Genomic DNA, 54,865 nt, shown 5'->3' on the forward strand with positions numbered 1-54,865 from the left:
ACTTAACTCAACAGCATTCAATTTAAACTCTCTACTAAATTTTCGTCTTTCTTTTTCCATAATCTAAGATATAAATTATTAATATTCTATATCTTAACTCACTGTCCGTATAAATGTAGCAACTTCACCGTCTTGCTTCGCAAGCCACCCCTCCTCAAAATAAGGAGGGGAAACTATTCAAAGCTTTATAAAAGACAAGTTGACTATTTCTCCTCCCAAAAAAGGAGGAGAATATTTAGGCTTTGCTTCATAAAGCCAGGATACAAAAAAAGCTGTGGCTCTCTAACCACAGCTTAGTCAAGCTCTTTCTAATTATAGTTCAACCACTGAACTGTCGAATTAGAAAGCAACTTGTTGTTTTTTAAATGGAGTTGGGTTCCAACAGAGGCACAGCCTGCATACTAATGTACAGCTTACATGGCCTTGATTCGAAGCGTCGGATTGGCACATATAGGGTCTTGTAGCCAATCGATTCAATTCGAAGTCTGTGATCGCCCTTAGGGAATGATTTAAATCTGAAGCTTCCTGTTGGGCTAATGGCTGTGCTTAAGCCTAACTCCTCAGCAAAGACTTTCCCCTCTCCAATAATTTGTCCATTGGCCTCATCGGTCAGATATCCCATCAGTTCGTAAGGGTGTTGAATTCCCTTGGCTGTTTGTCGGGCCGCAAAATAATGGTTCACAAAGTCGGGATGCGACTGACGGTATCTTTCAATACTTCGATCGAGCACTGTTTTTAAAAACTGATTGGTTTTTTTCTTAAGATCGTTAAAAGCCTTATTAGATGTCTTTTTATCTTCCATCAGAATTAAACGATCGGTTCGGTTCTTAAGAAAGTCTCCTAAATCGGTTTGCAAGCTGATAATACTTTCCTGAGTAATGGCATAATCATTCAATTGAGCCAGGTTATCCTGAGCAATCTTGATGCACGACTCGGTGTATTGAATTAAGTTTACCTCGCTCAAACCAGCCAATACCGATTTCGAAATATCAACTTGTTCGAGGATTGAGGTATCCCCATTACTATTGGCAAAACAAACCAGGTTATTGGAGAAAGGAAATAAACTGGCAATCAATTTGTTTTTAATCTCCTTTTTATTCACAATGAGCCAGTCAGCCGGAGCATTCATTTTTTCGGCAAGCTTAAAAAGGCCGATTTTGTATCCTGTAAACCTCGTCACCTCTTCTTTGGTGGGTGCATCCGATTCGTAAACACTACTGTTTAAATTAAGAACTTGTTCAACCTCCTGATAAGAATCTAATTTTAATTGATCATTTGTATTCATCATTTTGAATTTATGCAGTACGACTAAATCAAAGGATGTATCACGATTTGGTTCACACTGCTTGATTAATAATAAACTCATCTGACACAGCCAGATTTAATCATCTTAAGCTAAGCTGTCTGAGATCAGCTTAGGCTTGTGTAAACAACTGTCTTGCTTTAAATTTTACTTTTGCTTTCTTATTCAAAGCTTTTTTGCACTTCTATTCAAAATTGAATTAGCCCCTCTAAAATTTAGATTTGTTGCTTTAAAATTTGAATCACTTGCTTTCAGAAACACAAAACCTGCTTTAAAATTTGAATTACTTGCTTCCAGAAATACAAAACCTGCTTTAAAATTTAAATTACTTGCTTCCAGAAACACAAAACCTGCTTTAAAAATTGAATTACTTGCTTTCAGAAACACAAAACCTGCTTTAAAATTTAAATTACTTGCTTTCAAAATTGCGTCAGCTCCTCTCAGAGCCTAATCATTTGATTTAAAATCTTAATCAGCTGGCTTCAAAAAATGAATAGAAAGCATCCTGAATAAATCGTTTTAATTCATATGAATGGAATTTTAAAGAAAATTGCTGGCAACGAACAAAATCGTGCAGAGAGATTCAGCAAATATGAAATACTTCGACTTAGGCGTCTCAAAAGTATTCAGAGGGTAAATACAGACTCACTTTCAGTCTTGTGATCTGTAATCCAAGATGTTCTTGTGGTTGAACTGTAAAGCTAAGTTAAAGAATAATTTCGTTATTCTCCAAATAAAAAATTCATTCATCCCAAAATAAATGCGATTCATCAAACAAAGCAAGTCGTTCACAAGTAAGCAAAACGCCAGATAATCCAAGCCATTCAGAATATGAGCTGCAAAGGCTATTTTTTATCAGTTGTTTTGTTGTATTTCGACTGGCCTAAATAATGGAGATAAAAAGCACTAATAAACAGGTCTTTGAAGATTTATTCAAAAACGAACAATCGGGATTGAATTCAAAATGGTATGAGAGATAAAAGATAAATCCATGATGCCTGGTGCTTCCCAAGCAGGAATACTTGAGGAAAGAAAGAGAGGTGGTTTGAATAAAGCATCTCCCCGTCAAGCAGAGCTTGCCAGACTTTCTCCTTATTTGGCTACATCTCGGCTCCACTCGATATTCAGCATTTAAACTCCACTCGATGCGGCGGTTCAGAAACAGGAAGGGGGAAACTTTAGTAGAACAACAAGCTTGGATTTGCACCATTTAGTCAGAGCATGACATTTACAGCTTACTTATAGTCAGAGCATGACGGTACATTTTGGACTTGCAACAAAAATTTGGCAGTAGAACTAAATCATTTTCAACACCCACAACTCCACCTGCTCTTCAGCACGCCAGTTCTGGTTTCGTTGGGTTTTATTCGAGGCGGCTTTCACACCCTTGTGCAAGAGCAGTTCTTTCTGAAATCGTCCGCCTTCGGCTAGTTCTTTTTTGATTGGGTGTTCGGCATCCTTATGCGTGATTTCGATCATATTGGAAAACAACAATGTCACTCTGCCTCCGGGCTTTAAGTGCTTAATGGCTTCAGCAAAAAAACGGGGAAACAATTGCTCATCGTAATAAATCGCCATATCAATCCCTTCCAAATTATGGGAAGCAGGCAGCCAGGGCGGATTAAAAACAATCAGTTCGGTTTTTTCGGAGCAATCAGCAAACAGATCCCCGTGCATCAGCTCCACTTTGGCATCCAATCCGTAGCGTTTCAACTCTTCGTTGACACCTGCAATGGCATTGGGGTTGGTATCGGTGCCATAAAGTTTTCCGAAACCCTGTTTTAACATTTGCAGAGAAAGAACACCACTACCAATTCCAACATCAATAGCTGATTTCTTTTCACCCACATACTGTTTCAACCACTTGTCGAAAAGGATGAGATGCTCGAATCGCGTAGGAAAATAAGTTCCGAAGAAAGGACGAATCTTGCGACCTAAAACCGGAATAAAAATGCCTTTCTCATGCCATTGCCAGGAACTGTTTAAACCTTGCACCTGTGGAAAGGGCAATAAAAACTCATCCATATCGGGATACAGACTTTTTAACCAGCCAATTTCCGGTGCTTTTCTGACCGTGAGCTTGTTGTTACTAACCAAGAGCAACAGGCGGTGAGAGAGTTCACGAAACCTGGCCCGGTAATCGCGTTGTCCCTGAAAAGACTGATCGGGATATGCCTTTTTCAGATAAGCCTTAAGCGCATTCAGTACGATCAGTCCACTGCTAAAGTAATCAACAATCAGAACATAATCCCCTTCTATCAAAGCATCTACAGCATCCAAGGGATCCATTCGACGTTTGTATGCCAACACATCAACATCCACTATGGGATTGGGACGATCTATCTGAATGCTTTTTCCTGAAACGATCATTTCGATCGCTGATGCTTGCTTTGACATGATTGTGATTATTAGAAACAGATAAGATCCAACAAGAACACTTACAAAATGAAATGCTCTGCTTTTTGTTTAATTCTAACACAAAGCTAGTCTAAATCTTATTACTCATGATAATAATCGTCAAAACAATAAAAAAAAGCTGCCACCCTAAGGATGACAGCTCAAATACATCATTCATTAAGCCATAGCTTCAGCAAGCTTTTTCTTTTTAAGCTTTAAACTTACCGGAGTTATATTTCTCAGGTTATCCGAAACAGGACATCTGTCTTCGATAGCCTCCAGCCATTTAGCCAAAACCTCAGGCGAAGCGTCACAATCGGGTTCGATTGACACTTCAATTCCCTTATAACCTGCTCTGTCGTCAAAGGATGTTCCAAACAGACGATTGGGATTAAGCTCTCCGGCCATTTTAATCTTAAGGGAACGCAATTCAATGTTCATCTCCTTGGCAATAACGTGAGCCATCACATTGATACATCCGCAAAATGCTGCCAAAATGTATTCAACAGGATTTGCCCCCTGATCTGTTCCTCCCAAATCAGCAGGTTCATCAATAATGATCTCAAAACCTCTTGCTTTTACGACTGTTTTGGTTGCATTCTCGCTATGTGCTTTTACTCTGAATTTTAAATCTGACATCTTATATAGGTTTAGTTGTTTAAATATTTAATAACACAAAAATGCAGGATCTTCATTAACTATAAAACAATCGAAAGAAGCATAGATTCACTATATTTGATGCAATTTCACATCAAATTTTAATGTGATTTTAATTGAGATAAATACACGTCATGAATTTTGAATATCAAACTAGCGGATATTGTGCCGACCATCAATCGATTAGTGCTAAAGATTGTTTTGAATCCTTAACAATGAATCAAAAAAGTTTGGTGGAAAAATCCACCAGCATACTCCGGTTTGCCAAAGGAGAAACCATCATTAAACAAGGTTTCGTGGCATCGCACATCCTCTATATTGAAAAAGGTTTGGCTAAACTCGATGTCACCAATGATTCAAAACTCTCCACTTTAAAACTATTAAGCAGTGATTCCTTTGTAGGCATCATGTGCAGTTTTGCATGCCGTAATCTCGATTTTTCAGCAGTCGCTTTGGAAGACACCACCATACGAATGATTGATATGGATCTCTTTTTAAACCTGATTAAAGAAAACGGGGAATTTGCTCTAAGACTCATGCGCCATATGTCGTCGCTCACCAATGACATTATGCACCGAACAAGTCGTATAGCCAGCAAAAATGTTGAAGGCTCACTGGCTATGATTCTAAAGGAATTTAAAGAGATTTATAAGAGCAACACCTATACCTTACCTGTTACGCGTGTAGGATTAGCCTCATTGGCTGGTTGTTCGAAGGAAAGTGCCATAAACACACTGGCTAAATTTCATAACGATGGCATTATTCATCTTAAGGATAAATCCGTTAGCCTTCTCAAACCCGAAAGTCTTGAGTTGATCATTAAGAATGGCTAATTCATAATTCAAAATTAAGAGTTATGAATTATGAGTTTTCACACGGTGGCTTAAAACCTGCAATCACAAATGACTTAATTTACTTCAATTGCCCCGCCAAAAAGCCAGTTGACCAGGCAGCTTGTAAATTATAACCTCCTGTAATGGCATCGATATCCAGGACTTCGCCAGCAAAATAAAGGTTCTTACATTTTTTGGATTGCATGCTTGCCATATCCACACTTTTAAGACTCACCCCACCGCAGGTGACAAATTCGTCTCTAAAAGTCGTTTTACCTTTTACGGCATACTCGTCATTTGTCAACAGGTTTAGTAATTTATTGATGCCTTTCTTACCCAGTTCTCCCCACCTTTTGTCGGATGGTAAATTTCCTTTTTCCAGTAAAAATTGCCAAAGTCTGTCGGGTAGAGCATAGGGTCTGTAATTGGCTAGAATCTTATTGGTATTTTCTTTAATAATCGTATTTAAATCAGCGATAACGGCATCATTCGAGGCTTGGTTTACCCAATTCACAAGAATATTAAAATCGTAGTTCTTTTCACTTAAAATTCTAGCTCCAAAAGCCGATAGCTTTAAAATCGCCGGTCCGCTCATCCCCCAGTGGGTAATCAGCAAAGGTCCTTCTGATTTCAATTTGGTTCCCGGAAGCGATACCAAAGCCTTCTCCACCACTATCCCCATAAGTTTGGTCACCGATTCATTCGGCATATTAAACGTAAAAAGTGATGGAACCGGATCTTCAATCTTATGCCCCAAAACTTCCAACCACTCCAAGCCATTTCGTTTTGGCGAGCCCCCGGTTGTTACAATAAGTTTATCAAAGATTCCCGAAAGCACATTGTCTGTATCAAAAACCAATTCGAATTTCTCACCAAGGGGCTTAATCGATTTTACAGCCAAACCCTTTTGAATCTCAACGCCCAAGCGTTTACATTCCTTCAGGAAGCAATCGATAATACTCTGGGAATCCTGAGAAACGGGAAAAATACAATTGTCGTCCTGAGTAACCAAAGGCACTCCTCGTGATTCGAACCATTCAACACAATCCTCGTTATTAAACAGATGAAAGGCTTTTTTCAGACTTCGCCCGCCTCGGGGATAAGCCTGATACAAGTCTTGCGGATCGCAGGCATTAGTCAGATTGCATCTGCCACCTCCCGATATTTTAACTTTGGATAAAAGCTGTCTTGATTTTTCGATAATCACCACCTTTGCCTCCGGATAATTTTCCTTGGCGGCTATGGCTGAAAAGAAACCTGCTGCTCCCCCTCCTATTATTCCGATTCGCATATCTTTCTATTTTTATTGAGGCTTACTAAATTCCTTTTTTATACTGAACACAAGTTGTCGTTTCAATTGACTGATGAAGCATCTGCTCTGAAATGGCATCCCCATTAATCATCCTTTCAAAGAGTTGAATCAATTTTGATTTATCAATTGTTATGTGGCTTTCTGTTTCAACATCTCTTAAATCAATCAAATAACTTGAAAACCGATGAGGTAAATCTTTCACAATATCTGTATTCAAAAAATTTGAAGCATTATAAATCTTGTGATAATTCCCCTTACTCTTCTCTATAAAAAAGGAATCCTTTTTCATGTTAGTAATCGTAGATGTCTTTTCACAATTCTGAATACAGCTTGCATCTACCCGGTTTTTCTCACAACCCGTCACCTGATGAAAAAGACATTGCCTGCTGGTCATTAAGACAATGGGATGGTAGATGCTATAATGCAATTCGAAATTTTCGGGACAGTTGATTTGCTTAATCTGATTTCTATTGAGTTCATTGGATATAAAAGCGCCGGAACCATTCAAATTCTCTTTCAAACTCAAAAGACTGTACGAATTCGTCAAATTCATTTGAGGGCCAGCTAGCCAGGCAATTCCTCTCTTAAAAGCCTCATAAGCAATACCCGTATTATCAGTAACAAGCCTCTGAGGTTTTAGCCGATCGAGAAACTGCAAGGCCATCTCATAATCATCACCAATTATCACCGAAGGAAACCAGGGAATCAAGCTGCTATTCTTTCTGAAAAGGTCCAGATAATCATCAAAACGATGCTTAAATCGATTGGGCAATTGAAAATAGAAATCTGCAGAACTCGTTTCAAGCAAGTGCAAATCATCGGCTGATGAGATTAAAATTGATAGTTTGGCTTTCTCTATATTTCGACTTACTGTTTTTAGTTTGGTTAGCTTAACAGGTTCGATAATCGCTTTCGATCCATTCAACAAAAATAAAGCCCGGTTTTTCAAAGAGGTCAATTCCTTAAACGGAATAAACAAGCCTTCGTCCAAAGCTTCCAAATCCAGCTTCTCAATAAAATATTCCGTTTCATTTAGTGCTTTAAAGCGTTTCAGAGCCATAGCCTCATTCAGCCTCTCGCCTTCTTTTCTCTCAAGAGGCAGTCCCGACAATAGTTCAAAAGAGCTGTCGGGCGTTTGAATTTCAACTTTCAAAGGCTCATTATAATTGCCGAAAAAATAAATACGAAGCGCTGCCTTCTCTGCACATACAGCTTTAATTTTATTCTCCACTGATCGCTTCATCGCTTCCTTTTCCTCGTACAAAGCCAGGTGTGCCTCTTCCAGCTTATCTGGGCTGGCAAACATATTCGCTACCGATAAATGCTGAATGGAATGATCGCGAGGGTTATCAATAAACATATCCTTACTGATGTCTCCCTTGAGGTAAGTATTTGAAAAATCGCGATTAAAAACCTTATACAAAGCGCTATTATCAGCAGCTTTGTTTTCATGCCTATACAAAGCTTGAATATTTTTATTCCAGGCATCCACAACCGTATAAACGTAGTCGGCTTTCTTAATTCGTCCCTCAATTTTTAAAGAATAAACGCCAGCCTCATAAAGTTCTTTCAAATCGAAATAGGCTGAATTATCTTTCAGGTTAAGCGGGTAATCTTTTCCTGCTGCTGTTCTCATATAAGAATCGCGACAAGGCTGACTGCAACGCCCCCTGTTTCCCGAATTCCCACCATGAACCGAACTGATATAACAGATTCCTGAAAAGGCAATACAATTGGAACCATGAACAAAAACCTCAGTCAAAACCTGATTATCCTGAGCATAGCGGGTCAAATCTTTGATTTCAGCAAGACTTAATTCTCTTGACAGATTTACTCTCGATACATGCTGTTCACTTAAAAATTTAATCTGCCCCCTATTGTGTGTCGTCATCTGCGTGGATGCATGCACATCAATAGTTGTGAAATACTTATTCAAAAGATAAAGCATACCCAAATCCTGAACAATCACCCCATCGATGCGGGTATTCGCTAACTTATTTAAAAGCTTAATCAATGCTGGGATCTCATTCTCAACAATCAGAATATTAAGGGTAATAAATATCTCACAATCGTGCTGATGGGCCAGCCGCAGAATCCCTTGCAAATCGTCCAAACTAATATTGGCAGCACGGTTTCGGGCATTAAACTTATCCAAACCACAGTATATTGCATTTGCCCCGGCAAGTATGGCTGCTTTTATGGCATCAACATCGCCACCCGGCGCAAGTAATTCTATTTTCCTCTCCACTATCAAAATATATAAACTCAAACAGAGCTATACAAATGAAAGATTGCCCTATCCTGACTATTAGCTGTCAAAAGTAAGGCAATTAATCTGTTTTAAGAAAAATGAAAATCTTAAAATGCAGGAGATAAAACGGACACCGAATTCAATTCAGATTAAAGCGATAGCGTCTTGAGCGTAAAAATAAAACTGGAACCAACATCTTTTAAACTTTCTACCCAGATTTGTCCACCATGCTTCTCAACAAAGTCTTTGCAAAGAATTAAACCCAAACCTGTCCCCTGCTCATCTTGAGTGCCCGAGGTCGAATGTTTTTCATCAATTCTAAAAAGTTTTGGGATAACGTCTTCAGACATACCAACACCCGTATCTTTAACAATAACTTTAAGATGATGGGCAAGTTGCTCGGCCTTTACACTCACAGAACCACCACTACGAGTAAATTTAATGGCATTTGAAATCAGATTTCTTAAAACCGTTGAAATCATGGAATAATCGGCACAAACCGGCAGTTTTGAATCAAAATCCATATTTATTCTGATATTCTTTCCCTTGGCTATACATGCAAAAACCGAAACCGTTTCTTTAGTCAAATCCAGAAAATCAAACGCTACTGGTTTATAAACCATTCGCCCGGTTTGAGATCGAGCCCAATCCATCAAATTGGTTAATAAATCAAAAGCTAAATTGGACGAATCCAAAACAATCTCAGCATATTTTTCAATGCCCTCGATATTTTTAAGCTTTATCTCTTCAATTAAGATCTTAGTAAAACCCACAATCGCATTAAAGGGACTTTTTAAATCATGAGCTATTATTGAAAAAAATTTGTCCTTTTGAGCATTTAAAATATGTAATTGTTTATTTTTCTCTTGAATGTCTTGCTGTTTCTTTTTGCGTTTGGTAATATCAAAAAGGACTCCTGTCCAGACCACGTCACCATTGGCTAACAACCTGGGAGTTGATTCAAAATGTACCCAAATAATCTCGTTACTTACAAGTAAGCGGCCTTCCCAAATAAATGGATTAAGATTTCGGTTTGCCTCAATGTTCTTCTGAATAAACCTTTCCCTATCTGACTCAAATACAAGATTGTTTATAATACCCGGATCTCTCTGAAATTGTTCAAAACAAACATTCAAAATTTCGCAGAATCGCGTATTGGCAAACTCAATAATATAGGGCGCATCAGTTGTACTATGAAATCTAGTTTCATCAATTTTTTTATAATTCGAGATACGTAATCGATAAACTCCTGTGGGTTGAGAGTTAGCTAAATCAAGATATAATTGGCGCTCATGCTCCAGAACTTCTTCAATTCGCCGATGTTTCTCTTCAATCAAATTTATCACAGATGGATCTATATTGGCCTTAGCCAATAAATCAACTGCACCTTTATTTGATTTTGCTTGGGGTTTCATATATAGTGCTGAGAAAATATATAGATTGAGATTAACGCTTTTTCACAAGTATCAATAGTTATTTTTGTTTCAAGATTATTAAATATACGACATAAAAAAAGACCAAGCAAAGACTATCGGCTCTATTGGTATTGCTTAAGCAATCCCCAATAAACTAAAAACAACCTATTTAAAATATTATTATTCACAATACTATTTTTTTATTAGTACGCGAAATTTAAAACAATATTATTATCAATAAAATAGTACCCAATGACCTATTCATAGGAATAATCATGAATAAAACTATAGTTTATGAAACAGTTAAAGCTTCTTCTACTAATCAAAAAAAAAGTTAGCAACTTTAACTTAAGCTTCAAAGTCAACAAATTTTCCGAAACAATACCAATACTATTATTTAGATTAATTTAAATGAAAGCTGGCATTAACTACAGATAAGCAGCCCCCTTATATAGAATAAATTAAAATAACATCACAAATTCTAATTAAAAAACTAAGACTTCCTTTTTACCCCTCTTATTGCCTCAGCTTCATAAGGATTTTCAGGCCAATAGTGCTTTGCATAGCGTATACGCAATTCCTTACGCACTTCGAAATAGGTATTTTCCCAAAAGTTTGGTAAATCTGAAGTAATCTGAATGGGACGTGATGCTGGCGATAACAAATGCATCAATACCGACACTTGTCCCTGATTCACCTTCGGGTTTTCGGACAGACCAAACACCTCCTGAATACGAACAGCCAATATGGGAGCCTCCCCATTGGCTTGATACTGCAATCGGATTTTTGAACCACTGGGAACACCTATATGTTTGGGAGCAAGTTGATCCAATTCAGTCTGTTTTTCCCAAGGCAAATGGTTTTGCAAGACTTCTTCCAAATCGATCTTAGCCAAATCTTCGGACCTTCGAATATTAGATAAATAAGGGCTTAACCAATCCATATTGTTTTTCAACAAATTAGCAGTACTCACATCGGGCCATTCAGCATCGGGCTGCCATGTTCGCAAACTCAACACCCGATTTTGCCATTGGGTAAACTCAGGACTAAAGTTCAATAATGTACTTCCCTCCTTTTCAATCGCTTTTGATATAACTGACACAAGCTGCTCCTCATCCGGATTCCGAAGCGGCTTCGATTGCAAAACAATACGCCCGATTCTCAGCTCCTTGTTGGCAATGAGTCCGCCTTTGCGCGTATCCCAAACAATATTTTCCCGATCCTTAACCAATGGAGCCAAGTCTTGCGGATTAAGAGCCGATGCCATAAAAATCTTTCCCCCATGCTCGCGATCATCCACATGGGCAATGGCCAACCAAGGCTCATAAGCCAAATCGTCTTTATGACTGGCCATGGCTTGCTTGCCATTTGCCATCATAAAACGGGCATTGGTTCCCGGACTGGCATGAGCAATTCGCTCGGGATAAGCCTGCACCAAAATCACACCCGTTTCATAAGGATCAACAGGTCCGTTTCCAGCTTTTATATCAAAAAGCTGTCGATAAGAGGCCGCAACTTTTTCAATCTTATTCAATGACTTTAAGGTTCTGTCTCCCTTGCGATGACGACGCAGAGCCTCTATTCTCAAATTGATATCGATACCTGTTTCACGAGGCAAAGGATCCCGCTCTTCCAAAAGGGCCGCTAAATCTGTAGCAAGTGGCAACAAATCTTCTTCCTTAGCCTTAAGGAGCATATGCGCAATTCGTGGATGACAGGGCAATTTCTGAATCTGACGTCCGTGTTCAGTAATTTTATTATTATCCAGAGCCTCAAGTTCGTGCAAACTATCGCTTGCCAATGCTAACGCTCCTAAAGGTGGTTGACTCAACCATGTAAGTTCTTGTATGTCCTCAACACCCCAGGCTGCCATCTCCAAAACCAGGCTACTCAGATCGGCTTCCAAAATCTCTGGCACACGATGTTTTTTCAATCGATTATGCGTGGCTAATGGCCACATGCGATAACACACACCAGGGCCTAATCGTCCGGCTCGTCCGGCTCGCTGATCGGCAGAATCTTTTGATATCTCAATTGTCTCCAAACGAGATAATCCTGTCTTGGGATCGAATCGGGACACCCGGCTAAACCCGCAATCAACCACGGTTTTAATTCCCTCAATAGTCAAACTGGTTTCGGCAATAGCTGTTGCCAACACAATTTTTCTTCGTCCCTGTCTATCGGGCATAATAGCGGCCTGCTGTTGATTCCCCGATAACATCCCATATAAGGGATAGATCATGAAATCGGGAAACTGCGCCTTAAGCAAGGCTTCACATTTTCGAATTTCACCCTCACCAGGTAAAAAAACAAGCGTATCCCCCGATTGTTCCTTTACTGCCCTTACAAGCGTATGCGCTGTGATTTCCGGTAATAATCTCAGATCGCAAGCTTCGGTGTAAATCAATTCAACGGGATACTGTCGCCCTTTACTTTCGATCACTTCAGCTTGCAGGCGATCACTAAGTTCACTACTGTTAATCGTAGCGGACATCAGCATGATGCGCAAATCGGGTCGCAAAACGTCCTGCGCTTCCCGACACAAAGCCAAAGCCAAATCAGCATGCAGACTTCGTTCGTGAATCTCATCGAAAATGACCAATCCCACCCCCTCTAGGGCATTATCGGACTGCAACATTCTTGTGAGTATTCCTTCGGTGAGCACCTCGATGCGAGTCGCCTTTGAAATCCTCTTTTCAAAACGAATACGATAACCAATGCTTTGACCTACTTCCTCACCTAAAAGAGAAGCCATACGCATGGCAATACTTTTAGCAGCCAACCTTCTGGGCTCCAACATCAGGATCTTCTGTCCTTTCAACCAGACTTCTTCCATCAAAGCCAATGGCAATAAGGTACTTTTCCCGGCACCAGGAGGTGCTGAAATGATAAGGGTATTCTTTTGTTTCAGATGTTCTCTGGTTTCTGAAATAATTTCTTTAACAGGTAAATCTATATTGAAGGGATCGAAAGTCAAGTTGAAAGGCTTTTATTAAATCATAAGTGCTTTTTGCGCTGCAAATTTAATAAAAATGCGTCATTCGTGAAGTTTGAAGTCAAATAGCTCAGTTTTACAATGGACTTCCAAATATGCAATCGATATTATAAAATATAATAAACCACCTCCAGTTTGTACTGAACCCCAGGAAGTTAGACACCATTTGGGGGCAGTGCAGTTTAGAAGTGGTTTATCTACACAGTATAAGTCCGTTTGTTATAATTTCACCATACCCCTATAAGGACTGAGAGTTGATCAATAAATCATTTATATCAATCCCCCTCAGCCCTAATTCAACTAACTAAAAAAATGTCCTATGTATTTATTATTTTAATATCAATACTTCTTTCACCAGCGTGAGAAATTCCTCTTTATTCTGATAGCCACTATAATCTTTAAGGACCTTTCCTTCGGAATTTAAAAATATAAATGTTGGAAATCCAGTAACACCATATTCTTCCCTAGCTCTCTTTTCTTCCGCCTTATTTTTTATTGGATCTATCTTTACCGAAACAAAATTTTCGTTTACTACTTCAGCTACTTCGGGTAAAACAAAAATCTCTATCTCCATTTGTTTACAAGGTTTACAGCCTACTGTAGAATAATCGACAAACACCAGTTTATTTTCCTTTTTCGCTGCATCAAAAGCCTTGTCTATACTAATATTCTGAAATTGTATCCCTTCATTATCTTGTGCAAATCCAATGGTCGCTGCACACATAATGAAAATCAGGCTTATAATATATTTCATAGTTCTATATTTAAATGTTTGGTTAAAGTAATGAGTCAATCATTTCTTTCAGAATACTGTCAGAAGGACGTGGGGCTTCAACAGACACAACTTTCCCTTCCTTATCGAACACCATAAATCTTGGTATGGCATTTATTTTATATTCCTTTGCTATATCGGAAGAAAAGGCCTTTGGGGCGTGAAGCTGAATACCTTCAGGCTTCTTTCTTTTAATATATTCTTCCCATGCTTCTTTATTCTCATCGAGAGATATTGATATAAATGCCACATCTTTCCCATGATATTTTTTTTCCAACTCATGAAAATACGGTGCTTCCTTTTTACAAGGGGCACACCAGGTAGCCCAAATATCAACAACGACAACTTTCCCTTTTAAGTCGCTTAATGATGTTTTTACACCATCAATATTCGGATAAGAAAAGTTGAGCCCCGGATTTCCAACCAGATGCATTCCTTCAACTCTTAACATTTTCTCAAGGATTTCTTTGTGTTCTTTCATAACAAGGTGTTTCCCATATTTGTCTGCTGCAAGTTTTAAACTCATGCCTTTTAATCGACCCAAATATCCCATTGTCAGGAAACTACAAAGCGTATCATCTGCAACATATCTCATTTGTTGTACAAGAACATCCTCCTTTTTGTTATACTTCCCTTTTAAGAACAAATAAGTTAAATAAGCGTGTAAATAATCATCACCCTTGTCATACAAGTATACAGATGCATCAATAAATTTATCCTCTTTAATTATTTCATCGTAATAAGAAGGCAGTTTTTTCATATCAGGATGAACAGAGCGCCCTGTTAGTAAAAATCGCATCAAAGTATGCTCAAAATCATTTTTTTGCATTTTTTGGAAAATACTCACAAAGTCGGCATCCAATCCATAGTTATCAATACTTTTGTACTCTTTTGAGTTTAGCCATGATTCAACAAAAGGAAAAAACTCTTTATAAGTCGTTCTTGCATGACTAGCTGTATCTTTAAGCTGCTTAAGTGTTTCATACCATACACTTAAGAGCTGATTCTCTTTATAATTATCTTCTTTAACCTGAAAATGATTATCTCTCAGCTCTACTTTCAAATGGTCGCCAGGCTTTACAAAGACACGGGCATATCCCTCTTTTCCCAGGTTGATTATGGCTGGTTTATCACAAGCCAGCTTAAAGAAAAACACGCCATCATTTCTTTTTTGCATCCCAATCGTTTCTAACTTACCATTCGCAACATTAAAAATTTCAGTGGTATTGCCTGAGAGATTTATTCCCTCAATAATCACTTCTCTTTTGTTTGGCTTCGTGCCACATGAGCTAGCCCAAAGACTAGCGAGGATTAAAAAAATGCTAATTTTATTCATTGGTTAATATTTTTTGTGGTCACAATAATCCATGGCAACTTCACTACTGATTTACAAATCAATAACAACTACACAATACCATGAAAATTGACATAAGAGATTAGAGTCTGGCTCCGACATAATCGGAACCGGACTATTAATCTTTTTATAAAATGTGCTTGAAATAAACCCTTAGAAAAAGGATTTTATAATATTGATAAGCTATCGTGGTGTATTCTGTTGCAATGCATCGTTCTTTTCTAAAGCAGAAAACGCAAACGGGAAAACCCATAGGTGGGAATCCGGTGCCAAAGAAAGAGATTTATCATGTACATGATCAGTTAAAATACGGGCATATTCAGGCTCTGTATTCAGTCGCTTTAAATCAGCATATCGAATACCCGTAGCAAAGAATTCTTTTTCTTTTTCACTTAAAATAATATCCATAGCTTCCTGAGTTGTTGCAGCCGTCAAAGGAACAAAGTCAGCAGTAAGAATGCGCTTTGCTCTTAAAGCATTCACATCTTCCATGGCCTTGGCCAGATTTCCTTTCCTGGCATTCAGTTCAGCTCTGATCATACGAACCTCTGTCGATTTCATCCCCCCTACGTTGGTATTATCCGACCGTGAAAAGTAGTACATGGGTTCTCCGAAATAAGGAAAAGGTTCAAAGTTAACAAGAGCACGAGTATCTGCAGCTTCATATTTTTCCATATGAGTCTCATAAAGCCATGTGTACCTTAAGCCAAACTCAGAAAGCCCTTCTGCCCAAAATAAATTTTCCTGACTCTCAAACTCAACTTCAGGCCATTTATATCTGGGGATATTCTTATTAGTCTCATAAAAGTTGACCCAATCGTAAATGTAATCGTTAAGAGCTAATGATTTCTCGGCGGCTTCCAATGCCAGATCATATTTGTGCATATGCAAATAAACACGAGCCAAAAAACCATAGCCAAAGGCCTTATTGGGATGTATATAGTTAAGCGTTTCCTCTTTTAAATCATCAACTGCAAGAAGACAGTCCTCAAGAATCTGATCGTAAGTTTCCTTTACGGTAAACTGCCTTGGTTTGACTTCCATGTCGGCTGTTAATTTCACTAAAATACCGCCATCGGTACCTGCAGTTTCAGGATGGTAAGCTTTGGCATACTTATTTATCAAATCGAAATAATTATAAGCTCTTAAAATCCTTGCCTTAGCCAATAATGCCTTCTTCTGCTCCTCTTCGGCAAGTGTTTCTGTTATAATATCTGCTTCCAGTATGGTATTGCAATAGAAAATACGTCTATAATAATAGCCATAACCTGTATCTTCCAAAAAGGTTTCTGAACGATCACCTGTTTCGTCCCAGTAATAATTTATGGTTCTATAATTCCCTTCTACCAACAAATCCTTACGACTGTAATTTTCATGTACAAAACTCACCTGCTGAGACTTATCATATAGAGTCATATATATTTCATCTTCCAACAAGGGCTCAAAGTCGGCAACTGTTTTAGGAATTAATACGCCCGTGGGTTGAATCGTAACATAGTCTTCACAAGATGTTACTGAAAAAAGCAGCACTATAGAAAACAATGACAATAATATTTTATTTTTCATTTCAATTTCTTTAAAATTTAACATTAAGACCAAACATATACGAAGCTGTTGTTAAGCCTTCAGGGTCTTTGCCCTGGTTGTTAGCAGCCCAATACCACGCGTTATCCACCTGGAAACTGAATGCCACTGATTTGGCTCCAATTTTTGACAAGTATTTCTCAGGAAGATTGTACGACAAGCTCAGGTTTCTGAGCTTAATAAAAGAGGCATCAACAAAGTTTCTATCGGCATAATTCCATAATCTACCCCGGAATCCATCTCCCCTGTCTGCTTCGAAAGTACTTCTTGGCACATCGGTAATGAGTTCATCGCCTGGCTTTCTCCAACGTTTAGTAATTTCTTTATAATACTGCCCCGATGCACCTTCACCAAAATTGCCATAAGCTCTTGATGGCGATTTCCATGCTGACATCAAATGACCTCCATGAAAAATCATCAGTGCCGAAAGGCTGAATCCTTTGTAGCTAAATGAATTTCTTAATGATCCACTATAGACAGGTTGTTTAACCCCCAGCTCTTTAATGGCGTCCAAATCCTGTAAGTCTTCATAAACAGCTTCACCCTCGGCATTATAGACCATCGGTTGTCCTTCTGCATTTAGGCCAGCATATTTATAACCGTAAATAGAATAGTAAGAATTACCAACCTCAAACATCGGATTGGAAGTTAAATAATCCTTATATGAATTGGGTGTGATATCAACATCGACCACTTCATTTTTATTATGAGAGAAACTTAAAGCTGCTTGCCATGAAAAATATTTTTGTTTAATAATCAGGCCGCTTAAAGCGATCTCGACCCCCCTATTTTCCATTTCACCATTATTCAAATACATATATTCGAAACCATAGGTAGGATCGAGTTTAGTATTTGAAATCAAATCGTCGCTAAAGCGCTTGTAATAATCAAATGATCCTGATAAACGATTGTTCAAAACTGAAAAGTCGACACCAATATTTTTAGTGGAGGTACGCTCCCAGCGTAAGTTAGGGTTTGCAGGGTTGTATATTCGTCCTGTAGTCTGGTTAGTCAGTCTGGAATTGCCATAGAAAGCAACCAAATGTGCCGTTTCGGTGGTTGGTATATTACCATTGATACCATAAGTGGCACGTAATTTCAACCTGTTCAACCATTCCAAGTTAATAAAAGACTCTTCTGTTAAATTCCAACTGGCTCCCACCGACCACAATGGACGATACAAATATTCTGCAGATTGTCCAAAAAGATTAGAAAGGTCATAACGAATACTGGCTGTAAAATTGTATTTATTTTGGAAAGAGTAACCCAGATTGCTATAAAAAGAAGCAAATCTTCTTTTAGCATGTTTCAAATAAGTGACCTGATCTGAGTAATTCCCAAATTGAGAACTCGAATAACCATTAACCAAAGCTTTGGCATCAACAGGAATATGAGAATCTAACTCAGCATCATAACCAAAAAGTTTATACTTGTCTGCCTTAGACTTAATTTGCTGAATCTCATTTCCTGCCAAAAAGGTCACATGATGATCTTCGGCAAAAACATTGTTAAAATTAATCTGGTTACGGAACAGGTATTCATTGGAATGGCTCTTATTATTCTCGTATGTGTCTCCAACAGGAATGGCAAAGGACACTGATCCATCATCTTCAATTTGAGCGGTTTTATTAAAGGTTCTTCGCATACTTTCTGACTCCTGGTAGTCGAAATACTCAGTCTCATCATATGTTTTTTCATATGAGAATTTCATATCATAGTTCAACCACTTTGCCAGCTTAACATTAAGACCTAAGTTGGTACGAAGATTAAGAGAAGTACTCTCGTTCTTATTCAATTTTAACTCATCGAGCAGATTAAAATCAAGGGAAAACAGACCTTCATGATCATCAATAAATTGTTGATCGTCGGCACCAACATCTGCTCTTAAAAAAGTAGATGCATTACCAAAATCATCGACAAAGGATTCGTAAGGAAGTTTATTGGAATACCCCCACGCATTAACCGACGTGTTTTTACTTTCCTTGTATATGGCATTAATACCATAAGTCAACTTCACTTTATTGTCAAGAAAATTCAATTGATTGTTAATGTTCATTCTCAACTGATCACTTGAATTATTATCCACATCGCCTTTCCATTTCACGTAATTAAAAGATAAAAACATATTGGAATAATCGGTTCCCTGCGAAACATTGAAATTGACCTGAGTCTGCTTCTTAGGTTGCAGAATGAATTTCTTAAAATCGTTGTGATAGTTATTCTTTCTCAGCTTATCAATACCTGCATTGGCCTCTGCCTGTGTTATTTCACCCATCTCGGCAGCATACATCAATGCTAGTGCAGGAGAAGGTGTAAACCCACCATTACGCAATTCGGTAATTCGACCAATCTTATCATTTTGATACTCTTCATAGTTGGCTAAATATTCCATCTCCATATCAATCACTTCACTGGAACTAGCATAATCGTAGTAACCAAAATCGGGTTTCCCTTCGTATCTGTAATCAACCGAGGCACTAAACTGAGCCTTTCCTTTTTTCCCCTTTTTGGTGGTAACAATAATAACACCATTTGCCGAACGAGATCCGTAAATCGAAGCTGCCGCTGCATCCTTCAATACATTAATACTCTCCACATCAGCAGGATTGATATCATCAAGAGATAGTGAAGAAGTTGCAAAACCATCTATCACAATTAGTGGACGATAATCTGACTCAACACCCGAATCATTTCCAGTGCTTGGACGGGATAATTTATTCACCCCTCTCACTCTCAACTCATTGCCATAGGTAACCAGTCCGGGGGCTAAGCCCTCAATACTTTTACTTAGGTTCTCACTAATTCTGAGCTGAAGCTCTTCAGCATCAATAGTTACAAAAGACCCGGAAGCCCGCTCACGAGATATGGTTTGGTAACCCGTTACCACAACCTCACTCAATTGACTTTTATCGGCTACTAAACTCACATTTTGTAAGACCTGATCTGTAATCTCAATTTCCTGAGCAATCATACCCACAAATGAGAAAATCAGAACACAGCCACCTTCAGGGATCTTAATGCTGTAATGACCATCGATATTAGTGGCTACACCTAAAGTGGTTCCTTTTACAACAACTGATACGCCCGGTAAGGTATGCCCACCTGCATCAGTTACAAGACCTTTAAGCTCTCTCTTCTTTTCTTGCTGTTTCTGAATGACTTCCGGGGCTTTTTCACGAATTACCACCACCTGGTTATCGATGTAGTAATCTAATCCTGTATCCTTCAGACAGGCCTCCAATATTTGTTCAAGGGAAGCATCTTCAACTTGTATTTGATCCACTTCAATCTCCTTAATTGCATTTTCGCTATACACAAAAGTATAAGTTGAATTAGCTTTCAGTTCCTGAAAGACTTCTTTCAAACTGGAATTTTCCATTCTGATAGATATGGAATTCCCTTGACAAAATCCTTCTGCCGCTACGCTAAATACTCCCCAAAAGAGTATAATGGTCGTTAATTTCATAACCCTTAAGGTTTTTTTCCAGACATAACTTCTGTAATGCCCGAAGACTTGATTTTTTTTCATAAATTTGGATTATCGGTTATTATTTGGCGCAACTAGTCCTTGCGCTTTATTTAACTTGAGGGGATGTTGGTAGCATCCCCTTTTTTAGTTCACTGTAATCACATTACCTTTTATAACAAAAGAAGCATCACCAGTGCCTTCAATAAGGCTTAATATGGATTCAATTTCGCCATAACGTAAGACATCAACCGAAAAATGGGCTTCCTTAACTGATGAATTCCCGAAGAATATTTTCACATCATACCAACGAGCCAAATCGTACATGATATCTTCCAAACGGCGGTTATCAAAAATGAACCGTCCATTTTTCCATGCAATTACAGACTCAATATTGGCTTGAGACACCTGCATAGAATTATCTGATTTCTGAATATGAACCTGCTTGCCCGGAACCAAAATTCTGCCATCCCCCAGGGCATTTTTCACTTCCACACTACCTTCTACAAGAGTGGAAATCACCTGGTTTTCATCGGCATATGAGCGAAGATTAAATTCGGTACCCAGAACTTTTAAATTCATTCCCTGACTTTCAACGATAAAAGGTTTAGCCTCATCTTTAGCCACATCAAAATAAAGTTCTCCTTTGGCTATCACTTTACGCTGGTTATCGGCAAAAACTGAAGGAAACTCCAAATATGAATCAGCATTTAACCAAACCTTTGTCCCATCAGGCAATTCAACCTGATATTCTCCTCCAATAGGGGTAACAATTTTGTTTAAACGGGTCAGCTTATTAGAAAGTAAACTGTCAGAATTAATGGATAGTTTTTCATCATCCTTTCTCACCAGCAAATGATCTTTGGTGCGAATTAACATAGAGGTATCTACCTTTAAATCGACAACATCACCATTGGCAAAATACAAAATAGCATGACTGCTTCCGGGAACAATAGTTGTTGTTTCGGTCATCACCTCATCATATTGTGGGTTTTGTGTCAATATAAGAAAACCTATAGCTATGGGTAAAATAAGGATGGCAGCATAGGCGAGCCAATGCTGAAGCAAATGCTTATTTAAGAGCTGCTTTTCAATTTTAGTCCAAGCTTTGTCAAGATCGCAACCATCATATTCAAAACTCATCTTCAGAATATTCTCCTTAGTTACAATCTTTTCAAAAAGATTACGATGCAGAGGCGTTTCTAACCATTGGTTTAATTCCTGTTCCTGTTCATCATTTAGTTGTCCATTTAAATAACGAACTATCAATTTTGATATCTTATAATTTGGTGTCTGCATTTTCTCTGAATTTTAACTCTAAGAAACGCTTGCGTTAAAACAGGGTGACAGAATATTTGTATTTTTTTAACAATTGTTGACTTTTTTAAAAGAAATTGTACCAAACACCTAGCTTTATAACGCATTCAGTTCACACAGAAACCTGAATAACAACAATTTTTATATAAAATGAAAAAAAACTGAATATGGATTATACTCAAAAATATCAGCAGCATTACCATGAATATGCAAATCTATGGGAAGCTTCGGGATTGCTGTCCCATCCCTATATTTACCGGGATCTTAAGAGGAAAGTTAAAGGAAAATATTTTTAGTTGTTAAGTACTTAGTACTCCATACTTTTTTTTAGTTAGCGACTTAGTTCAATAATAAGAATAGAACCCAATGTGCCCCTTTCAAGCGTTCGCGTAGAAATTGGTAGGCTCTTTTTTTAAGAGTCTTAACGGTATTTACAGATACCTCAAGTTCCGCGGCAATTTCAGGATTCGATAAACCATTCATGCTCATCACTACTATACGACGTGATTGTGGGGACAATTCCTTTATTGCTTCATAAACTTCAGCATACACCTCTTCTTCAATCACGGCATCATCAAAATACTCATCAGTGGACAAGGACAGAATTTCTGATTGATTTTTGCTTTTCACTTTCTCATGACGAAGGTGGTTGAGGCAATTGTTGCGTACTGCTGTATAGAGATAACTTTTTATGGCACTAAAATCTGATATTTGTTCACGACTTCGCCATAGACCCAAAAAAGCTTCCTGCACAAGGTCATCGCTGGTCGCATCTTCGTCGATATATTTTTTAGCAAACCCCCTAAGTGGTCGATAATACTGATCAAACATTTTTTTGAACACCAATCGGTTACCCTCGCGAAGTTGCATTATCATCAAACGATCATTCTCCATAAAAGCTCAAAATTAGAAATAGAAATGGAATTTCCAAATCTGAACAACTAGAATAATATCTTGTTATTAATCAAATACACTTTAATCATTAAACTCTTAAAAAAAAATGAAAATATGACTTTTAATAAGATGCTTCACCCAAAAAATGAGAATCCAAAAAGCTGTTTTAAGGGTAAAACACAATACTCAATTCTGCTGATTCCAATTAATCCTAGTTTACAATCATACATTCAGCTTACAAATAACTATAATATAAAATTTAATAATCATGCATTAATACAAATAAGACACAATGATCTTTTAAACTTGCTATTTCTTTGCAGGACAAAAGCTTTAAGTTACTTTTGCACGATTAAAAAAAATGGGATCAAGTCCCAATTAAATAAAGATTAGAAAATGATGATAAGGATGAGATGGATGTTATTTCTTGCTGTAGTTGTGCTTAGCAGTTGCAGTAAAGTACCGGAAAGAAATTTTGAATTTAATTATAAAGTGAGCCTGCAAGCCAATTCAGGTAAAAATATGAAGGTTTGGATTCCAATCCCCAAATCAAACGAAATTCAAAACATTAGCGAACTAAGTATTGATACCGAAATCCCCTATTCAATTAAAACTGAAGAGAAGCATGGTAATACTTACTTTTATGCCGATTTAAAAGAAGGTTTAACCAAAGCAACGGACATTAACATTCATTTTAATGTGAACAGAAAGCAACGAAGTGCTGCTAAATTTAATGGCGTTAATACAAACCAATATCTAAATGCAAACCGCTTGGTTCCTGTGGGCGGACGATTCGATTCAATTGTAAAAGCAAACCATTTTTCACCTGAAAACATGAAGGCTGTCTACGATTTTGTTTTGAATGAAATGTATTATGGCAAACCTAAAGCTCAAAATCCATCAGATCATTATTATGCCAGCTTACCAGCTACCATCAAAAAAGGCATTAGCAAGGACAGTGTCGTATCCCTTTATCTGAATACCACAAAAATTGCGGGAGAATTTACTTTTGGAAACGGGAACTCAAATTACGCCTGCGACATATCTGTGGGTAATTGCACAGACTTCCATTCCTACTTTATGTCTTTGGCTCGTAGCATACAAGTTCCTGCACGTTTTCATATTGGCTTTTCAATTCCTGAAGGGAAAAAAGGAAATATTGGGGGCTACCACTGTTGGGCTGACTATCACCAAAACAAGACATGGCTTCCTGTAGATATTTCAGAAGCTGACAAAGCACCTGAAAAAGCCAATTTCTATTTTGGAAATCTGGATGCCAATCGTGTGGAAATGACTCAAGGTCGTGATTTAATTCTTAAAGGCTACACAAAAGGAGCTGTCAACTTTTTTGTCTACCCCATTGTGGAGTGTGACGGACAAGCTGCTGCATACACAAAATCATTCTCTTTTAAAGAGATCTAAACGGAATAACTAAGACGAATTTGAAAAGGCTGGGGAAACTCAGCTTTTTTTTATTCTTCCCCTAATAGCTTGTCAAAAACAAACTTATTGGTTTAACCATTTTTTAAACTCCGAACATCTATCCTGACTAACAATAGCATCCATTGCTTCCTCACAAGTCGGATTAAGATTCAATTTTATTCTCGTCTTTGAATAGTAAGTCATATCTATTATGGAAGGATAACTAACGATGAATTTTCTATTGATCCTAAAAAAGATATTGGGATCTAGTTTTTTTTCAAGGTTTGCCAAAGTCCCATCAAACAAATAACGAGTTCCATCCTTACTAAAAAGATAACAGGCTTTTCCATCAGCCATAAAATATGAAACTTGTTCTAAATCCAGAGATAGAATACGATCGCCACGACTTACCATAAAACGCTCCTGATACTTTTGACCACCAATAATAGATTGCAGAGAATTTTGCAAAGATTCAATATCAACCGACTTTGGCTTAACAAACATATCATCATATTTATTAAGAGCCTGCTCCAAATCATCTTCATCAATAGGTTTCAATAGGTAATCGATACTACACTGTTTAAAAGCCTGAATAGCATACTGATCGTAGGCCGTTGTGAATATCACAGGCGTTTTCAGTTCCAATTGTTCGAATATAGAAAAGCTGTTGCCATCACCTAAATGAACATCCATAAAGATAAGATCAACCTCATTCTCAGAAAACCAAGCCACAGCCTGACTCACATTCTCAAGCTTAACCTTGATGTCTATTCCATCTGGCCGCAAGCTCAATAGGCTATTTCCCAACTCACGAGCTGCAAGATGCTCATCCTCTACTATCGCAACACTAATCATACCTCGAATATTTAGTCTACAAATGTAAAAAGAAATGGGGCAGTCTTTATCAGAAAGCCCCATTTTTGATTCAGATAATTTTATTAACCTCTTACAATTAATTTGCCAAGTTAGGATTATTATTAATCGCTTCCTGAGGATAAGGCAATGTATAACGAGGATCACCTTGTTGCAACACAACTGTTTCATCACCAAAAACATGAATAATCTCAGGCTGCGTTGTTCTTCTTAAGTCAAACCAACGATGACCTTCAAAAGCAAACTCACGGAAACGCTCAGTTAGAATTTCCTTAATCAATTCTGCTCTATTCATACCAGCAATACGTGCAACTTCTGTAGAGTAGAAATCAGGTTTTAGTCTTTTTACTTTCAGCTGATTCAAATAATCACGAGCATCGTCAAGTTTATCCAGTTGAGCAGAAGCTTCAGCTGCAATCAAATACAATTCAGCTGTACGGAAAGTACAACGAAATTTATCATCACCACCTTTAGAAACAACATAAGATCCTGATCCATTATCAGAATAATATTTTGCAAAACGCAAATCATTATCTATATCGTAAACGCCCATCAATTCGTCAGAAACAAATACTGAATTTACAACTGCAGCATGAATACCTTCCTCTAAAGCCATGATACTTTCCTTAGAATTGTATTCACTAGGAATCAAACTCTCTGAATTGTTTAAATCTTCCAAGTCTGATTTTATGGCTAAAGTTGTTTTAGCAGAAGCTAAAGCGTTCTCCCATTCGTTTTTATACAAAGCAACTCTTGCTTGTAGAGCATTTGCAGAAGTCTTAGTAAAACGGTAGTTTTTACCCAATTCATATTCTTCAACATTCAATAGAGCCAAACCTTTAGTTAAATCTGATTCTACAAGTCCATATACTTCTGCAACTGTTGAAGGTACATAATTGGCTTCCAAATCAATTACTGTTGATACTGGTACTCCTTTATCAGTAGCAGATGAATTTAAATCGTAATGAGAAGCATATTGATTTACTAAATTAAAGTGCATCAGAGCGCGCATTAAATAAGCTTCACCTTGTAATTGCTCAACTTCCTCTTTCGTCCCGTCTGTAATTTCAGAACCTTCAGCAATAATATGGTTGGCATAAAAGATCGCTTTATAAAAACTTTGCCATCCAAAAGATAAAGTTGATGGAGCTGGTGTTTCATCTTCCCATAAATAAATATCCTTATAAGAAGCGATATCATTTTCCCATGCCCATCTGTAGAATTTCACTTCATCGGTACGCATGGTTAGTTTTGAATTCTCAGCAGGAACTAAATAATAAGCTCTGGTCATTAAAGCTCTAAATTCCTCCATCGTTTCTGGTATTACTGTATCTGCAGGCTTTACATCCAGATATTCGTCACATGATGGTAACACCAATAGGGCTAGCATTATGCTGATATATACTTTTATATTTTTCATATTTCCAGTTTTAGAAAGTCACATTTACACCTATAGTGAATGATTTAGCTTGTGGTTGTGAATAAATATTTCCATATGATTCAGGATCAAAATAACCGTCGTATCCATTCGAAATTACAAAAGGATTACGTGCCTCAAAACTAAATCGAACACTATTCAATTTTAATTGATCAGCTAATTGCTGAGATAAAGTATAACCCAAACGGATACTACTTATTCTCATATAATTCACTTCTTTTAACCAAATATCCAAAGCCTGATATGTATTTACAGGATCTGAAACTGCATGCCAGTTCTTCTCCATCCAATAACTTCCATCACCGGATGTACTACCCATCAAATTAGGGTATTTCGTATTTCTTCCTTCAATTACGTCTAAAATATCAACGGGTGCATTTCGACCTCTATCGTAATCTGTAATATCATATGGAGGACGCGCCATACGCATCATCTTCAAATTAAAATTAGCAGATACAGTTAAATCAAAGTTTTTGTATTTGAAATTATTAATGATACCTCCCGAATATTTAGGGTCAGCATCACCTGCATATGAGAATAGGTTTCTGGTTTCTTCGGAAGTTAAAGATGAAGCGGACACATTTCCTGGCCACCACTCGGCATAAGCATCATACAACTTGAAGAATTCCTGTCCGTTAAGCTTATTACCATCTTTCAAATAAATTGGGTAACCATTCTCATCTAATCCTGCTGTTTTAATAACAAAAACAGAATTTACAGGATGCCCTTCTAAAGAAGGTGTACCTTGATTATCACGCACCTGAACTTTATTTACTTTACTTTTATTATGAGAGATATTGAAATTGGTATTCCACTCAAAATTATCCGTTTGAATATTTCTTGTTGCAATACTAAACTCCCAACCTTTGTTCGAAACCTCTGCCCAATTCACATTAGTAAATTCGAATCCATTCTCCATTGGAATAGATTTCATACCAATCAAATCTGAGCTATTCCTGTCATACACATCAAGACTAATACGAACAGCATGACGAAAAAGAGCTAAGTCTAAACCTGCATTGTAGGTTCTTGTTTTTTCCCAACGTAATTTATCATTAGGAGGAGATAAAACCTCAATACCTTGCTCGCTAAAACCTGGAAGGATTGAATTCTGCTTGTATTTCCCAACAACAACAGGATAAGTCTCCTTATCAATGTTTCCTTGCAAACCATATGATGCACGTAATTTCAAATTACTCAACCAATTGACATTTCTAAGAAAATCTTCTTCAGAAGCGGTCCATGAACCACTCAATGCCCAAAGAGGTGTGTACTTATATTTTGAAGCTGTACCAAATAAATTAGAACCATCGTAACGAACACTACCAAATACCGTATACTTTCTGTTGTAGGTATAAGATGCTGTTCCAAAAAATGATGCATATCTATTTTTAATATAGGATTTTGAATCCTTATTAAATTCTTTTGCATCAGATTCATTAGGATAGATCACAGCAGTTCCATTCAAACCATTAGGATTCCAACCATAGATACTTGAATGAACAAGAGTGCTTTCAGTTTCTCTCAATTCATTACCAACCATAGCGTCGAACTCATGAACATCATTAAAAACTTTATTCCATTCAAGCATATTCTTCCAGTTGTAAGAACGATTCTCTCCATTCCAACTTCTTAACACCCCGCCTTCAGGCATAAAAGGTAAACGCTCTTTAGCTACTGGATCCCAACGACGAGACCTCTCTCTTATCTGTCTTGAATAATAGGTATTTTCTTTGGCTTCTTTTGTTGTCTGAGTGTTATCTGACTGGATACCTAGTTGTGATCTCAAAGTTAAATCAGCAGTAATTTCCCAATCCAGGTCAAAATTCACATTCAGCTTACGGCTCTTCATTTTATGAGAAGTTCCTTCACGCTCTTCGATAATATTAAAAGGTACATAAGCGTCATCAGATTCCTGAATTTCACCATCATACACATATCGACCTTTCTCATCATATACCTTTTGATAAGGATTGACAGTACGAGTATAATAAGATGGGTTTGTAAAGAAATCAGTTCCTGTTAAATACGAATTCTTTTCGACTTCTGATCCAAATACACCAACGCCAAATTTTAAATTACGTCTTAATTGGAAATCTGTTTTTAAAGTCACATTATATCGATCCATAGAAGTTCCGATAGTCGTTCCTTTTTCGTTATAGTATCCACCTGAAAAATAGTAAGTCGCAAAATCGTCTCCACCAGAAATACTCAAAGAGTGATCTTGATTAACAGAGGTTTGGTACAATAAATCTTCCCAATTTGTATTGGTATTTCTCAAACTATTAATTTCAGTCTGAGCATCATTACTAATTCCGGAAAAGCCATTTGTTCTGTAAGCATCCAATTGGTCATATTTATTTAAAATACGAGCAACACCACCTTTACCTGATCTGTAAGTCAAATCTTCACGTCCAGCCAAGGCTAACTCTAAATCAACTTTCTGATCTGAGTTCATCAAATTTAGTTTGCTTAAATCAGGACGAGAAGTAAATGAAGTATTACTATTAAAGCTTACTCTCATTTTACCTTGTTTACCGTTTTTTGTGGTAATTACAATTACTCCATTAGCAGCACGCGCACCATAAATAGCTGTTGCAGCCGCATCCTTAAGAATAGTTATATCCTTAATATCCTGAGGATTCAAGCCAGCAATTGAAGAATTGTATAACTGGTCAATATTATCAGAATCATTAAAATCAGGGAGATCATTACCTTCCAAAGGCACACCGTCAACAACCCATAGAGGATCTTGGGTTCCATTTAATGACGCGGTACCACGAATACGAATTTTAGCAGGTGCGCCAGGCGCTCCACTTGTTGGCATAGAAGTCACACCAGCCAACTGACCAGCAAGCATATTATCAACACTTGCAATACCTGCCTGCATAATCTTATCAGCACCGACTTTAGCTACTGCTGAGGTTAATTTGCGTTTTTCAATTTTCTGATATCCTGTCACAACAATCTCACCTAACTGACTATTAGAATTGTTAAGCTTAATTGTCACAAAATCTTTTCCAGCAATATCAACCACTTGAGTTTCGAAACCCAGAAAGCTACACGAAATAGTTTTCAATGCTTTAGGTACTTCAAGTATAAAATTACCGTCCAAATCGGTAATCGTTCCCATTGTGATATTCTCTATCACTCCTTTTACTCCCGTTTCAGCTCCAATTGTCGATTTGTCTATAAACACAGAAGCACCGATCAGCACATCGCCGTCGGTTGCTGAGAGTACTCTCCCCTTAATTTGCTTCGTCTCTTGTGCCAATACGATGGCTGGTAAACAGATCAAAAGCCAGGTTAGCAGTCTTTTCATAGTTCAATTTTTAAAGGTTATTAAAATAGTGGTTTTTGTAAGTAAAAAAACAGATAGGGTAGATTTCTTTACCCCATCTGTCAAACAGATTTTTATTATTTCATATTGAGTGCTTCTTCAATTCTCAAAACTAAATCAGTATAGTGATAACGAGTCGCTTGATCATTTATCGTCAAACGTTTCTTCAATAAGGATCGAATCTTCATCAACTCACCTCTTTTCATTGAAACCGCATCCGAAACACGATTCATCGTGGCATATACCAGATTACGATTAAAATTTCTGGAATCACCGCCATCGGCCTTTTCATCTTCAAACATGCCAACTGATCTCACCGAATAGTCACACAAAACAGGCATGTGATGGTGCAAAGAACAGGAACAATCAGAGTGCAATGCTTTTTTAGTTGTTTTCTCCATAGCCTTATTCTGGGTAATGATTAAGGCATCGATGTAATTTTTTTGACTTTGACGATCGTAAACATTCAGCTTATAGCCCTTGATTGTTTTCTTAAAAATCCCCTGATGCAAATCGTCCAGCATATTTGCAACCGTGTAAGCTTTATTACCATTTACAGCTTCGTTTTCAAGCATTCTAAGCAACCTTTCTTTCTGTAAAAGCGAATAAAATATTCGAGCATGCAAGTCGCGAAATAGAGTCGTTGGTGCATATTCAATATCTCCAATTGGCGATTCTTTAATAGGGTATGTTTTATTGTAAACATCAGCTTTTGTCAACCAAGCAGGAATATCAATTACTTCATCAATTAAATACTTAATGGCATCCTTTTGTTTAGCTTTCTCTACATGAGCATAAGCTGCTTTTTGCTCACCATATACCGGATGATCAAGATAAACTCCTCCAATATTGGTAACCACATGATTGGCATAGGTAAACCACTGTCCAATGATTCCCATCATCATCTTACCGGCTTTCTCATAATCCTGACCTTCTTCGTAAGTCCAGTTTTCAACCTGTGGCACAATACGTTTCAAATTCTTCAATCCATAACGGCTTGCTTGCATCGAATTATCCCCCAAATCTTCACTTTGTGCCGACGGATCAATCGTATTCTTACCATCCTGCTGCGGACCATAATGGTATAATGGATCCGTTTCATGTTTACGAATCATAGCCGATTGATCATTCAACTCATCCCATGGCGTGTTTTTATTATTCCATTTGTAAGCCCATCCTATTGCGAAAATATCGTACACTCCAATTTGCGGGGTAATATTTTCAACACCATCTTCTGGTTGTGCCACATAATTGAATCGCGCATAATCCATGATGGAAGGAGCGGTTCCTCCCATTCTATCGGTATAGGTTTTCGATCGCAAAGAATCAACAGGATAAGCGTACGAAGCTCCCATATTGTGCATCAAACCCAAGGTATGGCCCACTTCATGAGAAGACACAAAACGAATGGCATGTGCCATGTGCTCATTCTCGAATTTATTGGCTCTTGCCTTTGGATCAATCGCACCGGTTTGAATTCTTATCCACGATTGCAAAGCCGTCATCACATTGTGCCACCAAATAATATCAGCTTCAATAATTTCTCCTGAACGTGGATCAACAACTGAAGGTCCCATTGCATTTGCCTGACTCGAAGCGGCATAAGTCACCATAGAATAACGCACATCGTCGCCATCAAAATCAGGATCGTTAATTGGTGCATCTTTAGCAATAATAGCATTTTTAAAACCTGCTTGTTCAAAAGCAATCTGCCAATCGTTTATCCCATCTTTGATAGTCTGTCTCCATTGTTTAGGCGTTGATGGATCGATATAATAAACGATTTGCTTTTGTGGCTCAACCAATTCACCTGCTAAATATCTCTCAACATCTTCCTTTTTAGGCTCTAAACGCCAACGATTTACCAATTCGCGATTCTCCAGGGCTTGCTGATCATCGTTAAAATAAAAATGCTTTGTAGAGAAGAACCCCACTCTTCTGTCTGCAAAACGGGGTTTCATTGGTTTTTCGTTCAATAAAACGATGTTTGATGTGACTTCGATTGAAACCGTAATTCCTTCGGCCTTTGTTGTCAATAACGATTTAACAATGGCATTTTCAGGAAAAGACTTTACTTCATCAATCTTCGAAAGCGTACTAACTGCCGAACCTGGCATCCCCAGAATTCCAAAAAGATCATTCAAACTTTTTTCGGAACCATCAAAAACCTTATTCACCTTAAAGACATAAGAGGTTGAATCTTTTCCCAAACAAGATAAATCAAAGCTCTCTCTGATAGATGAAATATAATTATCTTCGAATGACTTCGTAATTGCATCACCTTTTTTACTTGAGTAGGCAGCCTTATATGTTTTTACCCATACTTTTTTAAGAATCGTATCCAATTCAAACTTGATTAATAAGTTTTGATAGTTGATTCCTTTATTAAATCCCAACTCATTAATTTCAGTGGGTACTTTAGATATTTTATTCACCAATAAAAAATCACGCCCCAATAGACTTTTATCCAATTCAAAAAAATAATCTTTCTTTACCCGATGGATATCGATAACACCCTTCTGACTTACTGCATCAGAAGTAATAACGTCGTCGTATTTCTTGAGAGTTGATTTTTTCTCATCAGTCACCTTTGCATCCTCTTTGTCGGCTTTTTTATTTTTTTTCTTGAAAAATTTAAAAACCCCGGTTTCAGATTGTTCCTGGTTTAAAATAGCAGCCTGCGTTTGCTCCTGTATCCCACCAAGAATACAAGTTGTCATTATAGCTACGGCTAATGTCTTTTTAAGTGTGTGTGTGTTTAAGCTCATTCAGTGTGTTTGTTCTTTTTGCAAAGGCTGACACAAAAGATAATTGTATAAACAAATATCTTTTGCGTATAACATGCCCGTGCAGGATCTAACCGTTTACTAACCAAAATTTATTTTAGATCCATTTGAAGAGGATCTGAAACAAAAATCTATTTTTTGTAATTAGCAATAAAAAGGAAGGGTGTGAATCAGGAAAATTGAAGAGTGAATCGTAAAAAAAAGAGAATGAACAAAAATGCAAGCCTCAAACAGACTCGCATAACGATCCCAATTCAAACATTTTTAGAATGATGAAATGCTCAATTCATATGAACTTTTAAACAGACAATTTGCACTAAAATACGGGGCAAGATTTATGAGATAAGAGGTAGTCGAACAACAAACAGATTTCCCTCTACACCATATTTAGGCTGCTCTTTACCTAAAAAGGTATATAAAGCATTAAGTGTTTTGAGGCCTGTGCCCGAACTCGACCCAACATCTGAACGCAATTGGTAGGTATTGGCAACAACCAATTCGTCATTCTCAATTCGTATTGTAATCAGAAGCGGTTTTTCTGAAGTTACAATATTGTGCTTTATGGCATTCTCCACAAGTGACTGCAAACTGACCGATGGCAACTTGGAACTCATATAACAATCAGAAATGTCACAGTCTAAACTCAAATTTTCACCAAACCGAATTTTCTGAAGGAAAATATAATGCTTCATAAAATCCAGCTCCTGTTTTAAATCGATCAGACTTGAATTGTTTTGATCCAAAAGATAACGGTAAACTTTTGACAATTTCAAAACAAACTTGCGAGCTAATCCTGGCTCAGCTTCTACCAAAGCATATAACGAATTAAGTGAGTTAAACAGAAAATGAGGATTAATCTGATTTTTGATATTCTTCAACTGAGCCTTTACCTTCTCCTCTTCTTCTTGATTTGCACGCTTTCTCAACTCAACTGTTTCGCTAATATCAAATCGAAAACTTGAGAACCCAATTACAATATTATCTTCATCAAAAATAGCATTGAATATTTGCTGATAATGCTGCTGATTTCTCTCATATTCAATCAAAAAATGTTCGCCTTGAATCGCTCTCTCAAAAGATTTCCGCATTAACTCACGCACATCTGTCTTATAAACTCCTAAAGCATTATCCCCAAGCTCGATACAAACCCCTTCCTTTTCAAGAATATCTTTTTGATATACCGAATTAAAACTCGTATAATGAAAATCCCGATCAACTGAAAAAATCATAATTTGATCCGTACTCTCCATAATTGAAGACAACTTATTCTCAACAGCCCGATGTTTTGTTTCCGCCTTTTGTCTTCTATCATATTCAGAAAGCCATTTACGCTGTGAAAAGTACAAGAACACCATCAATAAAAATGCCAGGGCAATACCAATTAAGGCCGTGGAATTTCGAACTTCCTGCACAGCCTCTTCAACATTAAATAAAGGCACACTTACTGAAATCAACCAATTGGCATTGATTTCACCCAATTGTATCGATTGATACACACGAACAACAGGAACTTGAAGAAAATCAGAAACAACCTCAGCCTGATACTTTTCACCCGAGATAAGCACCTTCTTCACATTGTTACTATCACTCATACTATTTATTCCAGCTCCAATTCTTTTTTCATCGGGATGAATAATACAATAGCCTTCAGAAGATATGATTGATACATAAGCCCGCCCTAAAGATTGCTCATCGTAAAAGTGTTGTTGAAAATTAAATAAGTCGATATCAAGCCCCAAGGCTCCCACAAGATTCCCTTTTATTTTAACAGGCATAACAATAGAAACCAAGAAACGACTATCCTGAGATAAGTAAGGAGGAGAAACAAACTCCTCTCCCTTTAACTGCAAATTCTTAAATAATGCTTTTCGACTTGCATCAATTTCTTTTTTTCCAACGCCTTCTTCAATATGAGTAAAAAACAATCCCTCTTCCGATTTTTCAAGATCAATAAACCAACACGAATAAAAATCATTTTTTCCAATCAATACACCTTCCAATTGTTCACTTATCGTAGGTAATTGAATGCCATTCACCTTAATAATTTCCTCAAGAGTCTTTCCAAGCTCAATTGAAAACTGGTAATTATCCTTCAATTTATTTTTAACGATCAAAAAACTGTTCTGAGCTTTTGACACAGCCAAATCAACACTCATATTACGAGCAGTTTGTGACATTTTTTCGCCTATTAAATAAGCAACGATCACAAAAGTTACAATAATAACAATACCGACCTGTACGATGGATTTATTACGCCGTTTCATTGGGAACTTTTCTTTAAATATTTTGCAAAGCTATGAAATATACGCTTGGTAAGCTTTAAAATAAAACGATTATTGCAGTATGCTTTTCTTTATAAAACTTTGTGATTTACTTTGCACAAATTAAAAACGACTTATTAATCAGGAATGATAGATTTTATAATTGACGAGAATAAATGCATTACTTGCGGACTGTGTGCTCAGGATTGTCCCGTTGGAATTATTAATATGAACCCCAAACCCGGCATCCGCAAATCGAGAGAGAAGCTATGCCTTAAATGTCAACACTGTTTGGCTATTTGTCCTACTGCTGCAATATCAATTCTTGGGAAAAAGCCTGAAAATAGTTTACCTGCAGATGGTGAACGCCCCACATATGAAGGAATGACTCGTTTGATTAAAACCCGTCGGTCAATCAGAAAATACCTGCACGAGGATTTGGATCAAAATCTTATTCAAGAACTTCTGGAAACAACGGCATACGCTCCAACAGGTCACAACTACAACTCGGTACACTTTACCCTTATCGATAATAAAGAAGACTTAGACTTGTTTCGGGATAAAATTTATGCAGCCATAAAAAAAGCGGGTGAAGCAAAAACTCTCCTGCCACAATTCGAATTTCTGTACGCCATTCAAAAAGTCTGGGAAAACAATCAGGTTGATGTTATCTTCAGAGATGCACCCCATCTTCTGATCGCTTCAGCACCAAAGAAAAATTCATCACCTCTACCCGATTGTCTGATTGCTCTCTCCTATTTTGAACTTCTGGCAAACAGCCATGATATCGGAACCTTATGGAATGGGATGTTGACATGGGTATTAAACGATATCGATCCGGACATAGCCGAACAAATCGGCATTCCTAAGGATTACACGGTTGGGTACGGAATGGTTTTTGGGAAATCTGCAGTTAAATACCCTCGGGCCATTCAATCGGAAGGCTTGAGTCTAAATCGAGTCAATCTGACAAAAAAGTAAATCCTCTTTATCATTAAGATGATTCTCTATTTCTCAAAGCTTTTCCTATTTTTGCAAGAAATAAAACTCAATATATCATGATTAAAAATATTCCCAATATAAAACACACCGAATCGGGCAACTTTTTTCTCTTGGCAGGTCCATGTGCTATCGAAGGTGAAGAAATTGCAATGCAAATTGCTGAGCGTATAGTCGAAATCACAAACAAACTTGAAATTCCTTTCATATTTAAAGGCTCGTACCGAAAAGCCAACCGTTCGCGTTTGGATTCATTTGCGGGTATTGGGGATGAAAAAGCATTAAAAATTCTAAAAAAGGTCAGCGATACTTTTGGCGTTCCAACTGTCACAGATATTCACTCAGCAGAAGAAGCTGCCATGGCTGCCCAATATGTTGATGTTCTGCAAATTCCGGCTTTTCTTTGTCGCCAGACTGATTTATTGGTGGCTGCTGCTAACACAGGAAAAGTTGTGAATATTAAAAAAGGGCAATTTCTTTCTGCAGAATCGATGAAATTTGCTGTTAATAAGGTTAGAGAAACAGGGAACGATCAAGTTATTTTGACTGACCGTGGTAATATGTTTGGCTATCAGGATATGATTGTTGACTACCGTGGTATTCCAACCATGCAAGAAAACAATTGTCCGGTTGTTTTGGATATCACCCACTCTCTACAACAACCCAATCAAACTTCCGGCGTTACCGGAGGACGTCCTGATTTAATTGAAACTATTGCTAAAGCAGGTATTGCTGTTGGTGTTGATGGTATTTTTATTGAAACACACCCCGATCCGGCCAATGCCAAATCTGATGGTGCAAACATGTTGCATTTGGATTACCTTGAAGATTTATTAACAAAATTGGTTGCAATCCGTAAAGTGATCAATCAATTTTAAGGAAAATCATCATTTATAAAATTTCAAATCCCTTGTAAGCATAAAGCCTACAAGGGATTTTTCGTCTTTATCATCCCCAAAAGCAATGATACAACGAAATTGTTTTTACCAAACATACCAATCACCATTCAAGAATGGTTTGATATCTAAACCCTACCAGCTCTAATAAGGCTGACGTTTCACATAAGAGGTATGCAAAAGCTCATGCGATTTGTGACTCAGGGGTTTCCCTAAAAATTCCTCATAGATCTGAGTAATTTCAGGATTTTCATGAGATTTTCTAAGTGTCAGCGATAAATCTTCTGAATATATTGCATCCATACGCTTCTGGCGGATTTCATTATCTACCGGGAAGGGTTGACCACCTCCTCCAAGACATCCACCGGGGCATGCCATAATTTCAATAAAATGATAATAACGATCTCCCCTTTCGATAGCTTCCATCAGCTGATGTGCATTTTCCAAACCATTCGTAATAGCACACTTCAGTTCTACCCCTTCAAGGAAATTCCATTCAGGACGAACATTTTCAATCAATACAACGGCTTCTTTCACACCAGCTAAACCCCGAACCGGTTTAATTTCTAAATTATTGAAAGGCACTTCACGACCAGTAACAATTTCATAAGCTGTCCGTAAAGCGGCTTCCATCACACCACCTGTCGCTCCAAAAATAACCCCCGCACCAGAACCAATTCCCATAATGGAATCATAATTCTCCTCATTCAACTGATCGAATTCAATACCCGCCTGTTTAATCATAACGGCCAACTCCCGGGTGGTCAGTACAAAATCAACATCTTTAAAACCGCTATCCTTCATTTCAGGTCGGTTTGCCTCATATTTTTTAGCTGTACAAGGCATAATCGAAACCGACACAATATTTGCAGGATTCACATCAATATTCTTCGCGTAATAGGTTTTAGCCAATGCTCCAAACATTTGCTGTGGTGATTTACATGTGGATAAATTTGGTAGATACTGCGGGTATTTGTGCTCAATATATTTCACCCAACCTGGCGAACAGGAAGTTGCCATTGGCAATGCAACATCAGGATTATCATCAAACAAAGCTGCTTTTAAACGCATTAAAAGTTCAGTGCCCTCTTCCATAATGGTCAGATCTGCCGTAAAATCGGTATCCAATACCGAATCAAATCCTAAACGACGTAGGGCGGCAACCATTCTTGAAGTCACTCGTGTTCCGGCTTCAAAACCAAGTTCTTCACCCAAACCAACCCGCACGGCTGGAGCTGTTTGTACCACAACATGCTTCTCAGGATCTGCAATAGCATCCCAAACTTGCTCCACATACGACTTTTCTACTAAAGCTCCGGTAGGGCAATGCACAATACACTGTCCGCAATTGGTGCAAACCACTTCGTTAAGAGGCTGATTAAAAAAAGTGGAAATCTTCATCTCAGCACCCTTATGCGCCACAGCAATGGCACCAACACTCTGAATTTCAGCACAGGTTCGCACGCATCGCTGACAACGAATGCATTTACTGTCATCCTTTTCAATAGATGGTGAGTATGAATCAATACTGTAATTCTTATCAGGAACCAAATCAATAAAATCCGGATTGGTTATCTGAAGATCAGCCGCAATAGATTGCAATTCACAATGCCCGTTTCGGTAACACTTGGTACATTCCTCGTTGTGTTCGGCTAATAAAAGCTCAATAATATGCTTACGGCAATTTCTCACCTTCAAGCTATTGGTATTAATCTCCATCCCCTCGCTAACGGGTGTAGCACATGAAGCCACCAGTCGGTCAACGCCTGCCTGTTCTACCACACAGACTCTGCAATTTCCGGCTATACACAAGTCTTTGTGATAACAGAGAGTGGGTATATTTATATGTAATTTTTGAGCTGCTTCGAGTATGGTTTTTCCCTCTTCTACACTAACAGCTATTCCATTAATTGATAAATTGATCGTGTTTGACATTTTTATTCTCTTTAGACATGAGGTTATCTGTATGACTAGACTTCCTCAAAAAATTGAACATCAGATTCTAAAATCAAAATCCACTAGTAAATCATTTCTTCACGGAAATTTTCTACAATGGAAGAAAAGGAATTCGCGACCGATTGCCCCAAACCGCATTTAGCCGTTAAACGCATCGTATCGGTTAGTTTTAAAAGCTTATCTAAATAAGCAGCTGGCTTTTCACCACGTTTCACAGCCTTTATCCCTTTCAATAGCTGTTGACAACCAACCCGACAAGGTGTGCATTGCCCGCAAGACTCCTCCTGAAAGAAATCAAGGTAATTATCCAATACATTATACATGGATCGAGAACTATTAAAAATCATCATAGAACCACCAGTTGGCAGAGATACACCAGTCAGTTTCCCCTGATATCCAATATGAGATTTGGCAAAACGCTTACGCGGAACAAGAAAACCCGAGGCTCCTCCAACCTGAACAGCCTTGGTATCACCATCGCCAAAATCATCAACAAAATCCTGAACACTCATACCCAATTCCAACTCGTAAATACCTGGGATTGGCGTGTCACCAGAAACAGAAAACACCTTGGACCCCCACGAATCTTTAACCCCAAGTTCGCGGAACTTTTTAGCCCCATATTTCATAATAGTATAGGAATGAGCCAGGGTTTCAACATTATTGATTACGGTAGGTTTGTTTAAATAACCACACTCGGTTGGGAATGGAGGCTTATTTCTTGGTTCGCCTCGTTTCCCTTCCATCGACTCAAATAAGGCTGATTCTTCACCACAAATGTATGCTCCACTACCAAGAAAAATATCCACTTCAAAATCAAGGTTCAACTCATCCATGATTTGATGAAATTTTCGTAGCTCTTCTCTCAATTGGGGAACCAAAAATTTATATTCACCTCTTAAGTAAATATAACCTTGTCTCGATCCTATTATTTTTGCACACATCGCCATTCCAGCCAACACTTTATGCGGCACACGTGTTAATATTTCTCTATCCTTAAAGGTTCCCGGCTCTCCTTCGTCGGCATTACAAATAACATATTTAGGACTATCTTTCACTTCAGCTGTTAATTTCCACTTTAACCCTGTTGGAAAACCTGCACCTCCACGTCCCTTTAGACCCGAATTTACCATTTCGTTAATCACTTCTTCATTGGTGCGATCGAAGGACTTCTTTAATATTTCTTTACAATCGTCTTCATGATTGAAAATAAGATCTATTCTCTTGAGTTGTTTTATTTTTGTTGTCATAAAACTCAGATTTTAAGCGTTAAAAAATTATTGATACTATTCAGCATCAGCTTCTTGCTTGTATGAACTCAGAATATCAACCACCTTATTAGGTGTTAACTCTGTGTAAACATCATCGTTTACCAACATTGCCGGGGCCTTATGACACCATCCCAAACAATTGGTTTCTAATATGGTGAATAGCTTATCCGGCGTTGTTTCGCCAAGTTTTATTTTTAGGAAATCTTCAAGCGCTAAAAGAATCTGGTTTTTCCCCTTCATAGAGCAGGTAATGGTTTTACAAACACGAATGACGTATTTACCACGGGGGATAATATCCAAAAATGAATAGAAACTAGCCGTACCATAGACATCAGCGGCAGGTATTTTAGTTTCTTCTGCTATTTTAAGAATAGCATCTGCAGATAAATAACGATCTTTTTCAACAACAGCCTGCAGGATAGGAAGTAATTCCTCCCTTTTAACACCATGTTCAATTGCAAGATCTTTTACTAATTCAGCCTGATTGTTCATAGTTTGATTTTTTGTTAAAACAAATAAACTAAACACGATACACATTTTAAGTCTGGCTCCATATATCAAGCTCAGATTAAACAAACAGTATCGAGTTAAGGTTCGTTCATTTTCTTATTATTGTGAGATAGATTAGTTTTTATGCTAATTATTCTGGTACAATTTCAAATTCAAACTTTAATGAGTGCGGCTAAATCAACTCATATTCAACAAGCTTCTTATCCAATTATGGCCTTTAATATACTAATTTAATAGAGAAATATTTCTTCATTTTACAAATTCAACTCCAACTTACAGAAACCATAACATCTGAATATCAACACTAAGGCTTAAAATACTGATATTCCATCATGATTTTAATTGAAGTATTTATTCAATTATATACATTAATTTATATTTAATCTTCTTAAGCACAACAGAATTTTGAGAATAAAAAAAACCTTCGACTCAAGTCGAAGGTTTTCTTTGAAATATGATAAAGAATTGTTTTAAACGTATCTCTTAGGCTCAATTTCACCTTTCAAGACCATATAACCATTCATTGCAAGAGCTTTCATTTCATCTTCACCCGGATAAACAATAATTGGTGCAATAAATGAAACCATTTCTTTCACATAATTTACCAAGTCAGTGTTATGAGCGATACCACCGGTTAGGATAATACCATCAACCTTACCTTTTAAAGAAGCTGCACAAGCACCAATTGATTTACCCACCTGGTAAGCCATAGCATCTTGAATTAGTTTCGCTTTTTCATCACCCGCTTTGGCTTTCAATTCAATCTCGTAAGCATCATTCGTTCCCATATGAGCAACCAATCCACCTTCACCTTTGATCATTTTTTTCAAATCATCCAAAGTTACTTTTCCGCTAAAACAAAGTTTAGCCAAAGCTCCGGCTGGAAGTGTTCCCGAACGCTCAGGTGAGAAAGGACCTTCACCATCCAATGCGTTATTTACATCAATAACACGCCCTTTTGAGTGAGCACCAACAGAGATACCACCTCCTAAATGTGCTACAATAATATTTAAATCCTCGTAGTGTTTATCAAGGGTTGACGCAAAAGCACGACCTACTGCTTTTTGATTCAAGGCGTGAAAAATTGAAATACGCTCAAATTCAGGATGACCTGAAACACGTGCCACATCAATCATCTCATCAACCACAACCGGATCAGCAATATAAGCTTTAGCATTAGGTAAAGACTGTGCAATATTATCAGCAATCAGCCCACCAAGATTACTTGCATGCTCTCCAAGAACACCTACACGTAAATCAGCTTTAAGGTTCTCATCAACCAAATATACACCTGATTCAATAGGCTTTACAAGTCCTCCACGACCTACTACAGCTTCAATAAAATCAATAAGAATCTCAGCATCTATCAATTCCTTTAGGATGATATCTTTACGAAACTCGAATTGTTCTGAAATGCTGTTGAATTGAGCTAACTCTTCGTTAGAGTGCTTAATATTTTTTAGAAAGACTGATTTGTCGCCTTGATATACGGCAATCTTTGTAGATGTAGATCCCGGATTAATAGCTAAAATTCTGCGATTTTCCATTAGAAAAAGTAGTTTATTGTTTGTTTAGTATTCGAGTGCAAAAATACCAATCTCTATAGGATAACCATGCAAAAATTAAAATCTTTTTCCTGCTTTACATCATGAATTCCAAACCCAAAGTAGAAACAGATAATCAGCAACTTACAAAAGCTTTACCATTTCAGAAACTGCATCTCTCAAATTTTCTTTTGTCTGTTTCATCGCATCAGTCAGGCTTTGGCTCTCTTTTTTTATAGGGAAAACCTTGTCAAATGGTGAGTTTTGAAGAAATTCTGAAGTCCCGCAAAATGCATAAACACGTTTCCCCATTTCTTTTGCTTTTTGGGCTAAAACATAGGGGGCTTTTCCAAAAGCTGACTGCGAATCAATTCGCCCCTCTCCGGTAATCAAAAGGTCACATCCTGCTATCGCTTTATCCATATTCAAACAATCGAAAACCAATTCGCTACCAGATCGCAATTTAGCCCCGCACATGGCGTAAAGACCTGCCGCAATACCGCCAGCAGCACCTCCATACTTCATTTTCGATATGTCTATCTGAAATTCCTTCTTTATTATTTCAGCAAAATATTGATGATTCTGATGCAACAGATCAATTTCATCACAAGAGGCTCCCTTTTGTGCTCCAAAAACCTTTGCCGCACCACATTCTCCAAGCAAGGGATTTTCAACATCACAGGCGATCTGAAAATCGACATTCAAAATTCGCCTGTCAAAATCCTGAGAATCTATCTTAGCAATTGCAGATAAATTACCTCCTCCACCCTTAAGTTCTAGACCATCTTTATCAAAAAAACGATACCCCAAAGCTCTTAAAACTCCAAACCCCATATCAAGTGTTCCACTGCCACCAATGGCAAGAATTATCTTGGAACAACTCAGATTAAGAGCCGAACGAATTAAATCGCCCACGCCATAAGTATGCGTATTCAGAGGCTTATATTCAGAGGGGGCCAGTAAAGACAAACCAGCAACATGAGTTAGTTCAATAATTGCAACATCTTGTTCTGTAAGAAATAAAGAGGCCTGGATTTCTCTACCAAGCAGATCAGTGGTTGTAACAATGTGATTTTCACCTTTTAAATGATGGGTCAACACATCAAAAGTCCCGTCACCACCATCAGCAATGGGTAAACATTGACACTTAAGTTCAGGATGAAACTTTAGAAGATTAAATTGAATGATTTCAGCAACTTCAAGAGCAGACATACTGCCTTTAAAAGCATTGGGTGCAATCAAAATATTCATCCTTAAATTAGAGCTTCGTTATTAAATATATCGATTTCAAACTCCTAGCTGCGATCAATAAAATCGGAAATATCATCGAATACAAGCATTGTTGGCTGTGCTTCGAAATAATTAAACAGATCCATCTCCGGCCATTTCTTTACAGAACGCATCACACGAGCCATTAGCTTATTCAATTCACTTGGAAAATCAGATCCTCTCCACGAAGATGTATTGGTAATAATCACCCAGGTTGTGCCATCAGGGTTCTGTTTCATCAAGGCAGAAGTCCCTGCAAGCGTTCCGGTACGCCACCATGTACCATTCGATCGGGTTCCTTTCCATCCAATTGGGCTAAATCCCCTTCTGCTGGGTTTTGTCATATAGGCTATACTCTCCTTAGAAAGAATATCGGCCTGCTTATCTTTACCATCAATAGCCACATAGAATTTCATCAACTCGGCTGCAGAAGCAACCCAAGCACCTGCACCACCGAGAGCTTCAATATTATTTCCCCCATTGCTACGGTAAACTTTTTCTCCTGAACCATCAAAAGCCGGAATCAACATAGCATTCGATTGCTCATAATAATTCACTTCATTAGGAAGCTTATCTTCACGCAAATTTTTTCCCAAATGCATATCAAAAATACCTGCTGGATGCAAAATATGTTCCTGAACGTAGCTTTCATAATCTTTTCCTGAAACGGCCTCAACAACTTTTTCAAGAACTACATAACCTAAATTCGAATAACTGCCACGACTACCCGGGGTGAAATGCAAACGTCGTGATAAAGCAAATTCAATAATCGTTTCTGCACTTGCCGGAGCAGGAACATTCATCTTTTCAGCAATGGTTATTGGTAAAAACATCTGATCCCCATATCGGCTTGTAAATCCAGCCGTATGTCTTAACAGGTGTTCAACATTTATTTCTCTGGCTCGCTTATCGCGGATATTTAAATAGTTTTCCGAATTAAGAATTCCATTCTCACCAAAAACCTTATCACTTAAATGCAACTTCCCTTCTTCCTGAAGTTTCATAATTGCAGTAGCCGTAATCAGCTTTGAAACACTGGCAATACGAAATAAATGATCGGGTTCTACCTTCACCTTCTTTTCCACATCAGCATAACCGTAACCTTTGGCAAAGACTAATTTCTGATCTTTAACCAAAGCAATAGAAGCACCATTAATATGCCAATACTCAAGAAATTTATTGATTTTATAATCAGCATTCTTAGTCGCCTCTGATGATGAAAGTTCATTGGATATACGATGCGAAACAGGATCTAGTTTGCTATCGTAGGGAATATGTAATTCTTCGCGTTTGGACGAGCTGGTATGTGTATCCAACAGGACCACAACCAAGGTTAATATGAGTATTATGATTTGTTTTACAGTCATTCTCCACAGTTTATCTTTTAAAGATCTCATTACAAGATGCCTTAAGGATATTTATCTCTCAAATTTCGATTCGCCACAAAAGTGACTATTTTTTCTCAATAAACAGCTTGAAGATAAAACATTTCCTTCAGATACATGACATAAAAACGCAAGTTTTTGGCTAATAACAACAGATACAAGATTTTTATATAAATTTCAATAATACAGACATATACTTGTATTTCTGATCATTTGTCGTGAGATTCAACTAATATAGATCTAAGACCTAATCCGATCACCCAACGCTAAAGCATCAAAAAAGTGTACAAAAATACAGACCTAAAGATTAACAACTTAAGGAGATTCCTTCTTGTTCAAAGATAAAGCCATAATCTTTTTTAACACTTTCAGTCTCTAATTCCCCAAAACGATTCACAAGTTTTACCTATATTTGCAGGGACCTTACCTTAAAACTCAATATCTAAACTTTTAGCAATAAAAGTTATTCACCTGTTATAACTGTTTTGAACAGCTGGGTGAGTATTTACACACAAAAAAATTGAGTCAAAAATCACAACTACAGGAATAAATGACAAAAGGCAAGAACACCCCAATCAAGGCTATTAAAAAAAATCCTCCCAAAAGAAAATCAACTCCGGCAAAAAATAGAAAGTCTAAGCAAACATTCAAAAAACGTCTCTTTCGCTTCTTCTTTTTCTGTCTGCTCATAGCTGGTTCAATGTTTGGATTATTTTTGGCTAGTATCTATTATGGTGCCTGGGGAAAGTTACCGGATTACCATACTTTAAAAACGATCCAAAATGCTGATGCTTCAGAAGTATATTCAGATGATGGAAAGATTCTGGGACGTATTTATGCAGAAAATCGCACAAATATCGATTTTAGTGCAATTCCGATTAATGTGATCAATGCACTTGTTGCTACGGAAGATTCTCGTTTCTACAGCCACGAGGGAATTGATGAAATTAGCTTGGTTCGCGTGCTGGTAAAAACATTAATTTTAGGCAACAAAAGCTCAGGTGGTGGAAGTACATTGAGTCAGCAATTAGCCAAAAATCTCTACCCAAGAAGAGATTTTGGTTCATTCTCTATGCCTGTTAATAAGATCAAGGAAGCTATTACCGCATCACGATTAGAAAAGATTTACTCCAAAAAGAAAATCCTTCAACTCTATTTGAATACCGTTCCCTTTGGTGAACAAGTATATGGTATAGAAAGCGCTTCACGTCAATACTTTAGCAAACCGGCTTATCAACTTAAACTTGACGAAAGTGCTGTTCTGATTGGAATGCTCAAAGCACCATCCTATTATAACCCTCGCCGTTTCCCCGAACGTTCAAAACAACGCAGAAATGTAGTTATTGGACAAATGGCTAAAAACAATTTTATTTCAGCAAACCAAGCTGAGCAGCTTAAACAAAAGCCTCTTGTAATCAAGTACCAAAAGCAAAGCACTCATTCAGGTCTTGCCCCCTATTTACGTGAACGCATTCGTGTTGAAGCAGATAATATTCTTAAAAAATACACGAAGGCTGACGGATCATATTATGACATCTACAGAGATGGTTTAAAAATTGTGAGTACTGTAGATTATAACATGCAAAAATATGCAGAAGATGCTGTTAAGTCTCACATGAAAAACTTACAGGATTTATTCTATAAACATTGGGGCAAACAAAACCCTTGGGATAATAATCAAGTAATTCTGACTTCAGCAATTGAACGTTCGCCTTATTATAAATCCTTAATAAAGGAAGGAAAAAAGAAGAAGGAAATAGATGCAATATTGAAGAAAAAAAGAGACATGAAGATTTTCACCTGGAATGGCGAAAAAGAAGTCAAGATGAGTGCTCTCGATTCTATCAAACATTACATCAAACTCCTAAATACAGGCTTTGTGGCCATGGAAAGCAATACAGGTAAAATCAAAGCCTGGGTTGGTGGAATCGATTATAAACATTTTCAATACGATCGTGTTACGGGCAGACGACAAGTGGGTTCCATATTCAAACCTATTGTTTATGCAGCTGCTCTTGAAGCAAATATGTCACCTTTTGAATATTATCCTAATGAGCGCAAAACATACTCTGAATACCAAGACTGGTCGCCCCGAAATGCTGATAACAATTACGAGGGCAGTTATAGTATGGAAGGTGCATTAGCTGAATCAATAAATACCATTGCTGTCGATTTTATCATGGAAACCGGTATTCAGGAAACCATTGAATTGGCTGAAGAACTAGGAATCACCTCTCCTTTACCCAAAGTGCCATCACTTGCTTTGGGAACCGCTAATATTTCACTATTGGAGATGATTCAGGTTTATGCAAGTTTTGCCAATAGAGGTAAAAAAGTTGAACCCTATTATATCTCCCGAATTGAGAACAATAAGGGAGAAGTTATCGTTGATCTAAACCCACTGGACACTGATACTGAACCCAACTTGTCACCTGAAAATGCTGATATCATCAATCATATGCTGACGGCTGTTGTTGACAGTGGAACAGCAAAAAGCCTGCGATCAGTATATGGTCTGAAAGGTGAATTTGCAGGAAAAACGGGTACAACTCAGTCTCAGGCTGACGGTTGGTATATTGGATACAATCAAAATCTGGTTGCAGGAGCCTGGGTTGGAGCAGAAGATATGCGTGTGCATTTCCGTTCTTTAAGCCTTGGACAGGGTGCTTCAATGGCACTCCCTATTTATGGTAAATTTATGTATCAACTCAACAATAATAGTAAATATAACAACTATTGTACGGCACCTTTTTTCAAACCTGATAATGAAATTCTAGCCAAACTTGACATACCTCATTATATGCCTCCTCGGGCAGGTTTTTTTGAAAGATTATTGGGTCTTGATAATAATAAAGACGACAAGATTAAAATTAAGGAACAACGAAATAGAAAAAAGAAAGATAAAAAATCCATCTACGATAAAATCAGATCCATTTTTAGAAAAAAAGATTAAAACTTAATTATCAGCGACTTTCTAAAAAAAATATCCTGATAATTATTAGTCTTTAAAATTCATTTTGCGTAAAAATACGTGTTCAGATAAAACACGTATTTCTACGCTATTTTTTTTATATCATCCAGCTTAACTTGCCAACCTCTTTAAGAGAAAAATGAATTTAATCAAACCCCCTGAAAACGATGTGTGCAACGGCAAATCAAACGAGAGTCTGGACCAAGTTTCAATCAGAAATAACAAGTGAAGAATTAGCGGTATTTAAATGTGCATTTAAAAACTATGAAGGAGGGGATTATGCCCCAATTGCTGTATCAACATTAGTAAGAAATCGGGTATGCTATAGTTTTTTTTGTAATGTTAAGAGAGAGTATCCTCAAGAAATCTACGTCCCTGCCATTGTAGAAATCTGTTTGGGAGATAATAATATTCCAAAAATTTCAAATATTATCGTTTACGAACGTTAGCTCATTTAAAATAAAACCAATACAAAAATTTAAGTATGTAATGCAGTAAATAACTGTCTGTTGAATAAGCTTGGTTGTTAGTTGGCCAAGCTTATTTTTTTATAGACAAACATCTTTAAAAAGTTAGAAGCGTTTCTTCCACCAAAACTTCAATCGTTCCAGTATCTTAATCTCTGATGCATTATTCTGAGGAATGTAAAGTCGCTGATTGGCAATCTCCTCCGGAAGGTAGTCCTGATCAACAAAATTGCCAGGATAATCGTGAGAATATTTGTACTCCTTACCATAGCCCAGATCTTTCATCAACCTGGTTGGGGCATTGCGCAAATGCAAAGGAACTGACAAATTTCCGGTTTCTCTGACCAAAGCCTGAGCCTTACCAATCGCCAAATAAGACGCATTACTTTTGGCTGAAGTCGCTAAATAGATGGCTACTTCAGAAAGGATAATCCTGGACTCTGGCATACCTACTAAATTGACCGACTGAAAGCCTGCATTGGCCAAAAGCAGTGCATTGGGATTGGCTAGTCCAATATCTTCACTGGCAGATATCACCAATCGTCTGGCAATAAACTTAGGATCTTCTCCCCCTTCAATCATTCTTGCCAGCCAATAAACTGCAGCATCAGGATCGCTACCCCGAATCGATTTTATTAAGGCAGATGCGATATCGTAATGCTGTTCACCATCCTTATCATACATGGATGGATTTTCCTGTAGCTCCTTCAAAACGAGCTTATTGGTCAAAACAATCTTATCAGTTACCTGAGAATTAACAACCAACTCCAATATATTTAACAACTTGCGGGCATCACCTCCCGAAAATTTAATCAGGGCATCCTTTTCTTTTACTGTAACATCTTTCTCTTTTAGGTAAATATCTTTCGAAATAGCATGATCAATCAAATACTCCAAATCTGATTTATCCTGAGCCTTCAAAACATAAACCTGACAACGGGAAAGCAAAGGAGATATCACCTCAAATGAAGGGTTTTCAGTTGTTGCCCCTATCAGAGTCACCGTTCCGTTTTCAACAGCTCCCAAAAGAGAATCCTGCTGAGATTTACTAAAACGATGTATTTCATCGATAAATAAAATAGGATTAGGTGTCGAAAAAAACTTCTGCTTTTCAGCCTTGGCAATCACCTCCCGCACATCCTTCACACCCGAATTTACAGCTGACAGAATATAAAAAGGTCGATTTAATTGATTGGCTATAATCTTTGCCAAAGTCGTTTTTCCAACCCCAGGAGGTCCCCATAAAATGAAAGACGAAATATTCCCCGACTCAATCATCTTTCGAAGAACTGCTTTCTCACCCACCAAATGTTTTTGTCCCAAATAATTGTCAAGACTGGTAGGGCGCAGTCGTTCTGCTAAAGGTTGGTTTGCTGACATATAAAAAGTAAGATATTAAAATTGAAAGTCTGTATTGAAGATTTTTATTCTCAGAAACAAGGATTGAAGCTTTATTTATCTTTATTGCAATAGCGTTTTATCACATTATAAGCATCAAGTAAGCCTAATTCACCGGCCTTACTTAAATCACCATAAGCTGATGTCTTATCATTATTGTACAAATACACCAATCCGCGGTTATAATAGGCTTCCTTAAATCGACTATCCAACTCAATCGCTTTATTATAGTCCGAAATTGCCTTATCAAACTGTTTGGATTTGGCGTAAGTGTTTCCTCTGTTAAAATAAGCGAAGTTAAAATCCGGATTCAATTTTATGGCTTTATTATAATCTGAGATAGCTGAGCTGTAATCAACGATAATCTCATAATCTTTTCCCTTTTTATCCTCATTCATTCGCAAATTAGTATGGTTATTCACACCAATTGATTGAATATAATCCGTCATATCAACAATTGCATTTGCCCGATTAAAATAAGCAAAGGCAAAATTCTTATTCTTCTCGATGCAGGTATTAAACGAAGCAATTGCATTATTGAATTTCTTATTACTTAACTCATAAGTCCCTTTAAAGAAATACGCCTCACTATCCCCTGCCTTAATCTGAAGATCAGCATCATTAATCTGTTTCTCAACCAACTCCTTAGAAAATAAGCTGTGTTTATTGCTAAAAGTAAAGGCTGGTGAATAATTATGCTTTTGATTGAAGTTCATCAACTCCTGATCGTAATACTGCATCTTTCCGGCACGAAGACTATCCATTGACAAATGGGTGATATGAAAATCGGCCTCGAGTTTGATAGTCACAAACTTATCCTGAACACGTCCCTTTATAATCTCTTCAACCACCTTATCTCTGGAGTTCAAATCAATCAAACGTTGAAAATTTTCAGTGGTATCAACAAAGGCTGCCATAGCACCTTCATTCTTCATTTTTTTATACTTTTCGATAATAATCAGACCTTGATTCCTATCCTGAATAGCCCCATCGATATCTTTTATCTCCTGCTTGGATGAAGATCGTGCCAAATACGCTTTTGCAAAATCAGGATAAATCTCAATTGCAGTTGTATAATCAGCAATAGCCCCCAGATTATCCCCAATATCAGCCTTAACCAATCCCCGATTGAAATAGATGAGCATATTGTCCGGATTCATATCCAAAACCATATTGAAATCTTCGATAGCAGAATTAAAATCGCCCACTTCCGACTTTAATAAGGCTCTATTATAATAACCGTAAGCGTTATTCGGATTCAACTCAATCACTCTATCGTAATCAGCCAAAGCCCCTCTTAAATTCTTAGTTGCATAATTTGAAATCCCTCTTCCCATTATCAGGCGCTCATCATTCGGATTGATTTTTAAGGCTCGCTCATAATCCGCCACAGATTCCTTATATTCTTTGTTCTTATATTTTAAATAGGCTCTGTGACCAAAGGCATCTGCTGAAAAATTATTGAGTTGAACAGCTTTATTACAATCGGCAATAGCGCCTTTAATATCATCCATTTGTTCTCTGACAATTGCCCGATTCAGATAAGCACCAATCATATCTTTTTTAATCTGTATCGCTTTGGTGTAATTAGCCTCAGCATCTTTAAAACGCTTTAAAGCTGCTAATGTAATTCCTCTGTTGGCAAATATTTCTGCATTATTAGGATTTAATTCCTCTGCCATATCAAAATCCTTAAGAGCCTGATTGTAACGACTCAACTGATTGTTGGCAACGCCTCTGTAAAGATAAGCCAGGGTATAATTCGGATTGATTGAAATCGCTTTGGTATAATCAGCTTCAGCCCCCTCAAAATCTTCCAGGTAATACTTGGCTAATGCTCTGAATAAATAAGGTTCCGGCAGATAAGGTTTAACCCGAATGATTTCGTTGAATTTTGTAATCGCCTCAGTATAGTCATCAAAATAGATCGCATTACGCCCCTTTGACAAAAGATTCTCTGTATTAAGCTGAGCACTTGCAAATTTGACACTAAACAGAAGACAAAAAAATATCAGAATACGAAATAAACGCATAGAAAATTAAAATTTCAGATGTTGAATTACAAACTTAAAAAATCTAGCTGGCAATCGAGGCAAATTAACAGAATTTAAATCTTAAAATACACAGCCTCACCAAGAGACTTAATCATCTATTTCTGATAAGATAAAACATATTCTTTTAATTTTTTCATAAATGTCTTAACTTGAAGATAAAAGCACAGCCATAAACAATATAATATATGAGGAATTATGGGTGTTTAGCTAAGACCTACTAAAAACTGCCGCTATGAAAGATGTTCTATATCAATACATGAAAAAGCGATATCAGCTTAAAGAACCTGACCCTTCAGAATTTATATTTCCAGGCCCTGTCATAACGATTTCAAGAGAATGTGGATGTTATGCAATTAATGTAGCCAATCTACTTGTTGAAAGACTCAATATCATTACTGGTAAGAAATGGACGGTTCTGACCAAAGAAATTCTTCTGGAAGCCGCAGAGAAACTAGGTTTACATCCTAAAAAAATAGAATACGTATTTGAGTCGAAAGAAAAATCAACCTGGGATGAAGTTTTTTCAGCCATGTCAAGCAAATACTACAAAAGTGATAAACAAATTAAAAAAACCATAGCCGATGTCGTGAAAGCGATGGCCAGAAGAGGAAATTGCATCATTATTGGGCGTGGCGGCGTTATTCTGACACAGGATATTGAAAGATCCTTACATTTAAAATTACATGCTCCCCTTAAATGGCGTGCCGAACAATTACAAAAAAAACATACAGGCTCTCTCACCGAAATGATGTCTTACGCACAATCGATAGATAATAAACGTGAAATCTTTCGTAATTTTTTCAATAAAAAACCTCTTGAATTAAGTCATTTCGACCTTATATACAATTCGATGAAACTTTCAGATGAGATCATTGTCAATACAACAATTGAAATTTTAAAAGCAAAAAAAATGATCTAAACTGCCTTTATTTACATGAATTAAATTCTCGTTTGAGTCAGATTTCAGCTTTTCATCGAGATAATCCTTAATAATATCTAAAAACTTAAGCAAAGCCCGCATAACAATTGGCTAGGTTTAAGTTTTTCTTATTTTTGCGCTGGAGAAATTGAGGCATACCAGGACAACAACTCATTTTTCAACATTAAAAAAATTATTACTTAAAATATCAACACTATGAATTTTAAAATTCTTGTAGCTGCTCTTCTTATTGGAGGAACCGCATTTTCTTCGACAGCCGGAGTAAAAAAAGACAAAAAAAAGGACAAAAAAGAAGGCTATATTTTTACGGATGTGAAGCGTATGCCAGCAACATCAGTAAAAGATCAGCACCGTTCCGGGACTTGTTGGGCTTTTTCGGGACTTTCATTTATTGAATCTGAAATGTTGCGTATGGGCAAACCAGAAGTTGATTTATCTGAAATGTTTGTGGTTTACAACTGCTACTCTGACAAAGCAATTAAAGACGTTCGTTTGAGTGGTAAATTCAACTTTGGTGGCGGTGGTGCATTCCACGATGTGACCTACGTGATGAAAAATTATGGTATCGTTCCTGAATCAGTATACGGCGGATTAAACTACGGTGAAAAAGGACATACTCATGGTGAAATGGATATCATCCTAAGCAACTATGTTGATGCTGTTATTGCAAATAAAAACAAAAAATTAACACCCAACTGGCACATCGGTTTCGATGGTGTTTTGGATGCTTATTTAGGAAAATTGCCTGAGACATTTAAATACGAAGGTAAAGAATACACACCCAAGACATTTGCTAAGGATTTTGTAGGCTTAAATCCGGACGACTATATTGAGATTAGCTCTTACACTCACCACCCATTCTATGAAAAATTCATTATCGAAGTTGGTGACAACTGGTTATGGGACGAAGTATACAACCTGCCTATTGATGAGATGATGGAAGTTATGGAAAGCGCCATTATGAATGGTTACACCATTGGATGGGCTTCTGACGTAAGCGAAAAAGGTTTTGCATATCGTAAAGGTGTTGCAATTGTGCCTGAAGCTGATACTAAAAACATGAGCGATTCTGAAATTTCTAAATGGCAGGATATGTCAGACCAGAAAAAAGAAGCACAACTTTACACATTCGAAGGTCCTGGAAAAGAAAAAGTAATTACTCAGGAAATGCGTCAAGTCGCTTTCGATAACTACTCAACGACTGATGATCATGGTATGCACATTGTAGGTATTGCTAAGGATCAAAAAGACAACAAGTACTTTATCGTAAAGAACTCATGGAATACTGATAACAATCCTTATGAAGGTTATTTTTATGCATCTTTCCCATTTGTGAAATACAAAACCATGTCTTTCATGATTCACAAAGATGCTGTTCCTGCTAATATCAAAAAGAAATTAGGTTTGTAATAAGCAAATCCAATTCAATAATACACAAAGCCTGACTGTACTAGTCGGGCTTTTTTTATTGCATAAACCAGACTTATTCCGTGATTGCCTTTCTGAAGAATATATTCTTACCAATCGAATACGTGTTCCCCAAATACAATTGTCTTCTTAAGAAAGGATGTCAAATACAGATTCAAACATTTATTGTCCGATTATTGTAGCATACGATATCCCTTATTAAAGTTGAAGCTATTTTTTTGCATCGACCATTTACAAAATATAAAAATTTAATATAAATTCGTATCTCTGTAAAGTTTACTACCTTAGAGATAGAATTTTAAGTAAAGGACTCATTAGATTATTAATACATAATTTTTACACTATGAAAAAGTTATTACTAGTAGCAGCTATCTGCTTATTTTCATCGGCCTTGTTTGCCCAATTATCGTCACCTATCAGTCTTGGTGTACATGGAGGTCTTGTTAGTACTAAACTAGATGCTAATATGAACGGTGCAAGTATCAAAGAAAATGCGAAAAATGGTATGATGCTGGGGGTTTTTGCAAGAATCAATATCAACAAATGGTACATTCAGCCTGAATTAAATTATGTGGTTCGTAAAAGTGAAACGGTTATTGCTGGCGAGAGCTATGATTTTAAAACTAAAACAATGGATATTCCAATGTTGTTGGGTTACAAAATCGTAAAGCTTCCTCTTTTCAAATTAAGAGCTTTTGCTGGGCCTGTAGCATCTTTCAATATTGACAATTCATTCTCTCAATCAGTTAAAGATCAATTTGGTGATCCAGATTTCAAAAGTGCTGTTTGGAATGGTAAAGTTGGTGCTGGTGTTGATGTTTGGAAACTGACTCTTGATGTTGATTACGAATTTGGTTTAACTGATGTATCATCTGAATTCCTTAAGAAAAATAAGATGGTAAATATCACCTTAGGCTTCCGTTTCTTTTAAACGATTTGCACTATAAAACACAAAAAACCGTCATTTTGTACTGACCCCAAAAAGTTGGACGGTTAAAAAATTAATTTTGAAAATGAGCTCGATACTTTATCGGGCTCATTCCATTTAGAGCCAAAGATATTCTTTCTTTATTATAATATTGTATGTATTCTTCAATATCGATTTTC

The 54,865-nt window shown here is 37.3% G+C and carries 36 protein-coding genes; 9 read left to right on the top strand and 27 right to left on the bottom strand.

The window, feature by feature from the left end:
- Window positions 1-361: 361 nt before the first annotated feature.
- The 3 genes from EO244_RS15585 to EO244_RS15595 all read right to left on the bottom strand — a co-directional run bounded on the left by EO244_RS15585 (window position 362) and on the right by EO244_RS15595 (window position 4,339).
- Entirely contained in the window at window positions 362-1,366 is a 1,005-nt protein-coding gene (locus EO244_RS15585; protein WP_129255617.1) for a peptidase associated/transthyretin-like domain-containing protein, read from the bottom strand.
- 1,233 nt (window positions 1,367-2,599) lie between these two features.
- The gene (locus EO244_RS15590) at window positions 2,600-3,700 is read right to left on the bottom strand and encodes a methyltransferase (RefSeq protein ID WP_206734587.1); all 1,101 of its coding nucleotides are present in this window, start codon (window positions 3,698-3,700) and stop codon (window positions 2,600-2,602) included.
- A gap of 177 nt (window positions 3,701-3,877) precedes the next feature.
- Window positions 3,878-4,339 carry an OsmC family protein gene (locus tag EO244_RS15595; protein WP_129255618.1) on the bottom strand — a complete coding sequence of 154 codons (462 nt, stop codon included), beginning with the start codon at window positions 4,337-4,339 and terminating at the stop codon, window positions 3,878-3,880.
- A gap of 233 nt (window positions 4,340-4,572) precedes the next feature.
- Here EO244_RS15595 and EO244_RS15600 point away from each other — a divergent pair, with 233 nt between their 5' ends.
- Entirely contained in the window at window positions 4,573-5,190 is a 618-nt protein-coding gene (locus tag EO244_RS15600; RefSeq protein WP_164977516.1) for a Crp/Fnr family transcriptional regulator, read from the top strand.
- A 79-nt stretch (window positions 5,191-5,269) separates the two neighbouring features.
- On the opposite strand, the gene EO244_RS15605 is transcribed toward EO244_RS15600, so the two are convergent.
- The 10 genes from EO244_RS15605 to EO244_RS15650 form a co-directional block, all read right to left on the bottom strand.
- Window positions 5,270-6,481 carry a BaiN/RdsA family NAD(P)/FAD-dependent oxidoreductase gene (locus EO244_RS15605; protein ID WP_129255620.1) on the bottom strand — a complete coding sequence of 404 codons (1,212 nt, stop codon included), beginning with the start codon at window positions 6,479-6,481 and terminating at the stop codon, window positions 5,270-5,272.
- Window positions 6,482-6,506: 25 nt separating this feature from the next.
- On the bottom strand, window positions 6,507-8,750 hold the full coding sequence (locus EO244_RS15610) for a peptidase U32 family protein (RefSeq protein WP_129255621.1): 2,244 nt from the start codon (window positions 8,748-8,750) through the stop codon (window positions 6,507-6,509).
- Window positions 8,751-8,902: 152 nt separating this feature from the next.
- The gene (locus tag EO244_RS15615) at window positions 8,903-10,168 is read right to left on the bottom strand and encodes a PAS domain-containing sensor histidine kinase (protein ID WP_129255622.1); all 1,266 of its coding nucleotides are present in this window, start codon (window positions 10,166-10,168) and stop codon (window positions 8,903-8,905) included.
- 493 nt (window positions 10,169-10,661) lie between these two features.
- Complete coding sequence (gene hrpB / locus EO244_RS15620) at window positions 10,662-13,145, bottom strand: ATP-dependent helicase HrpB (protein ID WP_129255623.1); 2,484 nt, start codon at window positions 13,143-13,145, stop codon at window positions 10,662-10,664.
- Window positions 13,146-13,491: 346 nt separating this feature from the next.
- Window positions 13,492-13,917 (bottom strand): thioredoxin family protein, encoded by a 426-nt coding sequence (locus EO244_RS15625; protein ID WP_129255624.1) that lies wholly within the window; start codon window positions 13,915-13,917, stop codon window positions 13,492-13,494.
- A gap of 22 nt (window positions 13,918-13,939) precedes the next feature.
- Window positions 13,940-15,271 (bottom strand): TlpA family protein disulfide reductase, encoded by a 1,332-nt coding sequence (locus EO244_RS15630; protein ID WP_129255625.1) that lies wholly within the window; start codon window positions 15,269-15,271, stop codon window positions 13,940-13,942.
- Between the two features lie 201 nt (window positions 15,272-15,472).
- Window positions 15,473-16,855 carry a RagB/SusD family nutrient uptake outer membrane protein gene (locus EO244_RS15635; protein WP_164977517.1) on the bottom strand — a complete coding sequence of 461 codons (1,383 nt, stop codon included), beginning with the start codon at window positions 16,853-16,855 and terminating at the stop codon, window positions 15,473-15,475.
- A gap of 10 nt (window positions 16,856-16,865) precedes the next feature.
- Entirely contained in the window at window positions 16,866-20,402 is a 3,537-nt protein-coding gene (locus tag EO244_RS15640) for a SusC/RagA family TonB-linked outer membrane protein (protein WP_129255627.1), read from the bottom strand.
- An 84-nt stretch (window positions 20,403-20,486) separates the two neighbouring features.
- Window positions 20,487-21,638 carry a FecR family protein gene (locus tag EO244_RS15645; protein WP_129255628.1) on the bottom strand — a complete coding sequence of 384 codons (1,152 nt, stop codon included), beginning with the start codon at window positions 21,636-21,638 and terminating at the stop codon, window positions 20,487-20,489.
- Between the two features lie 357 nt (window positions 21,639-21,995).
- Entirely contained in the window at window positions 21,996-22,550 is a 555-nt protein-coding gene (locus tag EO244_RS15650; protein WP_129255629.1) for an RNA polymerase sigma factor, read from the bottom strand.
- Window positions 22,551-22,946: 396 nt separating this feature from the next.
- On the opposite strand from EO244_RS15650, the gene EO244_RS15655 reads away from it, so the two are divergent.
- Window positions 22,947-23,972 (top strand): transglutaminase domain-containing protein, encoded by a 1,026-nt coding sequence (locus tag EO244_RS15655; protein WP_129255630.1) that lies wholly within the window; start codon window positions 22,947-22,949, stop codon window positions 23,970-23,972.
- Between the two features lie 84 nt (window positions 23,973-24,056).
- On the opposite strand, the gene EO244_RS15660 is transcribed toward EO244_RS15655, so the two are convergent.
- The 5 genes from EO244_RS15660 to EO244_RS15680 form a co-directional block, all read right to left on the bottom strand.
- Window positions 24,057-24,827, bottom strand: coding sequence for a LytR/AlgR family response regulator transcription factor (locus EO244_RS15660; protein WP_206734588.1), 771 nt, complete (start codon window positions 24,825-24,827; stop codon window positions 24,057-24,059).
- 97 nt (window positions 24,828-24,924) lie between these two features.
- Window positions 24,925-26,265 (bottom strand): RagB/SusD family nutrient uptake outer membrane protein, encoded by a 1,341-nt coding sequence (locus EO244_RS15665; protein ID WP_129255631.1) that lies wholly within the window; start codon window positions 26,263-26,265, stop codon window positions 24,925-24,927.
- 10 nt (window positions 26,266-26,275) lie between these two features.
- Window positions 26,276-29,605: a SusC/RagA family TonB-linked outer membrane protein gene (locus tag EO244_RS15670; protein ID WP_129255632.1), complete on the bottom strand. Its 3,330-nt coding sequence runs from the start codon at window positions 29,603-29,605 to the stop codon at window positions 26,276-26,278.
- 95 nt (window positions 29,606-29,700) lie between these two features.
- Window positions 29,701-32,391 carry a zinc-dependent metalloprotease gene (locus tag EO244_RS15675; protein ID WP_129255633.1) on the bottom strand — a complete coding sequence of 897 codons (2,691 nt, stop codon included), beginning with the start codon at window positions 32,389-32,391 and terminating at the stop codon, window positions 29,701-29,703.
- A 353-nt stretch (window positions 32,392-32,744) separates the two neighbouring features.
- Window positions 32,745-34,673 carry a histidine kinase gene (locus tag EO244_RS15680; RefSeq protein ID WP_129255634.1) on the bottom strand — a complete coding sequence of 643 codons (1,929 nt, stop codon included), beginning with the start codon at window positions 34,671-34,673 and terminating at the stop codon, window positions 32,745-32,747.
- Window positions 34,674-34,817: 144 nt separating this feature from the next.
- On the opposite strand from EO244_RS15680, the gene EO244_RS15685 reads away from it, so the two are divergent.
- Both EO244_RS15685 and kdsA read left to right on the top strand, forming a co-directional pair.
- Window positions 34,818-35,651, top strand: coding sequence for a nitroreductase family protein (locus EO244_RS15685; RefSeq protein WP_129255635.1), 834 nt, complete (start codon window positions 34,818-34,820; stop codon window positions 35,649-35,651).
- A 77-nt stretch (window positions 35,652-35,728) separates the two neighbouring features.
- Window positions 35,729-36,547, top strand: a complete 819-nt coding sequence (gene kdsA / locus EO244_RS15690; RefSeq protein WP_164977518.1) for a 3-deoxy-8-phosphooctulonate synthase — start codon at window positions 35,729-35,731, stop codon at window positions 36,545-36,547.
- A 162-nt stretch (window positions 36,548-36,709) separates the two neighbouring features.
- On the opposite strand, the gene EO244_RS15695 is transcribed toward kdsA, so the two are convergent.
- From EO244_RS15695 to EO244_RS15720, 6 genes are all read right to left on the bottom strand, one after another.
- Entirely contained in the window at window positions 36,710-38,500 is a 1,791-nt protein-coding gene (locus tag EO244_RS15695) for an NADH-dependent [FeFe] hydrogenase, group A6 (RefSeq protein WP_129255637.1), read from the bottom strand.
- Window positions 38,501-38,583: 83 nt separating this feature from the next.
- Window positions 38,584-39,771 (bottom strand): NADH-ubiquinone oxidoreductase-F iron-sulfur binding region domain-containing protein, encoded by a 1,188-nt coding sequence (locus tag EO244_RS15700; protein WP_129255638.1) that lies wholly within the window; start codon window positions 39,769-39,771, stop codon window positions 38,584-38,586.
- 36 nt (window positions 39,772-39,807) lie between these two features.
- The gene (locus EO244_RS15705) at window positions 39,808-40,284 is read right to left on the bottom strand and encodes an NADH-quinone oxidoreductase subunit NuoE family protein (RefSeq protein WP_129255639.1); all 477 of its coding nucleotides are present in this window, start codon (window positions 40,282-40,284) and stop codon (window positions 39,808-39,810) included.
- A 488-nt stretch (window positions 40,285-40,772) separates the two neighbouring features.
- Entirely contained in the window at window positions 40,773-41,849 is a 1,077-nt protein-coding gene (gene buk, locus EO244_RS15710; RefSeq protein WP_129255640.1) for a butyrate kinase, read from the bottom strand.
- Between the two features lie 141 nt (window positions 41,850-41,990).
- Window positions 41,991-43,097 (bottom strand): glycerate kinase family protein, encoded by a 1,107-nt coding sequence (locus EO244_RS15715; RefSeq protein ID WP_129255641.1) that lies wholly within the window; start codon window positions 43,095-43,097, stop codon window positions 41,991-41,993.
- A gap of 44 nt (window positions 43,098-43,141) precedes the next feature.
- A complete protein-coding gene (locus EO244_RS15720) occupies window positions 43,142-44,512 on the bottom strand; it encodes a serine hydrolase domain-containing protein (RefSeq protein WP_129255642.1) in 1,371 nt (456 codons plus the stop codon).
- Between the two features lie 688 nt (window positions 44,513-45,200).
- Between EO244_RS15720 and EO244_RS15725 the strand changes: the two genes are divergently transcribed.
- Both EO244_RS15725 and EO244_RS15730 read left to right on the top strand, forming a co-directional pair.
- Complete coding sequence (locus tag EO244_RS15725; protein ID WP_206734589.1) at window positions 45,201-47,453, top strand: penicillin-binding protein 1A; 2,253 nt, start codon at window positions 45,201-45,203, stop codon at window positions 47,451-47,453.
- A 185-nt stretch (window positions 47,454-47,638) separates the two neighbouring features.
- On the top strand, window positions 47,639-47,920 hold the full coding sequence (locus tag EO244_RS15730) for a hypothetical protein (protein WP_129255644.1): 282 nt from the start codon (window positions 47,639-47,641) through the stop codon (window positions 47,918-47,920).
- A 123-nt stretch (window positions 47,921-48,043) separates the two neighbouring features.
- Here the strand turns inward: EO244_RS15730 and EO244_RS15735 are convergent, their stop codons facing one another.
- Window positions 48,044-49,318, bottom strand: coding sequence for a replication-associated recombination protein A (locus EO244_RS15735; RefSeq protein WP_129255645.1), 1,275 nt, complete (start codon window positions 49,316-49,318; stop codon window positions 48,044-48,046).
- Window positions 49,319-49,389: 71 nt separating this feature from the next.
- Entirely contained in the window at window positions 49,390-51,369 is a 1,980-nt protein-coding gene (locus tag EO244_RS15740; RefSeq protein WP_129255646.1) for a tetratricopeptide repeat protein, read from the bottom strand.
- A gap of 253 nt (window positions 51,370-51,622) precedes the next feature.
- On the opposite strand from EO244_RS15740, the gene EO244_RS15745 reads away from it, so the two are divergent.
- The 3 genes from EO244_RS15745 to EO244_RS15755 all read left to right on the top strand — a co-directional run bounded on the left by EO244_RS15745 (window position 51,623) and on the right by EO244_RS15755 (window position 54,689).
- Window positions 51,623-52,309 (top strand): cytidylate kinase-like family protein, encoded by a 687-nt coding sequence (locus tag EO244_RS15745; RefSeq protein WP_129255647.1) that lies wholly within the window; start codon window positions 51,623-51,625, stop codon window positions 52,307-52,309.
- A gap of 216 nt (window positions 52,310-52,525) precedes the next feature.
- On the top strand, window positions 52,526-53,740 hold the full coding sequence (locus EO244_RS15750; protein ID WP_129255648.1) for a C1 family peptidase: 1,215 nt from the start codon (window positions 52,526-52,528) through the stop codon (window positions 53,738-53,740).
- Window positions 53,741-54,101: 361 nt separating this feature from the next.
- Window positions 54,102-54,689 (top strand): porin family protein, encoded by a 588-nt coding sequence (locus EO244_RS15755; RefSeq protein ID WP_129255649.1) that lies wholly within the window; start codon window positions 54,102-54,104, stop codon window positions 54,687-54,689.
- Between the two features lie 70 nt (window positions 54,690-54,759).
- On the opposite strand, the gene EO244_RS15760 is transcribed toward EO244_RS15755, so the two are convergent.
- Entirely contained in the window at window positions 54,760-54,861 is a 102-nt protein-coding gene (locus tag EO244_RS15760) for an IS3 family transposase (protein WP_206734541.1), read from the bottom strand.
- Window positions 54,862-54,865: the final 4 nt, after the last annotated feature.

Source organism: Ancylomarina salipaludis (genome assembly GCF_004122035.1).
Taxonomy (GTDB): Bacteria; Bacteroidota; Bacteroidia; order Bacteroidales; family Marinifilaceae; genus Ancylomarina; species Ancylomarina salipaludis.

What these genes read in the sequence shown, in the direction of transcription:
- EO244_RS15585 (WP_129255617.1), bottom strand. Translation starts at nt 1,366, where the DNA reads ATGAGTTTATTATTAATCAAGCAGTGTGAACCAAATCGTGATACATCC.
- EO244_RS15590 (WP_206734587.1), bottom strand. Translation starts at nt 3,700, where the DNA reads ATGTCAAAGCAAGCATCAGCGATCGAAATGATCGTTTCAGGAAAAAGC.
- EO244_RS15595 (WP_129255618.1), bottom strand. Translation starts at nt 4,339, where the DNA reads ATGTCAGATTTAAAATTCAGAGTAAAAGCACATAGCGAGAATGCAACC.
- EO244_RS15600 (WP_164977516.1), top strand. Translation starts at nt 4,573, where the DNA reads ATGAATCAAAAAAGTTTGGTGGAAAAATCCACCAGCATACTCCGGTTT.
- EO244_RS15605 (WP_129255620.1), bottom strand. Translation starts at nt 6,481, where the DNA reads ATGCGAATCGGAATAATAGGAGGGGGAGCAGCAGGTTTCTTTTCAGCC.
- EO244_RS15615 (WP_129255622.1), bottom strand. Translation starts at nt 10,168, where the DNA reads ATGAAACCCCAAGCAAAATCAAATAAAGGTGCAGTTGATTTATTGGCT.
- EO244_RS15625 (WP_129255624.1), bottom strand. Translation starts at nt 13,917, where the DNA reads ATGAAATATATTATAAGCCTGATTTTCATTATGTGTGCAGCGACCATT.
- EO244_RS15630 (WP_129255625.1), bottom strand. Translation starts at nt 15,271, where the DNA reads ATGAATAAAATTAGCATTTTTTTAATCCTCGCTAGTCTTTGGGCTAGC.
- EO244_RS15635 (WP_164977517.1), bottom strand. Translation starts at nt 16,855, where the DNA reads ATGAAAAATAAAATATTATTGTCATTGTTTTCTATAGTGCTGCTTTTT.
- EO244_RS15640 (WP_129255627.1), bottom strand. Translation starts at nt 20,402, where the DNA reads ATGAAAAAAAATCAAGTCTTCGGGCATTACAGAAGTTATGTCTGGAAA.
- EO244_RS15645 (WP_129255628.1), bottom strand. Translation starts at nt 21,638, where the DNA reads ATGCAGACACCAAATTATAAGATATCAAAATTGATAGTTCGTTATTTA.
- EO244_RS15650 (WP_129255629.1), bottom strand. Translation starts at nt 22,550, where the DNA reads ATGGAGAATGATCGTTTGATGATAATGCAACTTCGCGAGGGTAACCGA.
- EO244_RS15655 (WP_129255630.1), top strand. Translation starts at nt 22,947, where the DNA reads ATGATGATAAGGATGAGATGGATGTTATTTCTTGCTGTAGTTGTGCTT.
- EO244_RS15660 (WP_206734588.1), bottom strand. Translation starts at nt 24,827, where the DNA reads ATGATTAGTGTTGCGATAGTAGAGGATGAGCATCTTGCAGCTCGTGAG.
- EO244_RS15665 (WP_129255631.1), bottom strand. Translation starts at nt 26,265, where the DNA reads ATGAAAAATATAAAAGTATATATCAGCATAATGCTAGCCCTATTGGTG.
- EO244_RS15670 (WP_129255632.1), bottom strand. Translation starts at nt 29,605, where the DNA reads ATGAAAAGACTGCTAACCTGGCTTTTGATCTGTTTACCAGCCATCGTA.
- EO244_RS15675 (WP_129255633.1), bottom strand. Translation starts at nt 32,391, where the DNA reads ATGAGCTTAAACACACACACACTTAAAAAGACATTAGCCGTAGCTATA.
- EO244_RS15680 (WP_129255634.1), bottom strand. Translation starts at nt 34,673, where the DNA reads ATGAAACGGCGTAATAAATCCATCGTACAGGTCGGTATTGTTATTATT.
- EO244_RS15685 (WP_129255635.1), top strand. Translation starts at nt 34,818, where the DNA reads ATGATAGATTTTATAATTGACGAGAATAAATGCATTACTTGCGGACTG.
- kdsA (WP_164977518.1), top strand. Translation starts at nt 35,729, where the DNA reads ATGATTAAAAATATTCCCAATATAAAACACACCGAATCGGGCAACTTT.
- EO244_RS15695 (WP_129255637.1), bottom strand. Translation starts at nt 38,500, where the DNA reads ATGTCAAACACGATCAATTTATCAATTAATGGAATAGCTGTTAGTGTA.
- EO244_RS15700 (WP_129255638.1), bottom strand. Translation starts at nt 39,771, where the DNA reads ATGACAACAAAAATAAAACAACTCAAGAGAATAGATCTTATTTTCAAT.
- EO244_RS15705 (WP_129255639.1), bottom strand. Translation starts at nt 40,284, where the DNA reads ATGAACAATCAGGCTGAATTAGTAAAAGATCTTGCAATTGAACATGGT.
- buk (WP_129255640.1), bottom strand. Translation starts at nt 41,849, where the DNA reads ATGGAAAATCGCAGAATTTTAGCTATTAATCCGGGATCTACATCTACA.
- EO244_RS15715 (WP_129255641.1), bottom strand. Translation starts at nt 43,097, where the DNA reads ATGAATATTTTGATTGCACCCAATGCTTTTAAAGGCAGTATGTCTGCT.
- EO244_RS15720 (WP_129255642.1), bottom strand. Translation starts at nt 44,512, where the DNA reads ATGAGATCTTTAAAAGATAAACTGTGGAGAATGACTGTAAAACAAATC.
- EO244_RS15725 (WP_206734589.1), top strand. Translation starts at nt 45,201, where the DNA reads ATGTTTGGATTATTTTTGGCTAGTATCTATTATGGTGCCTGGGGAAAG.
- EO244_RS15730 (WP_129255644.1), top strand. Translation starts at nt 47,639, where the DNA reads ATGTGTGCAACGGCAAATCAAACGAGAGTCTGGACCAAGTTTCAATCA.
- EO244_RS15735 (WP_129255645.1), bottom strand. Translation starts at nt 49,318, where the DNA reads ATGTCAGCAAACCAACCTTTAGCAGAACGACTGCGCCCTACCAGTCTT.
- EO244_RS15740 (WP_129255646.1), bottom strand. Translation starts at nt 51,369, where the DNA reads ATGCGTTTATTTCGTATTCTGATATTTTTTTGTCTTCTGTTTAGTGTC.
- EO244_RS15745 (WP_129255647.1), top strand. Translation starts at nt 51,623, where the DNA reads ATGAAAGATGTTCTATATCAATACATGAAAAAGCGATATCAGCTTAAA.
- EO244_RS15750 (WP_129255648.1), top strand. Translation starts at nt 52,526, where the DNA reads ATGAATTTTAAAATTCTTGTAGCTGCTCTTCTTATTGGAGGAACCGCA.
- EO244_RS15755 (WP_129255649.1), top strand. Translation starts at nt 54,102, where the DNA reads ATGAAAAAGTTATTACTAGTAGCAGCTATCTGCTTATTTTCATCGGCC.